Origin of the sequence: Pseudobutyrivibrio sp. YE44 (genome assembly GCF_900104335.1) — a bacterium.
GTDB lineage: Bacteria > Bacillota > Clostridia > Lachnospirales > Lachnospiraceae > Pseudobutyrivibrio.
On the sequence record NZ_FMXT01000006.1, the window covers coordinates 1 to 57671 of the forward strand.

Below are 57671 nucleotides of genomic sequence, written 5' to 3' on the forward strand. Positions count from 1 at the left end.
TCTCATGATATTTGAAAGACATGCAAATTTAAAATATAAGTATGGGAATAGGCACTTTTGGTGTAGAGGATATTATGTGGATACAGTAGGAAAGAATGCAAAGAAAATTGAAGAGTACATAAGGAATCAATTAAAAGAAGACTTAGAGTACGATCAGATGACACTCAAAGAGTATATTGACCCGTTTACGGGTGAGCCAGTAAACAAAAGCAAATAATTAATGAGCCCAAGGGGCTCGGCAAGTAAATGATGTTGCGGCTGGCGAACCTTTCGATGAGTCTTTAGACTCCAGTGCCGGTAACAAGCCCTTATAGGGCTAGAACAAACCACCGGCTAAGCCGGTGGTTTTGATTTGTGATTGTGTCAGCAGCTGAGGGCATTGGGAGCCCTGCAGAGCCTGAGTATTAATTCTGTTTTTTAGTGACTGTGAAGGTCATATGGCAAAAAAGGACGGAAATTGGCAAAAAGTGTCAATTGACCATTTGGGAATATCATGATAAATTATCATCTGTGATGAAATTGTGAACAAAATATGTTCGGGCGTTCACACAAATTTTTAGAAAGGGTATGTTAAAATTGAAGAGGTTACACAAAATCGCCATTATTCGACGGCTAGTGGCGTTGACAATGCTTAGTTCATTGTTATTTAGTAGTACAGCCGTTTACGCCAATCCGGCTGACGATGGGGCAGAGCCATCGGGGGAAGTAGTAGTTGAAACAGGTAATACATCTAACGACACAAATTCTAGCACTAATCTTGATAATACCGTTTCTGGTAATGACAGCATAGAGAATAACAGCAATACTACAACAGAAAATAATGAAGAGGGAACTGAGTCAAATGATTTCTATTTTGATTTAAACTCAGACCTTGATGAGGAATCAGACGAGGATTCATTAGATGAGGATTCTGCTTTAGATAAGGCAGCAATGCTTTTAGAGTCTAAGTTCAATTGGGGCCCTTGGGGGCAGTCATGCAAGCATGAAAAGCTTGATGACAAGGACATTGAATACCGTCATATAGATGGTACTGATGAGCACGGTGTCTACAAGAAATGTAAGGAATGTAATCAATACATTTATACAGATGAGACAAAGAAGTGTTCAGCAGATTCCTATACTTATCATAAGACAGATAACACACACCATGCTGCAACAGGCAAGTGTAAGGTATGTGGTTCTGACTTCACAAAGGCTGCAGAGGAATGTAAATGGAAGGGCACAGCTGGCAGCAAGCTTCAGTATTGTGAGCACAGCGCTGACGGATGTTTAAACTACTGTGATGAGAGAGACACAACTCCACAGGTTGATGTTAAGACAGTTTTAGTATCTGGCAATGCTTCAAAGGACATTGAGAAGTTCAATGAGGATGGTAAGGAAATCACAGCTTATAACAAGCAGATTAAGATTACTGCCACAGTTACAATTGAGGCTCTTAATGATGAGACAAGTGAGGACATTACAAATGCAGGTGCTATCAAAGCAAAGCTTATGTTTGATGGCGAGTATGAGCTTCCAATGACATTTGAAAGCTTTGAAAAGGGCGTAGCAGTATTTACATGGACATCAAACGAGCAGTACGAAGATGCTGTAAGCGTTGATGGTTTAGAGGTTAGCTACTGCATCGGTGAGAAGCTTAAGGACGGAAGCCGTGGAGATAACAAGTCTGGTAAGACTGAGCAGGAGCTTCACTACATTCTTAGAAATATTAACACTGACAAGGCTGTTAAGAACCTTCAGGGAACAGTTACTGACGGTGCTGGTTGGACAGCAACTCCTGAGAACCCATGGTACTCAAAGAATGTATCTAATCATAAAGATCGCTTACTTCTTACATGGACAGGTAGAACAGATGCACAGATTGATACTTCATCTGTAAAGCTTACTGAGCTTGGCGAGACAAAGGTTGGTGGCATTGAAATTGTTACAGCAACATCAGTGCCTACGAAAGTATTTGCAGGTATGAAATATTTCTTTTTCCCAACCTTCAAGATTGTATATGAGAACAATATCCAGTATTCAGTACCAGCTGAGGAAAAAGTAGCAGGCGGTGCTGAGAATCAGTATCAGTTAAGCTTTAAGATGCTTGAGAAGACTCACACAATGGATATCAGCACATATGTTGATAACACTAAGCCAACTCTTGATGGTACATCTTATACATCAGAGGCTGAGAAGCTCAATGGTAAGTATTACAACAAGGCTGTAGATGTTTCTGTACAGTTTAAGGATGCGCATCTTAGCAACAGCTCATATATCAATGTTTCAGATATTTGTGCTACTGATTACATGGCATCTGGATGCCTTTCAGTTCATGTAAACAAGGACGGCGAGCACGAGTTAACAGGTAATGTGTATGACTTAGCAGGTAACTGCTTAGAAATCACAGATCCAAAGAATGCTTTCGTTGTTGATACACAGGCTCCTAAATGTACAAAGATTGAGTACAAGTCAGAGGCTAGCAGATTAAACGGTAAGTACTTCAACAAGGATGTAACAGTAGAAGTTACAGTTGAAGATAAGTACCTTGCACCAAAGTCTTACATTAAGGTTTCAGAAAACCACAACACAACATTATCTAAGGATATTAAGACTTCAGGTGTTATCTCACTTCCAGTTAAGGATGAGGGAGAGTATTCATTAAGCGGAGAAATCTACGACTTAGCAGGTAACTGCACAGAGATTTCTGATAAGGATAACGAGTTTATTATTGATAAGACTGCACCAAAGATTGATGTGAAGTTCGATAACAACAGCTACAAGAACGGCAAGTATTTCAACGCTAATCGTACAGCTGATGTTATTGTTGATGAGAAGTACTTCACAGAAAAGGGTGTAGATGTTAAGAAGGCAGAGGGTAGCTATAGCGATGTTCCAAAGCTTTCTGAGTTCACAAAGAACGGAACAATCAATACATCAAAGATGTATTTCGAGGCTGATGGCCACTACGGCTTTACAGTAAAGGTTACTGACTTGGCAGGAAACGTATCTGAAACCTTCAAGGTTGCAGATTTCGTAATTGATACTGTTGCTCCAGAGGTAACAATCAATTTCGATAACCATGCATTTGAGCATGAGAAGTACTACAAGGCTAACAGAACAGCTACAGTAGTACTTAAGGATGAAGAGGTTTTTGAAAACCTTACATCAGCAGAGGCAGACATTAAGGCTGGTATCACAGTTAAGTCTAAGGACGGTAACCCAACCTTCAACACAATGTCTGGTTCAAAGAGCAGCTATACAGGCACAATCGTGTTTGATCAGGATGGCGAATATCAGATTACTAATGTTGAGTTCTATGATAGAGCCGGAAACAAGGCAGTTGTAACATCAAAGAGCGATGCTGAGCCAGCTTACAACGCTGCATTCGTTATTGATAAGACAGCTCCACAGGTTTCTGTGAAGTTCGACAACAACAGCTTCCAGAACGATATCTATTACAAGGCTGATCGTAAGGCTGAAATCACCTTCGAAGAGAAGAACTTCAGCAAGAATCAGGTTACTGTAAAGAAGAACTCTGGTGACTTAGATTCTGTACCAGCACTTGATGATTATTCAGATTCTGGAATTAATCATGTGACAAGCATCCTCTTTAACCAGGATGGTCGTTACGGATTCACAGTTTCTTGCATCGACTTAGCAGGAAACGCTTCGAACACATTTGTATCAGATGACTTTGTAATTGATAAGACAGCTCCAGTACTTGAAATCTCAGGTGTTGAAGATATGTCTGCTAACAATGGCGTGGTAGCTCCAGTTATCAGCTCAAAGGATGTAAACATCAATGATTACAGCACAGAGATTACACTCTCTGGTTCAAACAATGGAACAATCAGCCCAAGCATTACAAAGACACCAGGCAATGGTTTATTTACATATGCTATCGCTGATTTAGCAAGAGAAAAGGCAAACGACGACCTTTACACATTATCAGTTAAGCTTACTGACTTTGCTGGAAACACAACAGAGAAGCAGATTAAATATTCTGTTAATAGATTTGGTTCAATCTTTGTATTAAGCGATGCTACAAAGGCTATGGTTGATGGTTACTATGTAACAAAGCCACAGAACGTAGTTATCACAGAGATTAACGTTGATAGCGTAACAAGCAAGGAAGTATCAGTAGCATTCGATGGAAATGTTAAGACTCTTAAAGAGGGTAGAGCTTATAAGGTAAGCGATACTACAAACGAAAAGGGATGGCATTCAATTAGCTACGATATCAATAGCTCAAACTTCGATAAGGACGGAATTTATTCTGTAACTGTATTCACAGAGGATAGAGCTACTAACAAGCAGAGCAACCAGTCAAAGGATGCTGAAATCGAGTTCTTACTTGATAAGAATGCACCTAGCGTGGTTGTATCAGGTCTTGAGAACGGCGGAATCTACGAAGAGGATAGCCATGACTTCTCTGTAAACGCAGCAGATACAATCGGTGTAACAGAGATGAAGGTTTATCTTAACGACGAGCAGCTTGCTAGCTACTCAGCAGATGAGCTTGCAGCAAACGGTGGTACAGCAGTTCTTACAATCCCTTCAAAGGATGATTACCAGAAGGTAACAATTAAGTGTACTGACGTTGCTGGCAATGTTACAAATCTTGAGTACAATAACATCCTCGTATCAGTTAAGGCTGAGGAGCTTCTCCTTGAGGATGACCTTACACCAACAGCTAAGCTTGGCGTAGACGAGCTTGCAAAGAAGGCTGTATACCAGGCTTCAAAGGCAATCGGCATCTTAGCTATTCTTGCAATATTAATTATTGCAGGTAGCGCAGGCGTAGTTGTTTATAAAAAGAAAAAGCATTAATTAAATTATTAGAAAGAAATTAGGAGGAAATTAAAATGGCAAACCAGATTAGAATAACACCAGATCAGATGAGAGAGAGAGCAAATCAGTATCGTAACGAGGCTGATACAGTTAACGGAGTAATCGTAAGCATGGATTCACTTCTTGCAAACCTTCAGTCTGAGTGGGAAGGTGCAGCTAGCGAGTCATACGCAGCTCGTTATGAGGAGCTTAAGCCAGGATTCCAGAAGGCAGAGGAGCTTATCCGTGAAATCGCTTCAGCTCTTGACTCTACAGCTTCAATCGTAGAGACAACAGATAGCGATATCGCAGCACAGTTCCAGTCATAATAAAAGGCGGATAATATTGTCTATTCAGTACAGCGGCGGGCCTTTGGTCTGCCGCGTATTGATTATTTAGGGGAATGACAACTTGATCCAAAAGCTGAGGGGCTCAGGTTTTGGATGAGGTTGTGATAAAAGAATTTGATAAAACGTGAAAAGAAAGGAAATAGATTATGGAGATTAAAGAGTTATTGCCAATAGGAAGTGTTATTTGGCTTAGAAATGCAGAGCATGCACTTATGATTTTTGGTGTAAAGCAGCAGAACATGGATACAGGCGAGGAATATGATTATATTGGAGTGCTTTATCCAGAAGGAAATATGGGCACTGAGTCACAGTTCATTTTTATGCATAAGGATATTGAAAAAGTGCTTTTCAGAGGGTTTGAGGATGAGAACAGAAGTCAGTTTATAGATAAGCTTTCAGAATTCTATTCAAACCAAGAGCAGTAAAAGGAGCATAAGGTTATGGGTAATACGGAAAACACAGAAGTTTCAATAAAATTTGATAACTTGAATTCACTAGGAACTTCCATTAATGCCAAGGGTTCATATATAGGTAGAGTAGTGAGTGGACTGGACATGGATAATGTCAGCACTATTACTGCAAATGCTGCAGCTCATGAGGCCATTGCACTAGAGCAGAATTACAAATCTGTTTTTCAGAAAATGGCAATACAAGAGAAGAAGAACTTGGATAACATTGGTAAGCAATGTTATGAAATGGAAGAATCCCTTTCCAATTACTACCACAGTGTATTGGAAGGTTAGAAATATTTGGAGTAATTATGACATATAACGATATATTGGATCAGGAGATGCTTAAGAAGCAGTGTAAAGCTGCAGTAGAAACTCTTGCAAATAGAAACGAGCATCTTGCTGAGATTGGAAATGTATTTGCAGCAGCTTTAATGATGGAGGACACAGGAAAATCTGCTGATGCTATTAGAAATCAATGTAATGCATATTTAGCCATAATCAAGGGAATGATTTATGCAAACGAATTGGACAGTATTGATCACGCTGCCCTTGGTTCGATGTTAAGTGGGGGTGGAGTGCAGTCCTACCTTTATGGTCATACAATCTTAACTCAAATCGCCTATGAAAAGAGTGAGGAGATGAGATGTGCCAGTGCAGCAGCTGACTGTAGAAATAAGGCATACGAGTGTGATAATTCGCTTTTGGCTCAGAAATGGTATGATGCAGCGGATAACTACGATGCACAGGCTGCTAATCATAGAGCTGCCTGGGACAAGTGGTGTGCAAAGAGAGATTTCTTTGACAACGTAGAGGAAACAACAAAAGGCTATTTCCAAAACAGTAAGCCATACAGAGCTTTAATCAATCAAGGAATGCTTGATATCGCATTTAGTTTCTCAAATGGAACCTACAATATACCAGCTAATTCAAAATGGCAGCAGGGAATTGAGAAGCTTAATGAAGAGTTTGATAAGGACATAGAGAATACTGCCAAAAGTTTACTGAATACTGACGAGGAAATCGATCAAGAAAAAGTAAATGAACTATTATCAAAAAAGGTAACAGAATTGACTCCTTCTGAGTATGAGCTATACAAGAGACTTAAGGGGCTTGATAGAAATCAGATGGAGGAAGAGATTCAGAGACTTGCCAAGATTAAGGAAAAGTATCAAGGAAATGATGTTGCAGATTTAGCAGTTGACGTAGTCGGAAATTTTGGTATTGTCGGAAGCTTTGTAAATTCTGCATATAAAATTGGAGATGGAATAGCTAAAGATAAGTCCACAACCGTTGGTAAAGGTCTTTTTGAAATGGGAAAGAATGCTACAGATTCTTTTGGAAGACTTGTAGAAAATGCATATACTGGCAAACCGGGAAATATGGGAGCCGTTTTTGGAGATTTCAGAAAAGGTGGAGCAGTTGCCGATTTGCTTGATGATGCAGCAGTTGCTAGTAAACCAACGAAATGGACAATATTTAAAAAATCTATTGGTGAAGAATTGGATTACTTGCCAAAACTCGCAGGAGAGAATGCAACAGTAGCAAAGAATCTAAAAGTCGCAACAAAATGGGGCGGTGCAGCTTTTTCTCTGGGAGCTAATGCAATGGATAATATTCAAGAGATGCATGACAATCCTGGTATGACTAAAGGGCGTGCTGTTGCAGAAACAGTGACTGAAACAGCTGTTGATATAGTAATTGGCGCTGCGGCAACTGCTGCCTTTACCGCATTAATGGGCGCATCTGCACCTGCCATTGCAGTTGGAGCAGCAGTTGTTGGTGTTACTTGGCTGGCTAATTTGGGAGTTGAAAAAGCTACAGCGGCAGTTTGGGGCGAAGAGAATAAAAGGGGTCTGACAGAATTAGCTTCAGATGGACTATTGTATTTAGCAACAGGAGAGTTTTAAAAATATGATATCTGAAATATTCGCAATATTAGTTTTTGAAATTTTGATTTTTACGTTTGCTGTATTGTTTGAAGTGTTTCCTGGTAATAAATATAAAGTACACAAACATGAGATACAGCTTTTGAATGCAATTATTATGATGGTAACTGCTACCATAATAGTAACTATATCGAAGGTATTTCCAGAAGCTCTAATAGAAAAGAATATCCTTTTACAAACTGATGTGATATTGCCTTTTTGGGGGATTTTTGGAATTATTTTTCTTTGCAGTGTTTATAAATATCTTGATGTAAAGAAAAACTCTGGAAATATATGCTTATTTGAGTTGAAAAAATATGAATATAAGCTACAAACAAAATTTGATTTAACCATAGGCGATTATGTATATATGCCGAATGTCAGCTGTGTTGCAGATTGCGGAAGTTTTATTATTGTTTTTTCAACAGTTCGTCCAGCAACTGAGGTGGATGCATTTTTCATTTGCAAGCAGATAAAAGATAATCAATTTGAATGTATAACTTTTAAAGAGGATGTAAGTGAATTTCATATCAGAAAAGTTATGGCTTCGATTGGAACGTGGATGATGCTTCTTTTATCGATGATAGAATCAGTTCTTATGATATTAATAGGACATAGATTTGTTGATAAAGAGATAAATATGGTTATTCAGAGATTATCAGGTTTTATTGGACTGATGATTTTGGGACTCTTGTGCATAATACTCTTTAAGAATGTACAGGGAGTAATAAAGTATTTGTTCGTAACTTTTGGTGTGGTTATATTGATACTAAGTTGTGTAAGACTATTCAGCGTTTGGTAATTGATTAGGAGTGAAGTATTAGTATAGATTTCAATTGAAAGATAGCAAGGATTATTACTTGTATTGTTCATTGGCTTATAGACTAGAGGAGTAACCCTAATGATAGAAGTACTTATGATACTTACGTTGGAAATATTGGTTTTGACATTTGGAATGTTATTTGAATTATTCCCAGGAACGAAATACAGGATGCATAAACCTCAAATTCAGTTGATTTCTTCTGTGATAATATGCACTATTTGTGCGGCTATTCTCTCAGTAATGTTATTGTTCCCGGAAGAAATTAATGCAGGAAATGATTATGCTAATTTAGATATGATGAAACCTTTCATAGTTTTAGCCGTAATATTTCTTTTTGCTAGTATATATAAATATACAGATATGAAAAAATCCTCATATGAGCTGGAATGTATATCTCTTTCAAAAGAAGATTACACTTTAGTACATGATTTTGATTTAACCCTCGGAAACTATATGTATATGCCAAATGTACAACGTACAGCTAAATGTGAAGGATTTATAATAGTTTTTACGTCTGTCATGCCAGCTAATGAAATTGATGCCGACTTTATATGTAGAAAATTTAGTGAAGAACAATATGAATGCATTACTATTAGAGAAAAAGAGTTAAATATAAAAAATATCATTAAGCGAGGAAGTTCACTACTTTTGTTTCTTCTGTGTATTGTTGATGTTGCTTTTTTTGTATTATCGGGACATCAGTTTTCAAACACTGCTATTGGAGAAACAGTCTATGAAGTATTTACGAACTTGCTTATGGTATTGTTTGGATTGGCTTTCATTAAAACATTTATAGGAGTAAATAGTTTGATTAGAGTCATATTTGAAGTTCTTGGTTTAGTAATGATTATTGTTGGAGTTGTTTCTTTGGTAGGCCTTTTTTAAGGGATAACACTAAGAAATATAGAGGAGTCCAAGGTTATGTACGATGAAGACGAAGAAGCTGAATTATTAGCCACTCAATGTGAAGAGGACGAAGAAGAGGAATTATGAAAAGAAGAAATCCGATTTCCATATTTTTACTTTTAATATTGTTTCTGTTTACATTATCAGGATGTGGTATAGATGACATAGTCAGAATGAAGCAAGAGCATGATTTGACTGAGGCAAAGCTAGCAGAAAATGAAAATGTAAAGCTTCTTATAAGTCAGACTACCGAATTAAATGATAGACAAAAAAGAATCATGCAGTGGGAAGGCGTGACAACAGATTATAGCCAGATGAATGATGAACAGAAGGAAGCGGCTATAAAGATTGAGATGCTGTACCACTATTTGGATGAAAAGTATCCAGGAAAAGAGTTTGAGTATAAAAACTTTTTGTTATATCCCATAGGAGCTGATCTTATTGTTAAAGAAACCTCGGATAAGAAGCATAGAGAAGTAAGCGTTTCGTTAGAGTGGGATAACAAAGAGAAAAAGTATAAATACTCAGATTATTATTATTTAGCAGTTTTAGCTTCTGATGAGTATGAGAAGCTTATAAAAGAACATATTAAAGAATCTGATCCCAATGCAAATTTTTTCTTGGATGTAGAGATTCAGCATGTAGATAATGAAACAGAAAAGATAGCCATAGATAATGCTGATGGCAGTATTACAATTGTTATGGAGAATAAATTCGCTTCAAAAGATGAAGCAGAGTCATATTTGCAAGAGTTTGATGATTGGCTAATAGCTAATAATAACAATCACGGGGGAATAATACGATTAATTGTTGTGGATAGTAATACTTTTGAATCTGCAAAATTTAGTAATCGTGTTACTAGTAATTTATTAGAGTCTAAAATTATATACGATATTTTTAGTGAAATTATGGAAAATGATGAATTGAGATTTTGGTAAGAATTATGATTATTAAATATTTATCAACAGAACTCATATTTATATACGTATTTGTTTTAGCATCAAATTTATCTTTTAAGAGAAATATAATTGCTGCGGATTACGTTTTATTTTCTATATCCGTGATTAATCTATTAACGAATATTTATGCAGTCACTATTGGCGGTCAAAAAAATATTTTCTCAATTATTTTACTGGTTATTGCATGTATTATATTTGTCTTTTCCATCATTATTTTATTAAGACATAAGTCAACAACAATTGAGAATATTTCATTAAAGAAAGATGAATATGTGCTTGTTGTAGAGGAGAGCCATACTACAAATGGTGGAGCTATTATGCGACCAATAATGATATTTTCAGGTGGAATAATTGAATTTGCACTAGTACCATACTCTAATATTGACGCCACATTCGTATGCAGAAAGATAGAAGAAGGGAGATATTTCTGCCACGCATACGTTGATGAAAGCTGCCAGATTACATATAAAAGACTATTAAATATCACAAGCAAGTTTATATTATTCTTTGGAGTTACACTTGCCAATTATCTCTATTATCTAAAGGAAGTAAATGTTGAGTTATTCTCGCATGAAAGATTGCTTTCAGGAGTAGTGTTGACAGTAGTTGCTACAGTATTACTAAAGTTGTTCAGGAATAATAGCAATATTATTGCCTATGTAATGAGAGGATTAGCAGTTATATTGTATTTTTTGGTTGTGCTGAGTTTTATTAAATACGGTCTAGGTATGTGAATACTCATATATAAGGTGGAGCGCTAAGAAATACAGAGGAGTCTTAGGTTATGTACGATAAAGATGAATTAAGATCTATAAGAAATCGATTACAAGAGAGAAAAGATTCTGCTGAAAGCAACCTAAGGAGTATTAAAAGGAAAATTGAAGAAGATGATGAGGAAATAAGCAGAGGATTTCAACACTTGTCAGAACGCTTTAATGACGATGGTCCCATGAAATTGGATGTACAGATGATTAATATATATAACGAACGTGACAGCCTTTTAAGAAGTCTTAGAGAATCATACAGGGATTTTGATGAGCTTGCTACAGAAGAATACAAAAGAGAAATTCAACAGATTGAAGACGAAGAAGCTGAATTATTAGCCACTCAATGTGAAGAGGACGAAGAAGAGGAATTATGAAGAGAAGAAATCTGATTTCCATATTTTTACTTTTAATATTGTTTCTGTTCACATTATCAGGATGTGGCATAGATGACATAGTCAGAATGAAGCAAGAGCATGATTTGACTGAGGCAAAGCTAGCAGAAAATGAAAATGTAAAGCTTCTTATAAGTCAGACTACCGAATTAAATGATAGACAAAAAAGAATCATGCAGTGGGAAGGCGTGACAACAGATTATAGCCAGATGAATGATGAGCAGAAAGAAGCGGCTATAAAGATTGAGATGCTGTACCAATATTTGGATGAAAAGTATCCAGGAAAGGAATTCGAATATGTATGCTTTTGGTTAAATCCCATAAGTGCAGATCTTATTGTTAAAGAAACTTCGGATGAGAAGCATAGAGATGTAAGTGCATCTTTAAAATGGGATAACAAGGAGAAGACATATATTTTTTCTGATAGTTACTACATGGTTACGACTGCATCAGATGAATATGAAAAGCTCATTGAAAAACATTTGAAAGAATATAATCCAAAAACAAAATTTTTTTTGGATGTAGAAGTGCATGATGTGGATAATGAAAATCAAACTGTGAATATAGCGAATACAGGGGGAAGTATAACAATTGTTATTGAAAATTGTTTTGCAGATGAAGAAGCCGGTAGAAAATATGTAGCAGACTTGGTTGATTGGTTAAATGAAAATAATGCAAAATATGGAGCAATGATAAAATTTATAGCTTTAAGCGAGGAAGATTTTTCAAACGCGAGTTACTTTAATTATATGGATTGCTATTATTTTAAAGATAAAGAAGTGTTTTCTTTTAATTGTAAAATAGAAGATGATGGAAAGCCTTATTTTTGGTGATTGAAATGATTTATAGTGATAATCAAATGATGCTCTTAGAGCAACTTACTTATTTAAATGATGACGTATATAAAAATATTGAATCTCAGAAATCTGATAATAGTTCAAATACAGATATTCACGATATTCGAAATGATAAAACAGTTAAAGAAATAGTTGAGAGCTTTTCAGACAGTGATTTACGAATCTTGGAGGCAATGGGAAATAAGACTATTAAGAACGAAGATGGTGACACAACATATATGTCTGGTGCTGAATGGGCGGCTATTATTAAGGCTATTAAAGCAGATGAAGATTTAATGAAACTGCAGATTTCAAATACCACTTCGGTAAAAATGAATAATGGCGGCTATAGGCGATGCAGCGTTTTCTCTTGGGCAACTGCAGCCTTTACCGCAATATTGGGCGCATCTACGCCTGCCATTGCAGTTGGAACTTTATGGATAGCAGACCGTGGAATGGAATAATTAACTGAAAAACATTCAGGCGAGAAGAAGAGAGTAAGTGAATTTGTATCAGATTTTATTCTTGATGGTGTTGGTGGGGATTATTAAAAGGCTATAGTTAGGAGAAGTTTATTATGCTTATTGAAATATCTGTAATTCTGTCAATGGAATTATTCGTAATTATGCTTGCGATGTTATTTGATATGCTTCCAGGCAATAGATACAAAATGCACAAACCCCAAATACAGATTCTTATGGCAATCGCAATGTTTGTATTGGGAGTTATTAACCTATTTGTGGTAACCGTACAGCCAGACATAATTATAGCTGAAAATACGGATGTTTCCGCCGAGTTACTACGATTATATCTGGGTTTCTATGGCATAGTATTGGCTTGTAGTATCTTTAAATATGTTGATTATAAAAAAATGGTGAAGAACTATATACTTTTTCTTTAAAAGAGACTGAGTATAAGTTGCAAAAGGATTTTGATTTGCTGTTAAAAGATTCTTACATATATATGCCAAATGTTAAGCGTTTTGCTGTATGCGATAATTGTATTATAGTTTTTTCTACAGTTGGGCCAACAAGCGAAGTAGATGCAGAATTTGTTTGTAGAAAAATTAGTGATAATCAATATGAATGTATATCATTTTACGAAAAGTCAGAATCAAAATCCCTGGTTAGCATTATTTCAGCAACAATGGGATATTTGATTTTCTTTATAGCGATTTTAGAGGCAATGCTCATTACCATTATTGGTCATATTTTTGAAGATGAAAGTTTTCATCTTTTTACGATAAAGCTTTGTGGAGGTTCAGGAATAATTCTTTTGGGACTAATCTGTATTAAGCTTTTCAGTCGTACAAGGGGATTTATAAAGTTTTTATTTGTCCCTTTTGGAGCATTAATGATTTTTGTAGGATTAATGAAAATCATTAAGCAGTAATAAAGAAGAGGAATTATGAAAAGAATTATTTCACTTCCCAATTGTGAAAAAACAGCAAACTGTCCATTATTTCACAATTTGGAAAAATGTAGTTAGTAATATGTGAATTATAAGGGAAACTAGCGATTTTGGTTTAGATAGAGAAGTTGTACAAGGAGAACAAAGATGAAGACAATGCGAAAGATATTTGCAGTGATGCTGGTTGTTGGAATGCTTGTTCCGGGATTGCCAGTAAATGCAGCCAAGAAGGATTCGAGTCCTGCAGTGACCAGCGATGCCAAAGAGGGCGTGGTGCAGGTAAATACTGTAGTGCTTGATGCGGAAGGAAAGAAGCACGTGGTATATGGTGGTGCTGGCTTCCTTATTGGAGACACTGAGGGCACAGAGTATGTTATCACCTGCAATCATGTGGTGAATCCTGAAAAGGAAATCAAGGATGCAGCAGTGGAGTTTTATGAAATTTCCACAGAAGAAGATCCTACTTTTGCAATAGAGGTTGTAGTAGAAGGGGATGTTGTGCTTACTCCAACTGTCCTTACCAGCAGCGATGATATGGACATGGCAGTGCTTTCTTTGCCACAGCCAATCTATACCAGAACACCACTTGCTATTTTGACCTCAGATACCTATGAGCTGGATGATGTTACCTACAAAGCAGGTGATAAGGTGTTTGCTTTCGGTTATCCAAAAGAGATAACCTACGAATCACAGATTCAGTACTACTCAAGCAGTGATGTTAGCTCAGCAGAGGGAAAGATTGTTGATTTGATCACCTTCGAAGGTATTCAGATGATTGAAAACGATGTTGATGCTGACTTTGTCACTTACGGTGGACCACTTGTAGATGTTAATGGTTTTGTCATTGGTCTCAATCTTCCTGTAACAGATGGAGATAACTGGTGCGCTCTTGACTCCACAAAGATGGCAAAGGTTCTTGATGGCCTTGGAGTTCGTTATGCCAAGGTGCAGGCTCAGCCAGTAGTGGAAGAGAAAGAGGAAGAGCAGGAAGTAAAAGACACTGTAGAGTCTAAGGATAAGTCTTCAGAGACAGCTGTACAGGTTGAAAAGCCAAAGAAATCAGGTGTTTCTGAGTCACTCATTATGATTCTTTCTCTTGCAGCAGTATTTGTTGTAGCAATTGTTGTTTTGACTGTTGTAATGATTCTCTTAAACAAGAAGAAGCATTCTGGTCCAAAGGCACCTAAGGCACCTCAGAATCAGTATCAGGGACCAAACTATGATATGTCTGGCACACAGACTGTGGTTGCAGGTGCAGCAGCGAAGACTGTTCCAGATTTTGCACCTCAGCAGCCAGCCTTTTCAAGCGACGAGACCACAGTGCTTGGAGCAGATGCTCTTAATGGTAGCAATGAAGGCGAGACAGAGGTTTTAAGCGGCGATATGGCTCAGCCAGAGATTAAGCTTGGCAGACTTATCCGCAAGAGAACAGAAGAGGTTATTGAGATTACAAAATCTGACTTTGTTCTTGGAAAGGATCAAAACAATGCTGACTATTACATCGACAACAACCGAGCAATTAGTAGACAGCATGCGATCATTTCAGCAGGAAGAAATGGTGCCTACATCAAGGATTGCGATTCTACAAATGGCACTTGGATAAATGGAACAAAGCTTGAAAGCGGCCGATTAGTATTACTTAACAGCGGCGATATCATCAAGCTTTCTAATGAGGAATTTGAGTATCAGGTATAGATTAAGCTATGTTATATACAATTGATGCCTATTCGGATATAGGAATTAGAAAAAAAGTAAATCAAGATTCACTGATTATTAAGCAGGCGCGGACCAGTAACATGGGCCGTGTCTGCTTTGCTTGTTTATGTGATGGAATGGGAGGCTTGTCCCAGGGCGAAATCGCCAGTGCATCCTTCGTAAACAGAATGGGAAAGTGGTTTGAAAATGATTTTCCTCATCTGATTATGTCACAGGATACAACCGAGGATTTATCACAGCAGTCAACCACAGGAAATAGTCAGCAAGGGGATTACTGGAGGCAAATAGAAGTTCAATGGGGACTTATTGCTAGACAGATGAATCAAGGCTTGAAGCAGTATGGTGCGGACAATGGTATACGTCTTGGCACCACAGCCGTGGCTATGATTTTGATTGGAAATGAATATCTGGTTATGAGTGTTGGAGATTCCAGAGCCTACCAGTTCAACAAGCGACACATCAAGCAGATTACTCACGATCAAAGCTATGTGCAGCAGCAAATGGATTTGGGAAGAATGACTCCAGAGGAAGCTGCAGCAAGCTCCCAAAAGAGTGTGTTACTCCAATGTATTGGAGCTTCGGAAAATGTGTTCCCGGATTTCTTCAGGGGCACCTTTGAAAAGAAGAACTATTTCCTCTTGTGTTCAGATGGCTTGTGGAGGTTATTGAAGCCAGAGGAAATCATATCTATTGCACCACAGAAGGACGGAGTGAAGAAGCTTACAGAGCTAGCGTTGAAACGAGGAGAAACTGACAATATTTCAGGTTTAGTGATTGGAGCGAAATAAATGTTAGAAATCGGGTCTGTTATTGATGGCAAATACAAGATATTAAACAAAATAGGCCAAGGTGGAATGAGCATTGTTTATTTGGCTATGAATGAGAGAGCCAATAAGCAGTGGGCTATAAAGGAAATCCGCAAGGATGCCATGGCAAATTCGGACATCACTATGCAAAGTCTCAGGAACGAGATAGAGATGCTTAAGAATCTTTCTCATCCTAATTTGCCTAGTATTGTAGATATTATTGATTACAATGATGCCCTTTTGATTGTCATGGATTATGTTGAGGGAAATACCCTGAGCAAGGCTGTTAATGAGCTTGGTGCTCAGCCACAGGAATATGTTATCGAATGGGCAAAGCAGCTTTGTAATGTGCTGGGATATTTACATTCCCAGAATCCACCTATTATCTACAGAGATTTGAAGCCTGGAAATATCATGCTGAAGCCTGATGGCACAATCGTGCTTATCGATTTTGGTACAGCCAGACAGTACAAGGCGGAAAACACTGAGGATACCACCTGTCTTGGAACCAGAGGCTACGCTGCACCAGAGCAGTTTGGTGGTCAGGGGCAGACGGATGCTAGAACAGATATCTATTGTCTGGGCACCACCATGTATCATTTGGTGACAGGCAAAAATCCAAGTGAGCCACCATACGAAATTTATCCAATCAGATATTGGAATGGAGCTCTGTCACAGGGCTTCGAACAAATTATTTTAAAGTGTACACAGCTTGATCCAGCTAAAAGATATCAGAATTGTGCCCAGGTTTTATACGACTTGGAGCACTATTTCGAGCTGGACAATTCATATAGAAATAAAGAAAAGGCAAAGATGGTCACCTTTAGCATCACACTGTTTCTTGCAATAGTTTGTGGCTTGGGAGCTTTTCTTGCCCACAATCATTCTACAACCTTCCAAGCTGAAAGCTATGAGGAAATGATAGAACGAAGTGGAACCTACGAGACCATTGAGGATATGAAGAAGGCCTATAAGGATGCGGTTTCTGTGGATCCTGCAAAGGCTGATGCTTATATTGCCCTGCTGGACAAGATATATCTGGCAGATGACGTGTTCTCGGAAGATGAGGCTATGGAGCTTAGAGAACTTTTGATTCAGACAAAGGGCAAATCCACCTATGAGGAGCTTTTGACCAAGAACAAAGAGGGATATAGTCTCTTTGCCTATAGACTTGGACTTGCATATTTCTACAGCTATGAAGGTGAGGGAAACAAACAGCAGTCTGCTTACTGGCTCAACAAAGCAGCAGAGGGTGATTTGGGCGAAAACAGAAATGCCAGAGCAAAGCGTCTCGGCGCCATTGCATCCTACTATGTGAATCTTGGGTCTATCGACAAAACAGGAGATAGCCAGATTGACTATGCCCAGTACTGGAGTGACCTAGTGGCAGTATGTAAGGGTGATATTGCAAAGGAAGACAATGCCAACACAGCCCTTGTTATCTACAAGGAAATGGCATCCCAGATATACAGCAACCTACAAAACTTTGCCAAGGCAGGGGTGTCTTATTCCGATATGGAGCTTCAGCTTATTAACATCGAGCAGCATGTGCGTGATGACATAAACGGAACAGATGCAGAGGAAAATGACCGTGTGAAGGAACTTGAGGAAGAGCTTAACAACAACATTGAAAAAGCTCGTCAGGCTATTATGGTTGCGGAGTAAGAATCCAAATAGCAAAGGGTTCAGGTTGTAATACAAGGAAGAAAGATTATGTTTAATTCAAATGCAACAACTATAAATGAACAAATGTCGTTCTATTCAACACTTGCAATCATTTTGATGGTGATAGCAATAGTGCTTTTTGTGGCAGCTATCGTAATGTGGTTTGTATTTAAAATTCCACATTCCTTTAGAGTGCTTACAGGTGCTGGTGTGGACAAAGAAATTCGCCAGCTGTCATCTGCCACAAAAACAGGTACAGGCTATGTGGATAGCAGCAAGAAAAAAGCTGTGATTTCTTGGAATACCTCCACAAATCTCAATGTGAACATGCAGGAGGATGAGACAGAGCTGCTTATGGATGACAGCACCTTGGTGCTTGGCGCAGCAGGTGGCTCCCAGTTTGACCCAGAAGCCACAATGGTATTGGGAGCAGAGAATGACTCAGAAGCTACGATGGTATTAGGTGCAGAGTCTGATCCAGATGCAACTATGGTTCTAGATAACTTGGATTATGATCCAGACGCAACAATGGTTCTGGATGAAACCTTGTATGGTTCAGGAAACAGCAGCCAGCCACCAGCTGGTTTTGAAATAGAGGATGAAATAATAATTACAGGAAATAGCATTAAGAGGAATTAATTATGTTTAAGAGAGTTTACGCAGTTTTTTTGGCAATGACCCTTACATTAGGTATTGGATTTAATTTCAATACCTTTGTTTCTGTTGCAGCAGAGGATAAGCAGCCGGAAGAAGCTGTTACAGAAGTTGAAGCAGAGCAGGAAGCTGTAGATGAGGCTGATATTGAAGAAGTCCCAGACAGCTCTGGTGATACAGATGTTATAGATGCAGCAAAAAATGGAGTAGTTCAGATTAATTGCGTATATAAGGATAGTGAAGGAAAGAGTCATATTTTCAAGGGCGCAGCAGGAATCCTTATTGGAAATTCTGAGAAGGAGGAGTATGTTATCACCACTCTTCAGAGAATGAATCCTGAGGCTGAGGAAAAGAACGCTTTTCTTGCAGCAGTTGGCGTAGGTGCTGACGAGAGAGAAAGAGCACAGCTTGAATATGAGGTTGTAATAGAAAACGACATTACTGCAGCTGCATCTATGGTTAGCAGCAGTGCAGATTTGGATATGGCAGTGTTTAAGCTTTCACAGGTGCTTTATAACAGAACACCTATGAAGTTTATCTATTCTGAAAATGAAGATAAAAACGCCTATAACGTGGTGGATACTGCCTATGCACTGGGATTCCCTAGCCCAATTGATTACCAGTCAGAGGTGTCATATTACTCCAATGACAGAGTAAACAAAGCTACCGGTCAGCTTAGCAATGTGATAACAGAGGGTGATATACAATTTCTTGAGCACAAGGCTGAGATTGGCGAAAACAATGTGGGAGGACCACTTATCACAGCCGATGGTGAAGTGATTGGAATGAATGCCCTTCGTACAGATGGAAATTATTACTATGCAGTTAGTTCCAACACTATAGTGAAGGTTCTTAACGGAATGGGAATAGCCTTTGATGGTGTTACCTTCGAGGAAAAGGAGGCTGCAGCAAAGGCAGAAGAGGAAGAGAAGAACAAAGCAAAGGAAGAAAAAAAGGATAAGGTGATAGAGGTTCACACTGAGACTCCTAAGTGGGTAATTCCTGTCATTATCGCATTTGCGGTATTGCTTGTTGCTGCTATCACAGCTGTGATTATCCTTCTTGTAAAAACTCTTAAAGCAAAGGAAGCAAACGGAGGCAACGACGGCCTGGGCACTCAGACTCAGACCAACGTATCTTATCAGTTCCAGCCAACAATTCCTGCCGGTATGTCGGGAGAGCTGGGCTCAGATACCACAGTTCTTGGAGCAGCCAGTGCACCAGTGAATCCTATGATGGGAATGAATATGGCAGCTCCTTCAGGTCAGCTGAACGGAGGAAGTCTGCTTCGCCAGAAGAATAACGAGACTATTCCAATTATGAAGAACACCTTCTGCTTAGGAAAGGATGATTTGCACTGCGATTATTGTATCAGGGATAACAATACCATCAGCCGACAGCATGCCATCATTACAGTGAATGCCAATGGTGCGTCCATTGCAGATAATCACTCAAAGAACGGCACCTTCCTTAATGGCGTGATGCTGGTGGCAGGCCAGCCTCAGGAGCTTAGAGATGGTGATGAGATTAGGTTGTCGAATGAGGTATTCGTATATACGAAGTAGAATAGTTTACTGAACAGAAATAGGAGGAAAGAAATGGAAAACAAGAAATGGTTACCACTTGGAAGTGTAGTTATCCTTGATGGTGGTATTCAAAAGTTAATGATTGTTTCAAGAGGAATGGTGATTCCTATTAGAGGCAAAGAGTATATGTTTGAGTATGGTGGATGCGTGTATCCTCAGGGACTTGTTAGTGATAGAGTTTTTTACTTCAATGAAGAGGATATTCAGGAGGTTGTCTTCAAAGGCTTTGCTGATGTGGATGACGAAAGAATGGAAAAGAATTTAAACAAGTGGATAGCTGAAAAAAATATTGAAAGAGGAAAAGTTAAGCTGTTGAAAGGTAAGGAACAGTAATGGGTTTAATTGATGATTTACAGGCTTCTATTGATGCGTATAACAATAAGATAGAAGACAATAGAGAAAAGATAAGACGTCTTAAGGTTACTAAAACAGATTTAGCAGATGCGAAAGAAACTATTGAGACTTATAAAGACAACTGGGCGAAGGTGGCTGAGAACTTTAGCTTAGACACTACCTGGCAAGGCTCAAAGAAGACATATGAGATATATAGAGCTAGTGATGCAATTGCAACGGATTACACAACTTATATTACAAATATAGATTCGGCATTGGATGCTGTTATTGAGAAAATAACAACTTTAGAAAATGAGATTATTGAATGGCAGGGAGCTATAGGTTGGCTTGCTGCCAGAATTAATTCTTTGCTCAGCGAAATAGAGCAGGCACTTAATTAAGAGGATATAGATTATGAGCACTAAATTTAAACTTTATAGTGAAGAATTCACTCAGCTTCTCAGCACTTATGAAGCTGATGTTGCAAGTATAAATCATCAGAAAGAAGAAATTACCACGGCGGACACAAAGAACATTATGCTTGAAAAATACGTGGATATGTTTGGTACAATTCTTGATTCTGTTAATTCCTACAAACAGCTTATTGCTGCAAATACAAGCAGCGTTGAAAAAGTAGTTTCAGAATTAAAAGATATGGATGATGATTTACAAAATAATTTTTAAGGATATTGTTTTATGCAAGGAAAAGATTATAATGTCAGCTTTATAGACAATCTATCGGTTTATACCTTGGCTTGTCAGAGAATAGCTGAAATTCAAAATATATTGGCTACGGTGCAAAGCGACGTTACAGCCATTATTGATACAAATACTTTTACAGGTGTAGCTGCAGATAATATAAAAGCTTATGCAAAAGAAATTCATTTGCCGCTTATTAGTTCTGTTTCTTTAATGTTATCTGAATATCAGGCAAAGCTTATGCTTTATTATTCAGAGTATTTTGGAATAGATAGTGACTATGCGGCAAAGTTTTGCGCTGAAACCATGGATACATATCGTGGTAAGGCTTTGAAATATGATTCTGCTAATGCATTGGTCAAACAGGATATTGCTGATTCAATAAGCAAGGTTTCAGATATTATTCTGCTTGCAAATCCAAGCCTTGGAACCCTTAGCATGGATTTACAAGGCATGGCAAGCATGATTGATAATATTGATACCTGGATTTGTGATTATGAACAGGAGCATTCCACAGACTTGGATTCTCTGACAGAGTTCATCTCAAATCTTGAGGTGTTTATCACTTATTATCGAGATAATGTAAACCCAAATCAATATCATAGTGGTGATTGTCTTAATAATACTTATGCACAGACTCTTAGAGAGTCTATGATTTTTAGTCAAGAGTATCTTCAAAACAATCAGGATAGGCTTAACGCGGCCAGTGAAAATATCAATGCCATAGCTGAAAGAATGCAAGCAGACTATGATGCTGCAGTACAAGCTCGAATTGATGAAGGTCGAGCAAAGCTTATCATGGGAATAGGTGTGGCTATCATCGGAGGTATAGCTATAGTTGCCAGTGCAGGTGCTGCTACACCAGCTGTAGCTGGTGCATTAATGCTCACTGGTACATGCACAATGGGCTATGGTATAGCAAATGCAGAGGAAGGTGCGCAGGATATCTATTATGGTATGCATGGAGATTTATCTTCCTATGCATTCAATCCAATTCGTGATACTATATTTATGGGCAACCAAGAGCTCTATGATCTTTGGGGCAATGCAAATATGCTAGCTGCCAATGTGTTGACCATGGGCTCCACAGCATACTTAAGTGCAGCATCAAAAGGCCTTCAGGGAATGGAAATTGGCAAATCTGTTGCGGTTTCAGTATCCAAGGAACTTATGCTTAACAAGATGGGAGATGTGGCCACTGACATGACTGTAAATCTCATCGACCAGCATGTGGGCATCAACCAGACAGAGCGTGCTATTCTTAGTATAGGAATTGGCGCCTTGACAGACCCAGGTACATATGAAGCTGCAGGAAAGATTGGTGGCAAGCTTAACAAGGGGCATAATGCTGCGATAAAGATTGATGGAGATGGAGTACATGATTTAAGTGGAGAAAGTGTTAAGAATGAATCATTTGTTAGTCCAGAAAAAATAACTAGTAAACAACTTATTCAACAACGAACCGAAGGATTGGATTTGGAACCACATCGGTGTTCGAATAAACAACTTAGTTCGTCTAAGATGAAAGAGATTAAACAAAAAATTGATAATAGGACTGCTACAAGAGAAGAGTATAATTCTTATAATTGGAATAAGAAGATAAGACAGCGTAGAAGTGAAGGGGTAAAAGAATTTTGGAATCAGGAACGTGAAAGAATACTTAATAATGAACCAACTACTAGGGATTGGAATTCTGAGCAAAAGGATGCGATTATAAATGGTAAAACACCGCAATATGATGGTAAACCAATAAGCGGTCATCATACTTACAGTGTTTCAGAGTATCCTCATTTGGCAAATAGGGGAGAGGTCATTTTCCCAGCTACTCAAAATGAACACTTGAATGGCTGGCATGGTGGTAATTATCGAAATAGCTTGCCAGGGGAACCTATTGTGGATATATCAGATTTTTGATTTAAAAGGAGTTTTTTATGGATATGATTGGAATTAAGGTTAAAACAAAAGACCAAATTACATCATGTATTAAAGTGTTAAGAAGTTACACGGAATTATCAATGGGAGAAATAAAGCAACTTATTTCTAGTGATGATTATGTGTATGAATGTCGTTTTGTGGATGGGAAGGGAATAAAGAAGATTATTTCTATTTGTAACGATTTGAATGCTGTTAATGTTGAGACTGAAATATTTGAACATGGTCGAACTACTAATATAGAATTTCTTATGAATTTAGTTAATACTTATAGTGAAATTGAGGCAGATGTTGATAGAATAATTGATGAGGAAATAGATAATTAATTCTGAAAAGATACATAAATAGGAGACTGCAAGGTGGCGCAAGCTACTTTGCAGTTTTTTCATATATATTCAGTATAATGGCGGTAGCATAGATAGTGGCTGTAATGCCTTGGGAGGATTGATTTTTGGATAAGAGTAATTATGTTTGTTCATGTCAGGCTCAGGATTTATTTTGTGATTTAGAGTTGTATATAGATAGTTGTTCTTTGGAAATACGTTTACTGTTGTTCAAACATATAGTAATAAAAAAGTGGAAAATTCCTAAAAATGAGTTAATTCTTTCATGGGTAAGCACGATTGAACATTCTCCTAACTATCAAGGAAGTAGGTCATTTATAGGGTTTATGTTGTTAGATGGCTCTGTAATAGTATTACCAATGCTTGATTTGATATGGTGGGGATTTCCAGAGTATGTAAGAGAATATATTAAGGTTATAAAAGTATATAGAGCTATTATAGAAGAGGTTATTTCTATAGGAGCTATAGGCATGAGTGGAACAAAAGAATACGGGATAGATATTCCAGGAAGATACTATGGACTATCATTTAGTTTATCAGATGCAAAAAAATATAAAAAATGGCTTAGTCAAATCTACAACGAAACAAAACAACCAGGCGATAATCCAGAAGATGTATACACACGAATGAAAGAGAATAATATACAAGGTAAGCTACTAGATAAACTTCAAAATGATGGATTTATATACAATCGCAAATACACGTGGGATAAAGTTTATAAGAGGGAAAACGAATGAAATTTACATATGAACATTTTGAATTAAATAATGTATTAAGCTTCAAAGCAGATTTGGCGCAACAGGACAAAGTTGAGTTAATTAGTGATAAGTTGCTAGAGGATGGTTTGTACACCACGTGTCCAAAAGTATTTAAGGTTACAGAGGATACACAACATTTCGATGTTTTGCTTCCAATGAATCGTGAAATAGAAAATGTACCAGACGGACTGGATTATTATCCATCTTTTTGTTGTGATAAATGTATTTATACAAGATATCTAGACTTTGATACAGATTATAATTCTATGTGGAATGAATTAAAAGCTTTTGCAGAAAAGGAAGGACAGATTGTTAAAGACATTTATCTGGTTCAGATTCCAATTCCTGGCGGAATTGTCACTGATGTATATGCGGAGGTTTAGTCTGAAATATGAATACAAAGTATATTTATAAACATGATAAGATGGCATATCGTCATGTGTATAGTAAGTCGTATCTCTGTAGGTATGATATGTTTGGTGATGCCATGGAAGACTTCACTAGAACCATGAGCATAATTGGTGCTGTTCAAAATGGAAATATGTTTTATTCCATTGAAGAGGTGACTTTCGAAGGTGTTGCTCTTATACAGATTTTTATGCCAGCAAAAGAATATGTAGATTATGATGATGAAGATACAACCTATAGCTCATATTTTTATTTGGATGAAATGCTTTCCAAGATTATAGAAAAGCCTGAACAAGCAGAGGCCAGTTGGGCAGCAATAACAATGTATCAAGAATCAAAAGGGGAACATAAGAAATCATCCTTTTATCATGAGATACACACTAGGAAGAATAATAAGCCGTATGTTTTACTGAAGACTAAGTGATTCTGGAGGGGATGTAAGATGGAATTAATGAATGAAAACAGAAAAATGGAAATGTTAAACAGCTTTTTAGTTTCTGGAGAGAGTTTTCAAGCAACAATGTGGGGAACAATTATGGCTGATGCAAAGGCTATAATGGGAATTGCTGCAGGAATGAATGCTCTCGGCATACCTGGCGGTGGAGCTGTTGGTGCCTTAGCTAATCAGTATTGTTATGTTGGGGTGTCTGAAAATTACCTTTCATTTTGCTGTATTTCAAATATAGACCCAAGTGTTATGACAGGAGGGTTTGTGCTTGCGTTTGCAGATATCATAGAAGCTAAAGTCAAAAAAGGATTGTTCGGTAGACGAGTAATATCCATAAAGACCAACGAAGGCAAAATGAATTTGTCATTTGTAGGGAATACTATTGGTTCTAGGCTAAGCAAGGTAAAGCAAGTTGCCGGAATAGAATATCTGGTGGATAGAATGATGAAATTATAATGCAGTTTTTTCATATATATTCAGTATAATGACGCTAGCGTAGATAGTATATGTAATGCCTTGGGAGGATTGATTTTGGATAAGAGTAAAAAAACAGGACCCGGCTTGGTCCTGTTAGTTGGTATTTTAGATGAATGGAGCCATGTATAATGGTAAAGTCACCAGTCCATTGTCACTCACACCTACATTGCCATCAATAAATTTATATGCGAACGTAATATCATCATATTTTTTTAATACTGAATTAATTGAATTTGCGTTTGCTTTTCCACCCTTAACTTCTATAGGAATAACTTTTCCATCTTTTTGGATAATTACATCTAGTTCCTTTTTTGTAGTTTCATTTTTGTAAAAGTAGAGGTTATATCCTTTTTTGTGCAATGCGTCTGCTATAGCACATTCATATATTCCACCTTTGGTATTACCTTCTAGTGTATTTTCCACTATGTGTTGCTTAAGCGAAAAATCCTTCATTGCAACTAGTAACGATAAATCGGTAGTGTACGCTCTAAAGAAATCATTTCGAGCATAGTCATCCAAATCATATCTAATATCTGTTACAATCCTGCTTAAATGCACCATATCAGCTCTAAGCAACCAGTCTATACTATTATAATATTTTTGAGCCCTGGCGCCCTTTTCAATTTCTTTATATTGAAATTTATGATTTTCTTTATCGAGTAGTTGTTTACCTAGAGTGAGATAACACTTTTCTGCTTTTACTTTTTCTTCTGCAGTTGCATAATGGGCGATATCATATAGATATCCTTGAAGAAGACTCCTTTGTATATTGTCAACTTCTCTATAATCCTTTGTATCCAAATATTTTTGAACAGCTTCAGGCATACCGCCAGTAGCTATATATTGCCTATAATAGCTAAACATCTGATCATTAATTGCGGTAGGAACAGGCTGTTTTTTGTCAATACATGTCTTTAGAGAGTCAATCATCTCCTCAGTAATACCTAATCCCCAGAGGAATTCTTCGAAATCTAAACCATACATTTTCTGATAATCAACATAGCCTACTGGATATGAGGATGCACGTTTATAATCAATTCCAAGTAGCGAACCTGATACTATAACATCGTATCTGTTATCTAATGCCCAGAACTTCAATGCTGTAATGGCTTCTTCGCATTCCTGAATCTCGTCAAAGAATATTAACGTTTTACTAGGAATAATCTTTTTATCTGGAAAACGAAATCGAAGTGCCATAACCATGTTATCAACGGTTAAATCTCCTTCAAATATTGTCTTTGCGGAAGGCATTTCTTTAAAATTTATTTCAACTACCTCTTCATAATTATCTTCTGCAAATCTTTCGATAATATATGTTTTTCCAGTCTGTCTAGCACCTTGTACAACAAGACATTTTTTTTCCTTGTGATCCACCCAGTATTTTAGCTGGTCTGTTGCTTTTCTTCTCAGCATAAATGCACCTCTCATCAACATTTTGGAATGATGTAATTGCTATAACATCAACATTTTAGAACTCTAAAATGTACCTCTCATCAACATTTTGGTATATTATAACATTTATTATTCTAAAAATCCACTAATAGACTAACTCCCAATATATAACCATAAGACAAAAATAGACATCCATCAGATGTGATAGATGTCTACAGTAAAAAACAGGACCCGGCTGGGTCCTGTTAGTATTTATATTATTTTACTTTTACATTTGTAAATGTAGCAGTTGTGCCGTTTGCCTTTTCGCCGTTGAAGCCGAAGGAAACAGAAGCGCCCTTATCTACATTTCCGTTGTATGACTCGTTCTGGATTACATAGTGCTTACCCTTGTGAGAAACGATCTTTGCATTCCAGATAGCTGTGATGTTTACATCGCTATCGAACTCGATCTTCCAGCTTGTCATAGCTTTTCCAGTGTTGTTAGTAAATGTGTTGTTAGCTGAGAAACCTGTTCCCCAATCAGAAGCAACATCAAATGTTACAGCATTACCTGTAGTCTTACCTGTCTCAGGCTTAGTCTCAGGCTTTGTTTCAGGCTTTGTTTCAGGCTTAGTCTCAGGCTTAGTCTCAGGCTTTGTTTCAGGCTTAGTCTCTGGTTTTGTCTCAGGCTTTGTTGAAGGCTGGCTGCTTGAGTTGCTAGTGTTGTTTGTAAGCTCGCTGCTCTTGCAAGTCTTTACAAGCCACTTACCAGCTTCACTAAGATCTGACTCTGTCCAGTTGCTTGTCTTTGAGCAAGAAGAGTTAAGTGCTGAAGCTGACTCGCCCTTGTTACATAAGCTCCACATTGCGAAACTGATGTTGTTCTCCTTGAAGAGCTTCATCCAATCGTTTGCATTGTTGAAGTCGTATCCGCCGTTACCTGAAGCATCGCAAACACCAAACTCTGTACAGATGATAGGTGTACCTGCGTTAACTGCTGCACGTACGTTGTTCTTAATTCCATCGTAGTGAGTTGCAGCGTAGAAGTGAACTGTGTACATGATGTTCTGGAAACCATCGTTCTTAAGTGGCTTATCTGCAACCTGATCTACTCTCTGTGACCAGTCGTTTGTACCACAGATGATGATGTTGTTTGCACCAGTCTTTCTGATTACACCAGCGATAGTCTTGCTGTATGTGTATAAATCCTTACCGCTGCCATCATACCAGTTTGTGCTTGTTGGCTCGTTGGCAATCTCAAAGATTACGTTGTCTACATTCTTATACTTGTTTGCGTAAGTTGTAAAGAATGACTTTGCTGCATTGATATCTTCGTTTGGATTGTAGTTTAATACATGCCAATCGATGATTACATACATGCCAAGTTCCTGTGCTGCCTTAACAGCTTCCTGGATCTTCTGATCCATTAAGTTTTTGTTTCCTTGTGTATATCCATTTTCACGAGCATATACAGCAAGTCTAACTGTGTCGATACCCCAATCATCTCTTAAGCTCTTGAAGGCATCCTTGTTTACATACTGTGGAAACCACTGTACGCCGTGTGTACTAATACCATGTAACTGAACAGGCTTACCATTCTTATCAACGATTGTTGGAGCCTTGAAGCTGCTTGTCTGCTTTACAGAAAGCTTTCCGTGCTGTGCGAATGGTGTCTGTGTACTCCCCTTAGTTGTTGCTTGTGTAGTAGTGTTTGCAGCATTTACCACTGGCATAGATAATGGCTGTCCAACGGCAAGTACTGTAGCTAATGCTAACGAAGCAATGATACTAATTCTTCTTTTCATTTTTTCTGCCCTTTCTTGTTGTATTACGGTATTATTTCGTTTATTAATTACCGCCCGTAGAATATACCATATTATTGTCGTTATGTAAATGAAAAGTTACAAATTCGTAATAAGCGGTTCATATATCCTTGATTTTCTGAAGAAATAATTAAAATCTATATTATTTTTCGGCAATTAATCATCCTCTCTATAGTGGTAGCAAGCACAAATCTCCTTTGTTTTTTCACAGAACTATAAAAACTTATTTGTAATATAGGGGTAGATTGTGGAGAAGTGCGAGGTGGGATATGGACAATAGTTTGATTATTAGATTTAGAAATGTGAAAAAGAACGAGGAATTTGATATAGAAGTTCCGGTGGACATAACAGCTAACGAGCTGATTTATGGTTTGAAGAAGAGCTTTAATCTAGACATAAATATGGATGATTCCAAGCAGTGCTATCTTCGGGCTGAAAATCCTATTGCCCTTATAAAGGGAGAGGCTCAGTTGGAGCAGCTGGGGCTTAGGGATGGTTCTGTTGTTTTTTATGAGCGGTAATGATAAGTGATTTCAACTAGAAACTGTCAGGGACAAATGACTGAAGGGGTGTCTATGAAATATAAGATTACATTATTCAACAGTAGAGTTTACAAAGAGGTCACTGTAGAGGATTCGTTTGAGGGCTTGATGATTGGTACTAGTCGCAATTGTCAGGTCCAATTTATTTCTGAGGACTTTGGCAGAGACTTTATTATTCGCCTGAAGAACAATCAGGGGTCAGTGATAGTGTCTGCTGATTCGGGAATATATTTTTCTGCAAATGGAAATGAGGCGGCATCCTTTGAAATCAGAGTGGGTGGAGCTTTACTTGCTATGGATGAAAACACCAGGCAGGAGCTTATCAATCTTCAATTTGATGCTGATTTTTCTACAGTGCAGGACAACTACAACTATGTAATCAACATCCAAGGGCAGAATACAATTTCCATTGGCGGAGCAGGTAATTCCACCATCCGCTTCTTTGACAGGGAGTTGAAGGATGGTGCTGTGACTCTGATTAGGGCTAATGGTGGGTTCCAGATCGACGATAGCAAGCTTGCCTATGGCACCACTATCAACGGTAGCCTTCACAAGGATAGAAATGAGCTTTTCAAACCAAAGGATTTCTTGGGAATCTATGGTCATTCCTTTTATCTCGATGGGGAGCTGCTGTACACCTCTGACACCTTGGGGGTGGCAACAAATCTTCCAAGTCAGTTGATAGAGGCCAAGAATATTCATTTCCAATATCCTAAGTACACCAGAAGTGTTCGTCAGCACTACAAGGTTCCTCAGGATTCTATTGAGGTGCTCCCTCCAAAGTCAAAGACCAATGACGAGCACAAGAATCTGTTTATGATATTGCTGCCAACAGTCATGATGCTTTGTGTCATGGTAGTACTTCGTGGCCTGATGATGGGCAGCAACATTGGTTATGTGATTATGTTTGCAGCATCAGGTGTAATCAGTGGTGTGCTGGCTGTCATTAACTATTTCCAAGATAAAAAGAAGCGCGCAGAAAAGGAAGAAAAACGAATCGCTTACTACAACAATTATATTCAGGGCAAAGAGAATGAAATCATTGAGTCCCGTGCGGACGAGAAAACCATTCAGCTTCGTATGAATCGTTCTGTTGAAGACACTATGAATTCCATTCAGCATTTCGATGGAAATCTTTTCTCTCATACAAAGGATGAAGAGGATTTCTTGGATGTGTGGATTGGAACAGGCCTAGTGAAATCTGCGGTTCAGGTGTGCTTCAAACCACAGGAATACATCGATATTGATGATGCCATGATGGATATCCCTGAGCAGATTCACGACAAGTATCAGTATATCGATGGTATGCCGGTGGTGCTTCAGCTTAGAGACGCCAATGCTGTGGGCTTTGTGGCAGACAGAACAAAGCTTTATCAGCTTATGAAAAATATGATTGTCACCATTGCCGGCGAGTATTTTTACAAGGAAGTGAAGATGTTCTTAATCCTTGGTGAGAATGATGTGCCAGATTTTTCGTGGGCTCGATGGTTTAAGAACATGTCTTCCGACAATGGCGGTATGAGATATTTTATGTACGATGATGAAAGTGCAAAACAGGCCCTTGAGTTTTTGTACAACGAGCTTTCTGCCCGTGAGCAGCTGAAGGCTGACGTAATAAAAGAGCTACCAACTTTTGTTGTTTTTGTTTATCGCTCAGAAAAGATTGGCAAACATCCTGTTATGGATTATGTGGAAAAGGCAGCAAGTCTTGGTTTTGTTTTCCTGTTTTGGGAGGAGCAGCCAGAGCTCTTGAATATGTTCTGTTCAAAGCTGGTTTTCTTAGAGAGCAACACTTACAAGGGATACATTCAGGATGCGGAGGATGGCAAGCAGATTCAGCCATTCGTCTATCCTCATACAAGTAGGGCAGAGGTTCAGGAGCTGGCCCTTAGATTGGGCTGCGTCTATATTGATGAGATGAGCCTGGAGGAAACTCTCACCAAGAATATTACTCTGTATGAGTTGCTTGGAATTATGAATGCCTATGATCTTGATTTAAGTCAGCGCTGGGGTAATTCGAAAATCTACAAGAGCATGGCAGCGCCACTAGGTGTGCGAAGCACCGGTGAAACTGTGTATCTTGATATTCACGAGAAGTATATGGGACCTCATGGTCTTGTGGCTGGTACCACTGGTTCAGGTAAATCAGAAATCATCCAATCCTACATCCTTTCAATGGCTACCTTGTTCCATCCTTACGAGGTGGGCTTTGTAATCATCGATTTCAAGGGTGGTGGTATGGCAAACCAGTTTGAAAATCTGCCACATTTGACAGGCACCATCACAAATATTGACGGCAAACAAATTGATCGTTCACTTCGCTCTATCAAGGCGGAGCTTTTGAGACGCCAAGCTTTATTCTCAGAGGCAAAGGTAAACAAGATTGACGATTATATTAGCCTTTACAAGCAGGGCGAAGTTGAGACACCTCTTCCACATTTGATTTTGGTAGTAGATGAGTTTGCAGAGCTTAAAAGCGAGCAGCCAGAGTTTATGAAGGAGTTGATTTCAGCAGCTCGTATCGGACGAAGCCTTGGTGTGCATTTGATTCTTGCCACCCAGAAGCCAGCAGGCGTTGTAAACGACCAGATCTGGTCCAACTCAAAGTTCAAGCTTTGTCTGAAGGTGCAGGATAAATCAGATAGTAACGAGGTTATCAAATCTCCTCTTGCAGCAGAAATCAGAGAGCCTGGACGAGCTTATCTTCAGGTAGGAAATAACGAGATTTTCGAGCTGTTCCAGTCGGCATATTCAGGTGCGCCAGCTGTGGTTAGTAGCACAGAAAATAAACGTAAATACGAAATAGACGGTGTGGATTTAGCTGGACGCAGAACAGTTTTGTACAAGCAAAAGGGTGAGAAGGTAAAGGGCGACCAGAATCAGCTGGAGGCGATTGTAGAGCGCATCAGCGAGTACTGTGATGAGCAGCATATTGAAAAGCTTCAGGCTATATGCTTGCCACCTCTTGCAGAGGTTATTGCCTTCCCTTCAAAGGAAGAACTTCAATTCGTAGATACGGATATCGTGGCAGAGATTGGTGTATATGATGATCCAGATAGTCAGTATCAGGGAATGCACACAATTAACCTGACCCGCGAGAATGTGATGTTGATTGGCTCGGCACAATCCGGCAAAACAAATCTGCTTCAGACCATCATCAGAAGTGTTGCCACAAAGTATTCTCCTGCACAGGTCAACATTTATGCAATCGATTTTGCATCTATGGTGCTGAAGAATTTTGAAGGTCTGAATCATGTGGGTGGTGTTGTAACCTCCTCTGATGATGAAAAACTAAAGAATCTTTTCAAGCTCCTTTATTCAGAGATTGAAGCCAGAAAGAAGAAGCTCCTTTCAGTGGGAGTTAGCTCCTTTGCGGCTTATTTAGAGGCAGGCAAGACAGACCTTCCTCAAATCCTTCTGTTGGTTGACAACCTGACAGCACTTCGTGAAATGTATTTCACTGAAAACGACGAGCTTCTGGGTATCTGCCGTGAGGGTTTGACTGTGGGTATCACTGTGATTATCGCCAACACTCAGACTGCCGGCATGGGCTACAAATACCTGAGCAATTTCTCTTGTCGCATGGCAATGTTCTGCAACGATTCAAATGAGTACAGCACTCTGTTTGAGCATTGCCGAGAGAGAATAGAGGACATCCACGGAAGATGTCTGGTGGAAATCAACAAGAACCATATGGATTGCCAGACATATCTGGCCTTCGAGGGTGTGAAGGAAATTGAAAGAGTCCAGGCCATAAGAGAATTTGTAGCTGAGCAAAACGCTGCATATCCTGACATGCAGGCTCGCCAGATTCCTGTCATCCCATCACTTTTGAAGGCAGAAACTGTGGTGAAGTCTTACGTCGGCTTTGCAAAGAAGAAATTCGAGCTTGTTGTGGGCTTGAACTATGCCACTGTGGAGCCTTATGTGGTGGATGTAGGTAGCATGGGTGCTATCGCCGTCTGTGGACGAGCAGGTTCCGGCAGACATAATTTCATAAACTATACTGTAAATATGCTTGCTCGAATGTATCCGGATATGACTGAGGTTCACATCATCGATGGTATCGACAAGGGACTTGCACACCTGAAGGATAAGCCAAATGTTATGACCTATGGCATGACTAACGAAGTTGCAGTAGAATTGATTGCAAAGGCTGAGCAGGTTCTTGGCGCTAGATATGATGCGCTTACAGCTGGCGAGGATACTGTTTTAGCTCAGGCGAAACTATTGCTTTTGGTATTTAACTCTGCAGATGCTATTACTGCAATTTCAACAAATGCTACCGCCTTAGCTTCCTTCAAAAATATAATTGGAAAGTATAAGAACATGAAGGTGGGAATCATAATTGGTGGAATTGAAAATGAACCAATCCCATACAACGCACCTGAAATCCTCAAGAAGCTGAAGGAACAAAAGCACTTTATGTTCTTCGACAATTTGGGCGCAATGAAAGCAGCAGAAATCCCACTTGTAGCAGCCAAGGCCTTTAAGAAGCAGATTGAGTTGGGAGATGGATACTACCTGAAGGACAATCTTATCGTGAAGCTGAAGACACCGCTGTGGGATGAGTGAGGAAAGGAGAAGAAAATATTATGGAATTAGATTCAAGAATAAAAGATGCATTGACAAAAATAGATTTTGTTAAGCGTTATGAGGAGTTGTCTAACGAGTACGATTCAGAAAGGACACCATTATCAGAGCGATTAATATATCTTGATGGAGAAGAAGTGATGGATTCTATTGCCGCACTAGGATACAAGCCTTTGTTTGATTCGAAGGAAAAGTTTTTTAAGATTCAAGAAGAGGAAGTTGAAGATTATTCCTTTGGTTTTCACATTATTTTGAGGGATGGAAAAGCTGATTTAGTATGGGTTGTAAGAAAAGATGATGAATTACTTTTAGGGGCGCCATGGAGTACATATTCAAGACGTTTAATTAGTTTAGATTATAGGATAAAACAGCCAATATATGGTGATTATGATGATTTAGATGAAATCCTAAAAACAGCCTTTGAAATGTATGAGGATTTTAAAAAGGCTGTTTTGGCGGAATAAACAAGTATGAAATACAAAAACATTGTAAAGGCAAAATTTATATCGAGGCCCAACCGATTTATAGCCCAGGTTGATATTAAAGGACATGAGACTACTGTACATGTGAAAAACACTGGTAGGTGCAAGGAACTGTTGCTGCCAGGGGCCACAGTCTATCTTGAAAAGTCTGATAATCCCTCACGAAAGACCTTGTATGACCTGGTGGCAGTAGAAGCGGAAGTGGGGCTTGTAAACATTGACTCTCAGGCACCTAATGCAGTGGTGAATGAGTGGCTAGCCACACAGGACTATGACCTTGTAATTCCGGAATACAAATATGGAAACTCTAGAATCGATTTTTATATGGAGCGTGGGGCTGATAAATTTCTGATGGAAGTGAAGGGCTGTACTTTAATAAAGGATGGCATCGGCTATTTTCCAGATGCTCCTACAGAGCGAGGGGTAAAGCATCTTAGGGAACTTACCGCTGCAACTCGGCTTGGCTACAAAGCAATCATAGCCTTTGTAATTCAAGTGGAGGGGGTAAACGAAGTGCGCCCAAATGTAGACACTCATCCTGAATTTGGAGTAGCTCTTGCAGAGGCTAAAGCAGCCGGGGTAGAGGTGCTGTTCCTACAGTGCCAGGTAAAAGAGGATGAGCTTGTGATTATATAAATTTTATTAGATTAAGAGGACAGGATTGACAAATCCGTAGTTGCGGATTATTATTTAACTAAGCAATGGCATATGCTGTTGCTTAGTTTTTGTATATTGAATCCGCACTTGCGGATTGAGGGCGCAGATATGAGCATAAATGATAGAATATTTGAAAAGATAAATGAAAAGGGATTTACACAAAAAGAGTTTTCAAAGTTGTCAGGAATTCCTGAGAGCACAGTTAGTGATTGGAAGCGTCACGGTAAAGTTCCAAGCTCTGACAAGCTTTTAAAAATCAGTCGGACTCTTGGAATCAGCCTCTATGAGCTTTTAATGGATGAAGATGAGCTGGAAACATCTGGAAGTCTAGAAGTTGAACAGCTTCTTACTGATGATGAACAGAACATAATTGAAATCTATAGAGCAGTATCTGCTCCTAGCAAAAAAGCAATAATCTCCTATTTTGAAAAGCTTAGCAACATGTTGGAGGATGGAGAAAATCATACTCAAAGAAAAAGCAATAAGCTTTCAAAAAAGCAAGAATGCTTTGAAACAGACGCTGAATTATTGCAAAAGAAGATGTTAACTCGAAAGCTTCGTAAGCTTGCTAGGCTGGACAGAGTTAAGTTGGATGAATCAGAACATGATTCTAAGCTTAATTTACATCTCTTCAAATACTTAGACTATGTAGGAGTAGAAAAGCTGGATTATATTAAGGATTATCTCTCGCACATTCAGCCCTTCATGCTCACAGAAATAAGGTCACAGGAAAAGTTTGATAATGCTATTTGTGTATTGGATGGAGGTTACAGGATATCAGTCTACATAAAGGTTGATGCCACCAAAGGTGAGGAAGTCATTGTATCCTTCCATGAGAATAACAAAGGTGGGATAGCTAGAGCTAGCAAGAGGGCAAAGAACCTGACTAAGGTATATGTGTTTGCGGATAATATTGGCTCTCATCTGATTGGAAGTGATTCATATACTATAGACCTTTTTATTACCAGAGGAATCAAGACTTTCCCTATAAGCACCATAGCTCAGAAGTATGATGATGAGGGATTTTTGGTCAGCTTGGCAGAGCTTGAAAGGGAAATATGCAATGTAGCCAATCAGTATTTGGAGGATATATACACAACGGACCTAGACTTTTCGGAAGTGGATCGATTCTCTAGCATGTACGAGCTTTCATTTACATCCTTTGGACAGGATTGCTTATCAAATATATCTTTGCTCATAGATAGCTCACTTATTCAGCAGACAACATTAGGAAGGCAGATTGCGGATGCAGCAATTGTGATATATTGTAATTCATTGGGAATAACAGAGGCAGATAAGAAAGAATTGTTAGATACTCTTAAAGCCAGATTTGCTGTTAATTCATCTAGGGCAATCCCATTAATCCTTCAACGTATAGAAATGAATCTTATTGCAGAGGAAATATAATAATAAAATTATGGACACAACAAAGGAAACAAAACAAGACAAAAGAATATACACACTTAGTCAAGAGGCACCTGCCAAAGCAGTAGTAAAGCTGGGCGTGCCTCTTATTATGGGCATGATGATAATGGTGCTTTACAACTTAGTTGATACATATTTCATCGGCCTGATGCATGATGATTACCAGTTGGCAGCTGTGAACTTAGCATATCCTACAATGATGATTTCGATTGCCATCTCAAACATGGTTGGCACAGGTGCAGCTTCTCTGATAGCGCGAAGCTTTGGCGCAGGTAATAAGGAGAAAGCTTGCCACACACTTACGGTTGGATTCACTCTCACAGTTTTAAACAGTTTGTTGGTCACCGTGATTGGTATCGCATTGCTTCCACAGATTGTTACCGGACTTGGAGCAAAGGCAAACACCTTTGAATATACCAGCCAGTACACCTTTATTATCTTGCTTGGAAGCATTTTTACCATGGGAAATTATACCTTTGGTCAGCTTCTTAGAGCTGAAGGTTCTGCAAAGTATTCCATCATTGGGATGGTTTTAGGAACCGTGGTAAACATCATCTTAGATCCAGTTTTCATCTTTGTTTTAGGCATGGAAATTCGAGGCGCTGCAATAGCCACAATCCTTGGAAACGCTGCTGGAATGGTGGCATCTATCTTGCTTTATGCTTCAGGAAAATCACTTTTGAAGCCTAGTGCAAAGTACATACTTCCAACAAAAGAAATACTTAGAGAAATCTTTTGGGTAGGCGTGCCTGCCACCCTTGAAACACTGTTGACTTCAGTGGCTTATATCATAAACAACAACCTGGCTGTAGGCTATGGTGAGCTTACAGTTGCAGCAATGGGCGTGGCCCAGAAGATACTCTCTCTTGGAAATTATATTTATCAGGGCTTTGCTGCTGGAACACAGCCTCTTATGGGGTACAACTATGGTGCAAAGAACTATAAACGAATGCTTAGCATCTTAAAATCAGGCGTGATGGTTGTAAGCTCTGTGGAGCTTTGCGTCATGGCTATTTTCGGAATCTTTGCTCCAAATCTCATCAGCCTATTCACCCAGTCACCAGATGTTATCGCAACTGGTGCAAAGGTCCTTAGAACCATCATGTGTATCCTTCCTTTTGTTGGTGCAATCTCCATGAGCCGCACCTCCTTCCAGGCCATGGGTAAGCCTCAATTCGCATTTACGATAACAGCTGTTCGACAGCTGTTCCTTTACATGCCAATGCTTTGGCTGTTGAATCATTTATTTGGATTCAATGGCATGATCTGGGCCCAGCCTGTAACAGAGGTTATTATGATGGTGGTTTCAGTGACCTTGTTGTATAAGGTTATTTCGTGGTTTGAAAGAAAGGTGTAGCTGGCCATGAGAAGCAAGATGAAATTAGGTGTTGCATCCTATGAAAAGAAGTATGGATTGTAATACAAAGATGAGAGGTTCATTTTATGAAAAAAGAATAGGTTATGTTGTTAAAAAAATGGTTTTAACATTTTATAAAAAATAGAATAAGTTATGTTGTTAGAAAAAATGGTGGCAATATTTTATGAAAAATAAATTAGAGTTTGCTGTAAAAAAAGTAAGTGTTGTGACGTTTCTGTATTTTGTTGTTTTTTTGATGATGGCTGTTATTTGCCATTTTGCTGGATGGAGATTGCGGGCCTGGTTTGTGCAGATGTCAGTAATATTCATGGGCGTAGCATTTTTTATAGGAATAATAATGAGTTTGCTCAAAAGTGCATCGTCCATAAAGTATATATTTGTAGTTTTATTTTGTTTTGCAGCATTTATTATAGGCGGCATATTTTTGTTTTTTATGCGTGTGTCATTGGGCGAGGAAGCAGTAGTGACTCGTGATGGTAAAAAATATGTTGCCGCAAGAACTGAGCTGATGGGTGTAACTGTAAAATATTATGAATATAAGAATTTCCTTGTGTCAGGAAATGTTGTACGTATAAAAGAGTTTTATGATTTCACTGCTGATGAATACAATGATAATCCTGTGACGACTTATTATGATGAAGAGGGATAGAGAGAAAACTGAATAAGTAGATGCTTTCTAGAAAGTAAAACCATAGGTCATTTTACTACCTGTAGAGAAAATCTGTTTATTAGGTAGTAAATTGCTTGAGCATTTTACTACCTGTGGAGAGAATTTGTTTCTAGGAAGTAAGATCACTGGTTCTTTTACTATCTGTGGAGGAATTCTGCTTTCAGGTAGTAAAACCATTGGTCATATTACTGCCTGTGGAAAGATTTTGTTTCTAGGAAGTAAAATGCTTGGGCTTTTTACTGCCTGTAGAGAGAATCTGTTTTTAGGAAGTAAAATCACTGGTTCTTTTACTGCCTGTGGAGAGAATTTGTTTCTGGGCAGTAAAATCATGCTCCTTTTTACTACTTGCTACAAGAATCTGCTCCCAGGTAGTAATAGCTCCACCCATGCTAGATATGCTCTGGATGATAAATTGTCATCCAGAGCTTTTTGTTGCTTTACAAGGATTAATAAACTATAATTCAGCATAATATAATTAAAGATTCTTGTTGGCAATTCCTTGTTCTTCCAGCAAGAAGTCATAGGTTTTTGATTTTCATCAGAAAATCAAGAACCGGAGATGGACCAATATTTTCTGAAAGAAAATGTTGCTCTACAAAGCAGAGTTCTTGTGGGCTTTTTCCTTAAGTAGCACACAAGAAGTCATAGATTATGATTTCCCACAGAAAAACAAATAGAAATTGATGGATAAAAACTTAACTGATTGTTTAGAATATTATCCATAAAAATAATAATGAAACAGGAGAATAATGATGGAAAAGAAAAGTTCAAAGAAAATAGTAATTGGTGCGGTAGTATTAGCGGTTTTAATTGCGGTATTCGCATTATGCTACAACAAGTTTGCTGCAAAGGGCACTGCTGGTGACAAGGCAATTGTTATCGAGGTAGTGGATTCGAATGGTGACAGCAAAGAGTATGATGTAAACACTGATGCTGAGTATTTGAAGGATGCCATGGATGAGTTGGCTGAAAGCGACAGCAGTTTTTCATTTAGTGGTGAAGACGGCGATTATGGTCTCATGGTTCAGGTAATCAACGATGAGCAGGCTATTTTTGAAAAGGATGGTGCTTACTGGGCACTTTATGTAAATGGTGAGTACGGTCAGTATGGTGTGACTGAGCAGCCTGTAGTTGATGGTGATACCTACACTTGGACTTATGAAGCAGCTCAATAAAATGAACAACAAGCCCTGCTTTGAAGCTAGAGATATAGCTATGGCAGGGCTTATGATTGCAGTAATTGAAGTTTGCAAGGCGGCACTTAGTTTCTTGCCTAATATCGAGCTGACTACCTTCTGGTTGATTATGTTCACACTTTATTTTGGTAGGAAGGTGATGGCGGTAGTTCCAGCCTTCATTTTGGTGGAGGGCATTGTTTATGGAATGAATACCTGGTGGATAATGTATCTTTATATCTGGCCTCTACTGGTATTGCTAACATGGTTGTTTAGGAAAGAAGATTCAGCCCTGTTCTGGGCAATCTTTTCTGGAATATTTGGACTTTGCTTTGGAATGCTTTGCTCCATCACGTACTTCTTTATAGGATTTAGTTCTGGTGGAATAGCAGCAGGCTTCAACACAGCTTTTCCATGGTGGATTTCTGGAATAATGTGGGATATGGTGCATTGTGTTGGAAACTTTGTGTTTATGCTAGTGCTTTATATTCCAATTAAAAATGTGATGAAGAGATTTAGTTATTGAGGTGACTTCAGTGAAGAAAAATGGACAAGTAAAAGTTGGCAACACAGATATGTATTATGCAGCCTTTGGAGAGGGCGAGAAAATCCTAGTTGTTTTACCTGGATTGTCTGATGGCTTGTGGACTGTGAAGGGAAAAGCTTGGCTTTTAGCTGGCAGCTACAAGCATTTTTTCAAAGACTATACGGTGTACATGTTTAGCAGAAAGAATGATCTTCCTGACAATTATTCCATCAAGGAAATGGCGGATGATCAAGCTGAGGCCATGAAGAACCTTGGAATAACCAAAGCCATAGTTTTGGGCGTATCTCAAGGAGGAATGATATCCCAATACTTGGCTGCAAACCATTCTAAGTTGGTTGAAAAATTGATTCTTGTGGTGACAGCACCCTATGCTAACGAAACCATCAAGACCGTTGTGTCAAAATGGATTGATATGACAAGCACTTCCACTCACACGGAGCTTATGCTTGATACTGCAGAAAAGGTATACACAAAAGCATTTAATGAAAAGAATAAGAAATATCTTCCAGCTCTTGCTAGATTCACAAAACCTGCAACCTACGATAGATTTCTTAAAAACGCATATGCGATATTGGAGTTTGATGCAAGAGAAGAGTTATCAAAGATTAAATGTCCAACCTACATCATGGCAGGAAACTGTGACAACACAGTAGGCAATGATGCACCTTATGAATTGAAGGCTGGCATTGCTAACAGTGAGATGCTAATCTTTGAAGGACTGGGCCATGGATTATTTGAAGAAGATAAAAGCTTCTATGATAAGGTTTTAGAATATTGTAATAGATAAATGATGGGGCTGCCGGTGCAGCCCCATTTTTTTAAAGATTATTATTAATCATATAGAAGTTCATTTTATAAAGATAAACTTATTTTTCACTACTTATAGAGTTACTCTGTTTCAGTGGCGAAAAGTCTATCAGCATCTGCACTCTGTTATAATAATTGGACTCGGCTCCGCTGTGATCAATTTCTGCCCAGGCAATAATGCCTTTATCTGCCAGCTCTCGACCAACGCGAGTGTAGATTCCTTTGCCGCAGGTTTGTAAAGGCATGCATCCAAAGCTTTGAACCGCCATAACCTTTGGGCAATCCTCCAGCAAGTGCCCTGCGCATTCCGCACCAATGAGCCAGCCATCCCCGATGTTATATTCCATGCTGATATATGGACGAACCTGCTCTTTCAGAGAAAGGAAATCATCCATAGAATAGAAACCATTTGCACGTATGGCGTCTATCATTGCTTTTTGAAGGTGATTGAAAAACTTTTGAGCCAGTTTATAGGCTGGTCTTAGTACAGACTTTTCCGTAAGTAGATGTGTATCAACATAGTACATGAGATACCAAGAAACGCCATTGGTATGTGATTCGCATCCTTGTTCTTCTAGATAATCAATCAAATTCCAATTTCCAAGATGGCTGTATTTATGAAAGATTTCTCCAACGATTCCAATGCGTTGTTTTCTTTTTTCGTTTAGAGAAATCTGGGCGAAGTCATCAGAAATTTCTTTGAATCTTCTTTTGATAGCTCTTATTGAAAGGTGTTTCCCGCAGCGCAAATCCTCTGACAAAACTGATAGCCAGTAATGGTATTTTTCTTGTGTTTGACCATGTGTGATTTCATTAGGACGCAAGTGATGCAAAAGTAGCATCAAGATGTCGCCATAATATATGGACACCAGTCCGCGCCAGGCCATAGCGGGTGAAACATTTATGGTCTCGCTTTTCTCTATTCCACGCACATTAATATTTACGACTGGAACCTGCTCAAAGCCAGCTTTCTTTAAGGCTCGCTTTATGGTTGTGATGTAGTTGGATCCTCGGCATGCATCTCCTGCGGTGGCCATCAAAACCCTGGTTTTGCTTAAATCATATTTACCAGATTGCAAAGCATCTATTATCTGTCCAGAGTTGCATATTGCCGGATAGCACATATCATTGTTTACATATTTAAGGCCAACATTAATAATGCCATCTTCATTATCCAAAATGATTGGATGATATTCCTTTGAGCAAAAGGCATACTTCATCAATGGAAAATGAAAATCCAGCATAGATGGTATCAGCAAAATATATTTTTCATTGTTATTAGTCTCATCAATTTTGTACATACTAGTTATCTTTGTTTTAAGCCATACCATTTTTGTCCAGGCTTGTTATCATTGTCTTTAGTTCTACCAGTATAGAACATTCTATTGTTGAATGAATTAGCCTTGCTTAAAAACAGCACCATTCCAGCGTTCTTTGTTCAGGACATATCTTAGGCTAAAATCTTCATCCATAATAAATTTATGATTGCTAATATCAATAGTACCAAATAGTATCTTCTTTTTTAACATAAATTCAATTTCATTTGTCACTGTATCACGGTCGCGTCTGACAGCTTTGCTGTATTCGACAAAAGTATACTCAGGATGATTAACCATTAATGGACCATATTCCTGCAGACACTCAGCAGCCTTTGTGGTTCCTCTTGCTTTGAACACCAGAAGAAACCCAATAAACCATAAAGGGATTGTGACAATAAATACTCTAATGTCTGGCTCGCATACGGCTATTGTGGATGCCATCATTAAAATGATAAAGGCAAGCAGCTTCTCCCAGAAAGCTAGCTCTATTGAAATATATGCTTTAAGGTTTTTTTTACGATTTTGCTTATTCAACATACTTTTCAATCCTTGCTGCAGATAATTCAGCAGCTCCTTTGTTATCTTTATAATGCTTAATATCTGAATGCTTAATTCTTATCTCATATGTGCATCGAGGGCATGCTAATTTGTATTTGATACTTACAGGGAAAATGGGAATGAAAAATAGAGTGAAGTATTCTGAATACTTGATTATCCTGTGCTTGGTCTTGTAGCAACAATTCATGCATTGCTCTTCATGCGCTATTGTCAAAATCACATCATTATATTTTTTGAAACCTTTGATTATGAACATATGTAGAGTGCTCCTTATGTAAATCTCCCTTAATCAATAGGAGCAAGTGTATCAACCAAAGCGGTGGCTGTCAATAAAGATACCGACTTATGACAAAAAACGCTTTGTTTTGGCAAGAAAATCCATTTTGTGGATTGAATTTACTACCTAGAAACAAAAACTCTGTACAGGTAGTAAAAAGAGCAGATATTTTACTACCTGGAAACAAAATCTTTCTACAGATAGTAAAAATAGCCAGCAAATTACTACCTAGAAAAAGAATCTTTCTACAGGTAGTAAAAAGAGCAGGCAAATTACTACCCAGAAACAGAATCTCTCTGCAGGTAGTAAAAATAGCCAGCAAATTACTACCCAGAAACAGAATCTCTCTGCAGGTAGTAAAAAGAGCAGACATTTTACTACCTAGAAAAAGAATCTCTTTATAGGTAGTAAAATCCCAGCAAGAGAATCCAAAAACCAACTCCAACAAAACAACTTCAACAAAACAACCTCAACAAACTAACCTCAATAAATCAACTCCCGCAAGCCAACCTCAGTAAACCAACATCCCCACCCTCCACAAACCCCAGTTTATTCACATTGTTATGCTATCATGAAATCCATAGATTGGAGATTGAGCTATGGAAGATAAAGGAAAGCTTATCGCAATTGGATTGCTGGTGGTGTTTTTTATAATTGCACTCACAGCTATTCTGATGAACACATCTAATCGAAAGGAAGTTACTGAGCCTACAGCGCTGGTAACAATGATTACATAATCGAACATTAGTTTGACATTAAGGGGCTATAGGTGTATCATCATAGTACATTTAGCAGGAGGTATTATGATGGTTGAAAGAACTTATATAGCCATAGATTTAAAGAGTTTTTATGCTTCCTGCGAGCTTAATGATATGGGGCGTGACCCTCTCACCACGAATCTAGTGGTGGCTGATCCTTCCCGCACAGAAAAGACTATTTGTCTGGCGGTGAGCCCATCCTTGAAGGCCTACGGTATCTCTGGTAGAGCCAGGCTTTTCGAGGTAGTGCAAAGGGTGAAGGAGGTCAATGCCGAGCGTTTCAGTAGGGCCAAAGCTCTTGGCCTTCTTCCAAAAGATCCCGAGACAGGTGAATATCATTTTGTAGGTCAGTCCGCAGATGCTGGTGAGCTTGAAAAGAATCCGGCGCTGGAGCTTGCCTATATTACTGCGCCTCCTAGGATGAAGCGCTATGAGGAAACCTCCACTCAGGTTTTTTCTATCTATCTTCGCTATGTTTCTGAAGAGGATGTTCATGTATATTCCATCGATGAATGTTTTATCGATGTCACAGCTTATCTGAATACTTATTCCTGCACAGCTCACGAGCTGGCCATGACCATGATTAAAAACGTATATGCGGAGACTGGAATCACCGCCACTGCCGGCATCGGCACCAACATGTATTTGGCAAAGGTGGCCATGGATATTGTTGCAAAGCATGTGCCTGCCGATGAGGATGGAGTTCGTATTGCAGAGTTGAATGAGCAAACCTATAGAGAACTTCTTTGGTGTCACCAGCCCCTCACAGATTTTTGGAGAGTAGGCGGTGGAATCACAAGACGTCTGGCTCGCCTTGGCATCTTCACCATGGGAGATATTGCCAGAATCAGCGTCACCAACGAGGATATTCTTTATCACGCCCTGGGTATCAATGCTGAGTTACTTATAGACCATGCCTGGGGGTGGGAGCCAACAGAGATTTCCACCATCAAAAGCTACCGGCCTCAGACTAACAGCTTGTCCAGCGGTCAGGTTCTGATGGAGCCATACACCGCGGAGAAGGCACGGCTCATTGTAAAGGAAATGACAGAGCTTCTGGTGCTAGACCTTGTTCGGAAGGATTTGGTCACCAAGAAAGTGGAGCTTACCATTGGCTATGACAGAACCAGCCTGGAATATGGCTACAAGGGCAGAGGTCTTAGCGACTCCACTTTCAAGATACAGGGCACAAACAAGCTTTACAAAGGAAAGGTGACTCTTGATCATTACGGCAGGCCTCTTCCTTATCATGCTCACGGCACAGGAAATCTTGATAGCTGGACCAGCTCCACTCAGCAGATTTCTCAGGTGATGGTGGAGCTTTACGACAGGATAATCGACCCAGAGCTTCTGATTCGCAGGGTTAACGTGGTGGCTTGCAATCTCATTCCAAGGGACAAAATCCCAGAAGAGCTTCCATATCAGATGGATTTGTTCACGGACTACGAAGCTTTGGAAAAGGAAAAAGAGGCAAAGAGGGCAGCGGAAGAAAAGGAGCACAAGCTTCAAAAGGCCACACTTTCTATCATTGATAAATTTGGAAAAAATGCAGTATTAAAGGGAATGAATCTTGAGGAAGGCGCCATGACCATGAAAAGAAATAAGCAGGTGGGCGGCCACTCGTCAGGGGAGGAATAGAAATATAGGGGCAATCGCCCGCACTGCTGACAAATCAGATATTGGAGGAATAGATTTGGCTAAGGGAATTACAGGAAAAGAAAAGGATCCTAGAATTGTTTACGGTGACATAATAGATTTGCCTCATCATCAGTCTACCAAGCATCCTCATATGAGCTTGTATGACAGGGCGGCTCAGTTTGCGCCTTTCGCAGCTCTTACCGGATACGAAGAGATGATTAGCGAGGAAGCCAGAAGAACAAATGAGATTCCAGATTATGAGTAGACTCAAGGGAAAAGAAGAATAGAATCAGACAATGAATAGATACACCAGAAAATAAGAATCAAATCAGACTAGAAGTAGGGGGGGGACTATGACAGTATACGACAGATTACTACAAGCAAAGGATGACAAGTACAAAGAATTTCAGGCGAAGCTTGTTCCGAACATCCCAGCGGAAACCATTATTGGGGTGCGCACTCCAGACATGAGAAATATTGCAAAGGATGTTTTCAAAAGCGGAGACTATAAGGAGTTTTTACAGCAGCTTCCTCACAAATATTATGAAGAAAACTTGGTGCATTTTTTTATCATATCTCTAATAAAGGATTTTGATGAATGCGTGCAGCTGGTGGAGGCGTTTCTTCCTTATGTGGATTGCTGGCCAGTGTCAGATCAGGCTACACCAAAGTCCTTCAAGAAAAATCACGAAAAGCTTCTTCCTTATATAAAAAAGTGGATTGCGTCTGACCATGTGTACACAGCTCGATTTGGCATGCGTATTCTGATGAACGAATTCCTTGGGGAGGATTTCAAGGAAGAATACTTAGAGCTTGTGGCATCAAAAACAGGAGAGGACTATTACCTGAAGATGATGGTTGCCTGGTATTTTGCAACAGCCTTGGCCAAGCAATATGATGCCAGTGTAAAATTCATTGAGCAGCATCGCTTGGAGGATTGGACCCACAAAAAGGCCATCCAAAAAGCCGTGGAAAGCTACAGAGTCACTGAGGAGCACAAAGAATATTTAAAGAGCTTTAGATAAAGGGGCCAAACTTGGTCCCTTAAATTATGCTTAAACACTTTAACTTGCTAAAGCGTTATGCTACAATATTGAAATGATACAAAAGTCGTGCTAGGTGAAGGCTTTTATGTTAGGAGGATTACAATGAAAAAAAAGGTATTATCGATATTATTAGGAATGGCAATGCTTGCAGCTTCTATCACAGGTTGTGGTAAGGGCGCAGCTTCAGATTCAGGTGATGCTTCAGATTCATCAAAGAAGGAATTCAAGGTAGGTATTATTCAGTACGTGGATGATGCTTCTTTGAACCAGATTGTTGATAATCTTGAAAAGCAGCTTGATACAATCGCAGAGGAGAAGGGTGTCACCTTCAACTATAAGGATTACTATTGCAACGGTCAGGCAGATTCAACCACAATCAACCAGATGGTGGCAGAGCTTATAAATGATGAGGTGGATGTTTTAGTTCCAATCGCAACACCTACAGCTATGATTTGTCAGGCAGCTACAGAGGATAATCAGATTCCTGTTGTTTTTGCAGCAGTATCTGATCCAGAGGGCGCAGGTCTTGTGGCTTCAAACGATGCACCTGGTGCAAATGTTACAGGTACTTCAGACGCTCTCAACACAGCAGCGATTCTTGATTTAATGCTTGAGCAGGATAGAGACCTTACAAAGGTTGGTCTTTTATATGATAAGTCACAGGATGCTTCTACAACTCCTATCAAGGAAGCAAAGGAATATCTTGAAAAGGCTGGCATCGAGGTTATTGAAAAGACAGGAACAAAGAACGACGAAGTAATGCTTGCAGCTGATGCTCTTTGTGCAGAGAAGGTTGATGCAGTGTTCACACCAACTGACAACACAATCATGACAGCTGAGCTTGGTATCTATGAGAAGTTCATCGAGGCTGGAATCCCTCATTACTGTGGTGCTGATTCTTTTGCTCTTAACGGTGCATACCTTGGCTACGGAGTAAATTACGCTACACTTGGTGTTGAGACAGCCAACATGGTTGCTGAGATTTTAGTAGATGGCAAGGAGCCAGCTACACTTGCAGTTAAGACTCTTGACAATGGTACAGCCACAGTCAACACTGAGACTGCAGCAGCTCTTGATTTGGATTATGAAAAGCTTCGCGATATGTGCGATGGATTCGTGGAGATTCAGACATCAAAGGAGTTCGAATAAAAAGGGGTTTATTGAGTTATGTCGTCAATTTTTACAGTTTCGATTTTTCAAAGTGCTTTAGAACTAGGGTGTATATACGCCCTAGTTGCTTTAGCACTTTTTATTTCATTCACAATACTAAATATCGCAGATTTAACAACTGATGGTTGTTTCACTTTGGGCTGTGCCGTTGGTGCAATGGTGACTCTCGCAGGTCATCCATTCTTGGCACTTTTTGCAGCTATCATTTCTGGAGCAATGGCAGGTTTTGTTACAGCTTTTCTTCAGACAAAGCTTGGTGTGGAATCCATCTTGGCAGGTATCATTGTCAACACAGGTTTGTACACCATCAACATCGCCGTAATGGGATTTTCATCCCTTACAAATCTTTTTGGATGCGATACACTTTTCTCTCTTGGAAAAGCGGGATTCGTATATACGATATTTGGAGATTGGTTTAAGGTGGTTATTGTTGCGTTAATCGTCATTGTTATCGCCCTGCTTTTGTGGTGGTTCCTTGGCACCACTCTTGGTATGTCAATTCGCGCTACAGGCGACAATGCAGAAATGGTAAAGTCATCATCTATCAATCCAACATTTACAATCACAGTTGGCCTTTGCTTGGCAAACTCACTTACAGGTCTTTCAGGTGCGCTTATAGCCCAGTATCAGAAGTCTGCTGATATCAATATTGGTACAGGTATGGTGACAATTTCACTGGCTTCTCTTATCATCGGCCAGTCTCTTATTGGAAATAAAGGAAGCACTCTTCGCAGAATCTTTGGAACAATCTTAGGCTCTGTTCTCTACAGATTCATCGTTGCAATTGCCCTTCGACTTTCCGTTCCTGCTGAGGCGTTGAAGTTGGTTTCAGCTATTATCGTTGCAGTTGCAATTGCTATGCCTTATGTCCGTAGAAAGACTGCCCTCAAGAGACGAGAGTTTGCAAACTACAGAGGAAACCGTAGCAAGGAGGTGAAGGGAAATGCTTAAGCTTGATAATATTTCTAAGACCTTCAATCCAGGAACGGTTAATGAAAAGGCGGCACTTACACATCTTAATTTGGAATTAAAGGACGGAGACTTTGCCACTATCGTTGGTTCAAACGGTGCAGGAAAGTCTACCATGTTCAATGCCATTGCAGGCACCTTCATTGTTGATGAGGGAAATATATATCTGGATGGAGAGGACATCACTTTCAAGAAAGAACACGTGAGAAGCAAGGTGATTGGTCATCTCTTCCAAGATCCACTGAAAGGTACAGCTCCAAACATGACCATCGAGGAGAACATGGCTCTTGCTTATCTTCGAGCATCACATCGTTCAAGCCAGCTTTTCTCTCGAATCAGCAACAAGGATAAGGCTCGCTTTAGAGAACAGCTTTCTCTTCTTGGTATGGGACTTGAGGATAGAATGAAGCAGCCAGTTGGTCTTTTGTCAGGTGGTCAGCGCCAGGCCCTGACCCTTTTGATGGCGACATTTGTTACACCAAAGCTTCTGCTTTTGGATGAGCACACTGCAGCCTTGGACCCAGCTACAGCAGAAAAGGTTCTTGAGCTTACAAAGAGCATTGTGGCAGAGCGAGGAATCACTTGTCTGATGGTTACCCACAATATGCATCAGGCACTTGAGGTGGGCAATCGTACTCTTATGATGAACGCAGGTACAATTGTGTTTGACACCGAAGGTGAAGAGCGTTCGACTCTTACTGTCAACGACCTCCTTGAAAAGTTCAAGGTGGGAGCAGGAGAAGAGTTTGATAACGATAGAGTGCTTTTATCCTAGCAATCCTAGTTACAATTCACAGTAAAAAGGTTTAAAATTATATCTTGTTTAGTATAATTTAGTGCTTTAACTTACTAAAGCGATATGCTAAAATGATGCTTAATTGCAATGCACTGAGGCAATTGTGTATCGGGAGGCCACAGGCCTAAGACAAAATATAACGACGAGGACAATATATTATGAAGAAGGTAGTTAAATTTGGCGGCAGCTCATTAGCAGATGCCAAGCAATTCAAGAAGGTTGGCGATATCATCAGAGCTGATGAAAATCGAGTATTTGTAGTTCCATCTGCGCCAGGTAAGAGAAACAGCAAGGATACAAAGGTTACTGATATGCTTATTCGTACCTTTGAGGATGCTAGTGCAGGTAAGGATGTTACTGAAAATCTTAAGGCTATTAAGGCTCGTTACGACGAGATTATTACTGGCTTGAATCTTGATTTTTCATTAGACAAGGATTTCGAGGAAATCGCTGCAGAGATTAAGTCTGATTTATCTTTGGATTATCTTGCCAGCCGTGGAGAGTACCTCAACGGAAAGATTATGGCAAACTACTTGGGTTATGATTTCATTGATGCAAAGGATGTTATCTTCTTCAATGAGGAGGGACACCTCAATTCTTACAAGACAGAGAAGACTATGGCTAAGGCTCTTGAAGAGCATCCAAAGGCAGTTATTCCAGGCTTCTATGGCTGTGGTAAGGACGGAAAGGTAAGGACCTTCTCACGTGGTGGTTCTGATGTGACTGGCTCAATCGTTGCTGGTGCAGCAAAGGTTGATGTTTATGAGAACTGGACAGATGTTTCTGGCTTCTTGATTTGTGATCCACGTATCGTAAAGGATCCAGTTGGCATGCAGACAATCACTTACCGTGAGCTTCGCGAGCTTTCATACATGGGTGCATCTGTTCTTCACGAGGATGCAATTTTCCCAGTTCGTTCAGCTGGTATTCCTATCAATATTAAAAACACAAACAAGCCTGAGGATGACGGCACATGGATTGTTGAATCTACAGGCCAGAGAAACGAATATGTTATCACAGGTATCGCTGGTAAGAAGGGCTTCTGTACAGTGCTTATCACAAAGTCGCTTATGAACTCAGAGGTTGGTTTCTGTCGAAAGGCACTTCAGGCCTTCGAGGACAACGGAATCTGTATCGAGCACATGCCATCAGGTATCGACACCATGACAGTTGTTGTTCATGAAGATGAGTTCATCAATAAGGAGCAGGCAGTTGTTTCTGCTATTCACAGAAATTGTGCTCCAGATTCAATTGAGATTGAGTCTGATTTGGCTCTCATCGCCGTTGTTGGTCGTGGTATGAAGAATACACGCGGTACTGCTGGTCGTATCTTCTCAGCCCTTAGCCATGCACATGTAAATGTTCGTATGATTGACCAGGGTTCTTCAGAGTTGAATATTATCATCGGTGTTCAGAACGAAGATTTCGAGGCAGCTGTAAAGGCTATCTATGATATCTTTGTAATGACAAAGCTTTAAAAAACGCCATATTTATATGTAGATTAAGTGTCGTGGTTGATGCCATGACACTTTTTTAATGTTTATCGATAAAAAGTTGTTGACAAAGATAAAAACTGGTGATATTATCTATTTAACGATAAACATTAAATAATTAATGATAAACATCAGAGGAGGTAAAATTATGAAGGCATCAAAACTTAGAAACATCACAGCAGTACTTGCAAAGGTTATGGAGATTATTTTATGGGTAGCAGTTGTTTTTGTAACAATCGGCGCGATTGCAATATTTGCTCTCAGAGACAAGGTTTCAGAAGAATACTTTGAAACAAACAGTTTTACAGCAACTAATTTTAATGGACTAGATTTTGAACTTAATGCAAGCAATTTTGCACCAGCAATGGTTGGGATTCTCGTTTCAGCAGCAATACTTGCAGTGCTTATGGCATTTATGTTCAGATATGTAAATCAGATTTTTAACAAGACCAACACATCGTCACCTTTCGCAGATGCAAATGTTGTTCTTGTAAAGAGAATTGGCTATATCGCAATTGCAATTCCAGTAGTTAAACTTATTGCCAATATTATCCTTGGTTTCATCGCAGATAATCTTTCCTTGGGCTTTGAGTTTAGCGAGGTACTTTTCGGATTAATCGTACTTTGCTTGTCACAGTATTTTGCATATGGTGCAACTCTTGAAAAAGATGTAGACGGATTATTATAAGGAGGTGTATTTGAATGGGCAAAATTTATCTTGAACTGGATATTATGATGGCCAAGCGCCACATGTCACTTAATGACTTGGCAGATAGTGTGGGAATTTCAAATGTTAATCTTTCCAAAATTAAGAACAACAAAGTAAATGCAATCAGATTCACTACCCTTGCAGGTATTTGCAGATCCCTTGAATGCGAACCTGGAGACATACTCAAGTATGACCCAAATGCAGAAGGGGAAGATGATGGTGAAGACAATTAGAAAATTGCATTAGTTGAAAAGAGCTGGCGTGTGTGCCAGCTCTTTTTGGTGTTTGCTAGCGCAAATGGCACATTTATCAACTATAAAATGAAATATGTGCTTTTGTAGGCTTCTGATTGATAAAAAATATTCAGTGATAGGCTAGTTTATCAATTCCACTATGAAGTTATGGGATTTGCAAAGAGGTGATTGATAAAATAGCGCTAAAATAGACTATTTGAGGTTGGCTAATAGCTAAATTTATCAAAGGATAACGAATATATAGGCTTTATCAGCACCAAAATTGATAAAAACAAAAGTGGCCTACACCTTCCGGCCTAGACCACTCTGGTTTTATATAGGATTATATAAATTATATAGAATTATATTGGATTATATAGCTTTATATAAATTATATAGAATTATATTGGATTATATAGTATTATATAGATGATAAATTATTATATAGCATGTGATCAGGAGGTAATTATGACAGGAAGAAACCCGTATGTGATTAATTTTGGTAGAATTCCTAATCAGTATATAAGCCGTGATTATTTGATAGATACTATTGTAGAGACACTTGAAAGCGATATCGTAGAAGAACAAGCTTTTAAGCTGACAGGAATTAGAGGAACTGGTAAGACAGTTACACTTACAGCTATTGAGAGAAGAATTCGAGAAAATGATGACTGGATAGTTGTAGGCTTGAAATCAGATGGCGAGATTACAAAAGATTTGGTGGCGGAGCTTTATAGTGCTGTTCCTTTTATTACAAAATTCGTTGATGCAAATCTTAATCTTTCCGCCTTTGGAATCGGGGTTAATATTGATAAGAAGAGCCCTGTTGCAAGTATAGATTTTGCTTTAAAAACTATACTTAAGGAAATAAGCAAAAAGAAAAAAAGAGTTTTGATAACCATAGATGAGGCTAGAAAAACTCCAGAAATGATAAATTTTATACAAACATTTCAGATTCTAATTAGAGAAGATTTGCCTATTTATGTAGTTGTAGCAGGCTTGTATGAAGATATTGAGGCTATTGAAAACACAGATGGTCTTACATTTTTCCTTAGAGCTTCTAAGTTTGAAATGCAACCTTTAAATTTGACTATTGTTCGCTCTGATTATCAGAAGACGCTTGGTGTATCAGAGGACGTTGCTACAGAAATGGCAGTTCTCACTAAGGGATATGCATTTGCTTATCAGGCACTAGGAAAATACATGTGGGACAGCGGAGAAAAGATCCTAACTGAAAAGGTATTAGCATTATTTGATGATGTGTTGGCAGACAAAGTATATAGAAAAATATGGAGTGAATTGGCATCTAAGGATAAGTGGTTTTTACAATTTATAGTTCAGAAGGAAAAAATGACCGCTACAGAACTACTGGAAATAACAAAGGCAAAGCACAATGAATGGTCAATTCCTAGAGCTCGTCTCAGTGAAAAAGGAATTATTGATGTCGAGAATCGCGGAGAGATTCGAGTAAAGCTACCTAGATTTAAAGAGTTTGTAGAAAACCAAGTATTGTTGGGAATGATATAGTAGTAATGATTCGAACATGATGGAAAAAGAAAGAAAACTGTTTGAGGATTCTAGCTTGTGCTAGAATCCTTTTGTTTTCCTTGTCATAAGGGGGGATGTATGTAATAATGTCAACAATGTGTCTAAAATATGACAAAGTCGTAAAAACGAGCATTGATAGCGACCGATAGATCAAAAGGAGAGAATAAGCTACATCATTATGTGGCGTGCACTGGTAATGAAAAAACAAATACAAAGAATGTCCATATTTATAAATAATATGAGCTTGCATAAGGGACTGAAAATATTCTGCTGGACAAACTTCTTAGTAGTTTCGATGCATATAATATCTAGTATTATTCCGTTTATATCCCAAGAGTTAGAGATTTTAATTTATTTATTAAAAATAACAATATTCTGCTGCTTGTATAAGGTGTTTAGTACATACAGGGAAGATGAGTTTTCCTCAATTGCAAATATGATAAAGATAAGCATTATTTGTGATTGCCTTGAACTTTTTATTTATTCGTATGCAACTGATTTTACAAAGCCAATTAGAATAGTACTATACATATCGCTGATTTTAAAAATCTTTGCTGATTATTATATATGCTATAAAGTTTTGGATCATGCCAGTTTGCTTGGCTGGGAAAAACGTAGGACACAGGCAGGGAACTGTGCGTTTGATAAGAAATGTTGGCTATTTATTCATGTGCCGATTATCCTTAATGGAATCTGGCATTTCTTTTTCGGGAGTTTATCTTCTCTAGTTACATTATTACTTCTGTTCTTCGTAAGGAGAATGATTGAGTTTGGTTTTATAGGGGAAGCCGCAGAGGTGCTCGCGGAAGTACCTTTGAAGGATGAAGAGAAAATAAATAAAGTAAGAACATTTTCAAAGAAAAAGAAAATTGGATTAGTAGCAATAGCAGGATGTTTTTCCCTATTTTTTATGCTTTACTACAGCTACGGTGGTGGAGAATATCATATTGAAGATGATGAAGGAAACATTTTAAGTAGCCAGACATCATCTAATTATGCTAGTCAACCGTCAGAGGATGTTTACCAATATTCGCAGTGTAACAGATTGCCTGAATGGACTGGATTCCAATCGAAAAGATATGGGCTTGTAACTGTCAAGAATGGTCATAACACTGGTGCAATATACAAGGACTATCTTGAATTTGATAGTGATAAGCTTGCGTGGGACTACGATGGTCACTTTATCGATATTACAGGAAAAGAAATTTTAAATGTTCCATATATTATAAAAATGCAGAAATCAATGAAACAGAGATTTATTGATTCAACTATTAAAGAATCATGTCAGTTGGAACGTTTCTTATATGAAGATGGGCATCGTTTGTATGATAGTTATGATATTTCTGGACCATTTGTGATAGGCGTATACAAAGATAGTCAATCAGATACATATTTTAAAAATGGTGTTGCAGTATATAATTGTGATTTTTTAAATCGTGGTGGTGTGATAAATGATAAAGGAAAATTTACTATACTACCAAAATATAGATACATTAAGGCCAGTGATGACTATAGAGTATTTGTCGTGGAAAAATCTGACAATCTATACGTCATAAACACTTCAGGAAAACAATTGATGGATGATTGTGATCGCATTGATAATATAGATACTGATAAGGGCTTAATATACTATCGAGCAAAGGATTTGGATAATGAGAATGGGGAAACAAAATATAAGATTATAGACTTTAATGGAAATAAAGTGGAAGGCGAGTATATAAAAAAATCCAGCTGGCCATGGTAGATTTCGATAGAAAAATCCCAAATTAAAAAAAACAAAGGAAAGAATACTGCTAAATGAATATTACTAGAAAGATTGAAGAACTAAAGAAAATGGATACAAAGAAAGCGTTGCTTCTGTTTACCTATGTAAATTTTATAAATGTCATGTTACACATGGCTGGTTTTTACGCAACATATATATCTGTAGGGTTAGAGTATTTTATTTATTATATAAAAATCTCATCTATGCTACTGGTCTACTGGTCAATGCCAAGGGAAGGCCTGTATGTTAATAGACGAATCAAGAACAGCTTTAAAGTGATGATAGGGCTGGATGTGATGGAGGTATGCATATACTTCATGCATGGGTCTGCGACATATTTAAAGGTGGTACTGGCAGCATCATTTATTATTAAGTTTGTATTGGAATATTGCATATATGAAAACCTTGTATATGTTCATTATTCTTTCTATGACAAGATAAGATCAAATGATGGAATAGGAAAATATATAAGCTTTAATACCAAGTGGATTTTAATTTACTTAGCAATAATTGTTACATTCTTTTTAACGTACATTGGACGAAAACCATTTTTATGGATTGTTTTGATGTTTCTTCTTGCGAGTAGGTTGTACTATTCGGTAAAAATTGTTAAGGATTGCTACGACGATATTCGATTTAGAATTATAGAGAGAAGCGGATTTTATAATACTGATGCTAAAGAGAAAGGCATTTATGCAGATAAGATTTTAAATAGTAAGAAGACAAAGTGGACTATTGGTATAGCTGCCATTTTTGTATTGATTATGGCAAACATTTATACCTCATTTGATATTTGCCTTTTAGTGGATTCTGAAGGAAAAAAACTCACTGAACAAACTTCGGCACATGCTTTTTCGTGTAAGACGGATGATGTTTATATTTATACCCTTCGAAATCTATTTCCGGTGTGGACAGGTTTTTATAATGAAAAATATGGAATTGTAAATATAAAGACTGGCGAAAATACTGGGGCTATTTATGATAAATATCCATCCTTTGATGATGTAGGAATAGCATATGATGGTAAAAGACATTTCATCGACTTAAATGGTGATAAGGTATGTAAAATCCCGTGGTTTATTACTAGAAGAATATCTGAAAGACAAAGATTTTTAACGGGATTAGCAGAGGTAATTAATGATGCGTATAGAGATTATTATGATTATAAGGATATAGATTTCCTTGAATATAGAGGTGTTAAATTCGAAAAAGATTTTTATGATGAAAGAACATACCAGAATAGATACTTTGATTCTGAGGTATATGACTCTCTGTATTATTATGATTGCTTTACATATTTTAATTGCAAAGATATATGTGAGTTTGAAACCGATTTAGGGGATATGTATGGCTTAATTAACAAAAAAGGAGAAATAATTGCAGAGCCTCAATATTCTGAAATATATACAGATGCGAATTATGAGGTTAGCGAGTGTCGGGGGAAGCAGTATGATTTGATAGCTGGAGATGGAAAAAAGCTTTGTGCTTGGGGTTCTCTTGGAGGTGATAGAGGTATTGTTTATGCTGATGGACAGATAATTGATTTAGAAGGAAATATTTGGAATTATTATTTTGATGATAAAACAAAAAATCAGAAGTGTCTTAGAATAAGACGGAATGAAAAAATAATTTTTGATTCAACCTTGTATACAGATTATTGCGCAGTATATAGCAAAGATTATAAGCTTATAAATTTAATTGCAAAAAAGAATGATAGTGACTATAGCGTTCTTATTGATTTAAATGGTAAGCAGGTTATTCCAGGAGAATATAATTGGCTTAAGGTATATGACGACGGCTCAGTTGTAGGAGTGACAAAGGATAATACTGTTGTAGCAGCTGATTTGAATGGAAACATGATTGATACGGGATACACGTATAAGAGATATGACGTCATTCGTCAGATTATACATGTGTGTGATGAATCTGGGACTGTTCCTAAATACAATTTAATGAATATAAAGGGCCAAATTTTATGTGAAAAATGGTTTGATGTTAAATTAACATCTGATGATAATTATACGTACTACGGAAAGGATTTGACTGATAATAGCGTAACATGGTTTAGATACTGTCCAGAAACAATGAGCATGAAGGTATTAGGTACAGCAAAAGGATATGCTGATTATGATGATTGGGATTATTGTAGGGTGACTTATCGTGCTGCGCTTAATATTGTAGAGCCAGAGGAAGAACCGGATAAGCTGGCTGAAAAATATAAGTGGATATATCAATATGATAGTTGTGATGCACCTTTTGATCGTTTAGGAACAAATGTATATTGTGTGTCAAAAGAAGATCTTCGTAAAAAATACAATTATTGGCGTTGAAATATTATAGATACACAAGTCCATAGGGGTGGTTAATTTCAAACCACTATGATATACTATTCGAAGTGCAGTTTTAGAACGTGCAAGGAGAGTAGCGTAATGAGTTTGATTATCAAAAATGGTCGAGTTTT

The 57671-nt window shown here is 38.5% G+C and carries 61 protein-coding genes (1 of these 61 running past the window's edge); 55 read left to right on the top strand and 6 right to left on the bottom strand.

Going from position 1 to position 57671, the window contains the following annotated elements; all coding sequences use genetic code 11:
• The 8 genes from BLR54_RS09620 to BLR54_RS09655 form a co-directional block, all read left to right on the top strand.
• Positions 1 to 217 (top strand): transposase (locus BLR54_RS09620; protein WP_176761912.1); only part of this gene is annotated, 217 nt, incomplete at its 5' end.
• Positions 218 to 576: 359 nt separating this feature from the next.
• Entirely contained in the window at positions 577 to 4812 is a 4236-nt protein-coding gene (locus BLR54_RS09625; RefSeq protein ID WP_176761913.1) for an Ig-like domain repeat protein, read from the top strand.
• A 35-nt stretch (positions 4813 to 4847) separates the two neighbouring features.
• Positions 4848 to 5141 (top strand): WXG100 family type VII secretion target, encoded by a 294-nt coding sequence (locus BLR54_RS09630; RefSeq protein WP_090420221.1) that lies wholly within the window; start codon positions 4848 to 4850, stop codon positions 5139 to 5141.
• Between the two features lie 167 nt (positions 5142 to 5308).
• Positions 5309 to 5587 (top strand): DUF4176 domain-containing protein, encoded by a 279-nt coding sequence (locus tag BLR54_RS09635; RefSeq protein WP_090420224.1) that lies wholly within the window; start codon positions 5309 to 5311, stop codon positions 5585 to 5587.
• Positions 5588 to 5602: 15 nt separating this feature from the next.
• A complete protein-coding gene (locus BLR54_RS09640; protein ID WP_090420228.1) occupies positions 5603 to 5905 on the top strand; it encodes a TIGR04197 family type VII secretion effector in 303 nt (100 codons plus the stop codon).
• Positions 5906 to 5922: 17 nt separating this feature from the next.
• Positions 5923 to 7521, top strand: a complete 1599-nt coding sequence (locus BLR54_RS09645; RefSeq protein WP_090420231.1) for a hypothetical protein — start codon at positions 5923 to 5925, stop codon at positions 7519 to 7521.
• Between the two features lie 4 nt (positions 7522 to 7525).
• Positions 7526 to 8341, top strand: a complete 816-nt coding sequence (locus tag BLR54_RS09650; RefSeq protein WP_090420234.1) for a hypothetical protein — start codon at positions 7526 to 7528, stop codon at positions 8339 to 8341.
• Between the two features lie 99 nt (positions 8342 to 8440).
• A complete protein-coding gene (locus BLR54_RS09655) occupies positions 8441 to 9247 on the top strand; it encodes a hypothetical protein (RefSeq protein WP_090420238.1) in 807 nt (268 codons plus the stop codon).
• Positions 9248 to 9281: 34 nt separating this feature from the next.
• On the opposite strand, the gene BLR54_RS14955 is transcribed toward BLR54_RS09655, so the two are convergent.
• Positions 9282 to 9434 carry a hypothetical protein gene (locus tag BLR54_RS14955; protein ID WP_176761914.1) on the bottom strand — a complete coding sequence of 51 codons (153 nt, stop codon included), beginning with the start codon at positions 9432 to 9434 and terminating at the stop codon, positions 9282 to 9284.
• 7 nt (positions 9435 to 9441) lie between these two features.
• On the opposite strand from BLR54_RS14955, the gene BLR54_RS09660 reads away from it, so the two are divergent.
• The 21 genes from BLR54_RS09660 to BLR54_RS09760 all read left to right on the top strand — a co-directional run bounded on the left by BLR54_RS09660 (position 9442) and on the right by BLR54_RS09760 (position 25437).
• Positions 9442 to 10206 carry a hypothetical protein gene (locus tag BLR54_RS09660; protein WP_143008423.1) on the top strand — a complete coding sequence of 255 codons (765 nt, stop codon included), beginning with the start codon at positions 9442 to 9444 and terminating at the stop codon, positions 10204 to 10206.
• Positions 10207 to 10211: 5 nt separating this feature from the next.
• Positions 10212 to 10961, top strand: a complete 750-nt coding sequence (locus BLR54_RS09665) for a hypothetical protein (protein WP_090420244.1) — start codon at positions 10212 to 10214, stop codon at positions 10959 to 10961.
• Positions 10962 to 11011: 50 nt separating this feature from the next.
• On the top strand, positions 11012 to 11368 hold the full coding sequence (locus BLR54_RS09670; RefSeq protein WP_090420247.1) for a hypothetical protein: 357 nt from the start codon (positions 11012 to 11014) through the stop codon (positions 11366 to 11368).
• Positions 11365 to 12219, top strand: coding sequence for a hypothetical protein (locus BLR54_RS09675; RefSeq protein ID WP_090420250.1), 855 nt, complete (start codon positions 11365 to 11367; stop codon positions 12217 to 12219). Before BLR54_RS09670 ends, BLR54_RS09675 begins: the two co-directional genes overlap by 4 nt.
• A gap of 5 nt (positions 12220 to 12224) precedes the next feature.
• Positions 12225 to 12686, top strand: a complete 462-nt coding sequence (locus tag BLR54_RS09680; RefSeq protein ID WP_143008425.1) for a hypothetical protein — start codon at positions 12225 to 12227, stop codon at positions 12684 to 12686.
• A gap of 113 nt (positions 12687 to 12799) precedes the next feature.
• Positions 12800 to 13123, top strand: coding sequence for a hypothetical protein (locus BLR54_RS09685; RefSeq protein ID WP_090420258.1), 324 nt, complete (start codon positions 12800 to 12802; stop codon positions 13121 to 13123).
• 17 nt (positions 13124 to 13140) lie between these two features.
• Positions 13141 to 13614, top strand: coding sequence for a hypothetical protein (locus BLR54_RS09690; RefSeq protein ID WP_090420260.1), 474 nt, complete (start codon positions 13141 to 13143; stop codon positions 13612 to 13614).
• 165 nt (positions 13615 to 13779) lie between these two features.
• A complete protein-coding gene (locus BLR54_RS09695; RefSeq protein ID WP_090420263.1) occupies positions 13780 to 15327 on the top strand; it encodes an FHA domain-containing protein in 1548 nt (515 codons plus the stop codon).
• 8 nt (positions 15328 to 15335) lie between these two features.
• Positions 15336 to 16136 (top strand): PP2C family protein-serine/threonine phosphatase, encoded by an 801-nt coding sequence (locus BLR54_RS09700; RefSeq protein ID WP_090420266.1) that lies wholly within the window; start codon positions 15336 to 15338, stop codon positions 16134 to 16136.
• A complete protein-coding gene (locus tag BLR54_RS09705) occupies positions 16137 to 17819 on the top strand; it encodes a serine/threonine protein kinase (RefSeq protein WP_090420270.1) in 1683 nt (560 codons plus the stop codon).
• Positions 17820 to 17867: 48 nt separating this feature from the next.
• The gene (locus BLR54_RS09710) at positions 17868 to 18458 is read left to right on the top strand and encodes a hypothetical protein (protein ID WP_090420273.1); all 591 of its coding nucleotides are present in this window, start codon (positions 17868 to 17870) and stop codon (positions 18456 to 18458) included.
• A 2-nt stretch (positions 18459 to 18460) separates the two neighbouring features.
• Positions 18461 to 20038 (top strand): FHA domain-containing protein, encoded by a 1578-nt coding sequence (locus tag BLR54_RS09715; protein WP_090420276.1) that lies wholly within the window; start codon positions 18461 to 18463, stop codon positions 20036 to 20038.
• Between the two features lie 33 nt (positions 20039 to 20071).
• The gene (locus BLR54_RS09720; RefSeq protein WP_090420278.1) at positions 20072 to 20392 is read left to right on the top strand and encodes a DUF4176 domain-containing protein; all 321 of its coding nucleotides are present in this window, start codon (positions 20072 to 20074) and stop codon (positions 20390 to 20392) included.
• Positions 20392 to 20793 (top strand): YwqH-like family protein, encoded by a 402-nt coding sequence (locus BLR54_RS09725; protein ID WP_090420281.1) that lies wholly within the window; start codon positions 20392 to 20394, stop codon positions 20791 to 20793. Before BLR54_RS09720 ends, BLR54_RS09725 begins: the two co-directional genes overlap by 1 nt.
• Positions 20794 to 20806: 13 nt before the next feature.
• Positions 20807 to 21076 (top strand): hypothetical protein, encoded by a 270-nt coding sequence (locus tag BLR54_RS09730; protein WP_090420284.1) that lies wholly within the window; start codon positions 20807 to 20809, stop codon positions 21074 to 21076.
• Between the two features lie 12 nt (positions 21077 to 21088).
• Positions 21089 to 23005, top strand: a complete 1917-nt coding sequence (locus tag BLR54_RS09735; protein WP_090420287.1) for a T7SS effector LXG polymorphic toxin — start codon at positions 21089 to 21091, stop codon at positions 23003 to 23005.
• A gap of 17 nt (positions 23006 to 23022) precedes the next feature.
• Positions 23023 to 23349: a hypothetical protein gene (locus tag BLR54_RS09740; protein WP_090420289.1), complete on the top strand. Its 327-nt coding sequence runs from the start codon at positions 23023 to 23025 to the stop codon at positions 23347 to 23349.
• A gap of 125 nt (positions 23350 to 23474) precedes the next feature.
• Complete coding sequence (locus BLR54_RS09745; RefSeq protein ID WP_090420291.1) at positions 23475 to 24104, top strand: hypothetical protein; 630 nt, start codon at positions 23475 to 23477, stop codon at positions 24102 to 24104.
• Entirely contained in the window at positions 24101 to 24508 is a 408-nt protein-coding gene (locus tag BLR54_RS09750; protein ID WP_090420294.1) for a hypothetical protein, read from the top strand. Before BLR54_RS09745 ends, BLR54_RS09750 begins: the two co-directional genes overlap by 4 nt.
• Before the next feature lie 8 nt (positions 24509 to 24516).
• Positions 24517 to 24957 carry a DUF5085 family protein gene (locus BLR54_RS09755; RefSeq protein ID WP_090420299.1) on the top strand — a complete coding sequence of 147 codons (441 nt, stop codon included), beginning with the start codon at positions 24517 to 24519 and terminating at the stop codon, positions 24955 to 24957.
• 18 nt (positions 24958 to 24975) lie between these two features.
• Positions 24976 to 25437 carry a hypothetical protein gene (locus BLR54_RS09760; RefSeq protein ID WP_090420300.1) on the top strand — a complete coding sequence of 154 codons (462 nt, stop codon included), beginning with the start codon at positions 24976 to 24978 and terminating at the stop codon, positions 25435 to 25437.
• A 126-nt stretch (positions 25438 to 25563) separates the two neighbouring features.
• Here BLR54_RS09760 and BLR54_RS09765 read toward each other — a convergent pair whose 3' ends face one another.
• Positions 25564 to 26871: an ATP-binding protein gene (locus BLR54_RS09765; RefSeq protein ID WP_090420303.1), complete on the bottom strand. Its 1308-nt coding sequence runs from the start codon at positions 26869 to 26871 to the stop codon at positions 25564 to 25566.
• A gap of 236 nt (positions 26872 to 27107) precedes the next feature.
• Positions 27108 to 28637, bottom strand: coding sequence for a cellulase family glycosylhydrolase (locus tag BLR54_RS09770; RefSeq protein ID WP_090420306.1), 1530 nt, complete (start codon positions 28635 to 28637; stop codon positions 27108 to 27110).
• 287 nt (positions 28638 to 28924) lie between these two features.
• On the opposite strand from BLR54_RS09770, the gene BLR54_RS09775 reads away from it, so the two are divergent.
• From BLR54_RS09775 to BLR54_RS09825, 11 genes are all read left to right on the top strand, one after another.
• Complete coding sequence (locus BLR54_RS09775; RefSeq protein ID WP_090420309.1) at positions 28925 to 29176, top strand: EsaB/YukD family protein; 252 nt, start codon at positions 28925 to 28927, stop codon at positions 29174 to 29176.
• A 54-nt stretch (positions 29177 to 29230) separates the two neighbouring features.
• Positions 29231 to 33772, top strand: a complete 4542-nt coding sequence (gene essC / locus BLR54_RS09780) for a type VII secretion protein EssC (protein WP_242871234.1) — start codon at positions 29231 to 29233, stop codon at positions 33770 to 33772.
• A 20-nt stretch (positions 33773 to 33792) separates the two neighbouring features.
• Entirely contained in the window at positions 33793 to 34254 is a 462-nt protein-coding gene (locus tag BLR54_RS09785; RefSeq protein ID WP_090420312.1) for a hypothetical protein, read from the top strand.
• 6 nt (positions 34255 to 34260) lie between these two features.
• The gene (sfsA, locus tag BLR54_RS09790; RefSeq protein WP_090420315.1) at positions 34261 to 34908 is read left to right on the top strand and encodes a DNA/RNA nuclease SfsA; all 648 of its coding nucleotides are present in this window, start codon (positions 34261 to 34263) and stop codon (positions 34906 to 34908) included.
• Positions 34909 to 35037: 129 nt separating this feature from the next.
• Entirely contained in the window at positions 35038 to 36336 is a 1299-nt protein-coding gene (locus tag BLR54_RS09795; protein WP_176761915.1) for a helix-turn-helix domain-containing protein, read from the top strand.
• 10 nt (positions 36337 to 36346) lie between these two features.
• Positions 36347 to 37711: an MATE family efflux transporter gene (locus BLR54_RS09800; RefSeq protein ID WP_090420323.1), complete on the top strand. Its 1365-nt coding sequence runs from the start codon at positions 36347 to 36349 to the stop codon at positions 37709 to 37711.
• A gap of 184 nt (positions 37712 to 37895) precedes the next feature.
• Entirely contained in the window at positions 37896 to 38381 is a 486-nt protein-coding gene (locus BLR54_RS09805; protein WP_090420326.1) for a hypothetical protein, read from the top strand.
• A 124-nt stretch (positions 38382 to 38505) separates the two neighbouring features.
• The gene (locus tag BLR54_RS09810; protein WP_090420329.1) at positions 38506 to 38862 is read left to right on the top strand and encodes a hypothetical protein; all 357 of its coding nucleotides are present in this window, start codon (positions 38506 to 38508) and stop codon (positions 38860 to 38862) included.
• A 292-nt stretch (positions 38863 to 39154) separates the two neighbouring features.
• Positions 39155 to 39577 (top strand): DUF4430 domain-containing protein, encoded by a 423-nt coding sequence (locus tag BLR54_RS09815; RefSeq protein ID WP_176761916.1) that lies wholly within the window; start codon positions 39155 to 39157, stop codon positions 39575 to 39577.
• The gene (locus BLR54_RS09820; protein ID WP_242871235.1) at positions 39537 to 40103 is read left to right on the top strand and encodes a hypothetical protein; all 567 of its coding nucleotides are present in this window, start codon (positions 39537 to 39539) and stop codon (positions 40101 to 40103) included. The genes BLR54_RS09815 and BLR54_RS09820 overlap by 41 nt, the downstream gene beginning before the upstream one ends.
• A gap of 10 nt (positions 40104 to 40113) precedes the next feature.
• Positions 40114 to 40911, top strand: a complete 798-nt coding sequence (locus BLR54_RS09825) for an alpha/beta fold hydrolase (RefSeq protein WP_090420341.1) — start codon at positions 40114 to 40116, stop codon at positions 40909 to 40911.
• A gap of 79 nt (positions 40912 to 40990) precedes the next feature.
• On the opposite strand, the gene BLR54_RS09830 is transcribed toward BLR54_RS09825, so the two are convergent.
• The 3 genes from BLR54_RS09830 to BLR54_RS09840 form a co-directional block, all read right to left on the bottom strand.
• Entirely contained in the window at positions 40991 to 42232 is a 1242-nt protein-coding gene (locus tag BLR54_RS09830) for a 2-hydroxyacyl-CoA dehydratase (RefSeq protein ID WP_090420345.1), read from the bottom strand.
• 96 nt (positions 42233 to 42328) lie between these two features.
• Entirely contained in the window at positions 42329 to 42787 is a 459-nt protein-coding gene (locus tag BLR54_RS09835; RefSeq protein WP_090420349.1) for a hypothetical protein, read from the bottom strand.
• A complete protein-coding gene (locus BLR54_RS09840; RefSeq protein WP_090420352.1) occupies positions 42777 to 43064 on the bottom strand; it encodes a zinc-ribbon domain-containing protein in 288 nt (95 codons plus the stop codon). The genes BLR54_RS09835 and BLR54_RS09840 overlap by 11 nt, the downstream gene beginning before the upstream one ends.
• An 89-nt stretch (positions 43065 to 43153) precedes the next feature.
• Between BLR54_RS09840 and BLR54_RS09845 the strand changes: the two genes are divergently transcribed.
• From BLR54_RS09845 to BLR54_RS09910, 15 genes are all read left to right on the top strand, one after another.
• On the top strand, positions 43154 to 43489 hold the full coding sequence (locus BLR54_RS09845) for a hypothetical protein (protein ID WP_090420355.1): 336 nt from the start codon (positions 43154 to 43156) through the stop codon (positions 43487 to 43489).
• Between the two features lie 195 nt (positions 43490 to 43684).
• Positions 43685 to 43822: a hypothetical protein gene (locus BLR54_RS14960; protein ID WP_176761917.1), complete on the top strand. Its 138-nt coding sequence runs from the start codon at positions 43685 to 43687 to the stop codon at positions 43820 to 43822.
• Between the two features lie 66 nt (positions 43823 to 43888).
• The gene (locus tag BLR54_RS09850) at positions 43889 to 45481 is read left to right on the top strand and encodes a Y-family DNA polymerase (protein ID WP_090420357.1); all 1593 of its coding nucleotides are present in this window, start codon (positions 43889 to 43891) and stop codon (positions 45479 to 45481) included.
• A 55-nt stretch (positions 45482 to 45536) separates the two neighbouring features.
• Entirely contained in the window at positions 45537 to 45746 is a 210-nt protein-coding gene (locus BLR54_RS09855) for a hypothetical protein (protein ID WP_090420359.1), read from the top strand.
• A gap of 88 nt (positions 45747 to 45834) precedes the next feature.
• Positions 45835 to 46506 carry a DNA alkylation repair protein gene (locus BLR54_RS09860; protein ID WP_090420361.1) on the top strand — a complete coding sequence of 224 codons (672 nt, stop codon included), beginning with the start codon at positions 45835 to 45837 and terminating at the stop codon, positions 46504 to 46506.
• Positions 46507 to 46629: 123 nt separating this feature from the next.
• Positions 46630 to 47676 (top strand): ABC transporter substrate-binding protein, encoded by a 1047-nt coding sequence (locus tag BLR54_RS09865; protein WP_090420364.1) that lies wholly within the window; start codon positions 46630 to 46632, stop codon positions 47674 to 47676.
• Positions 47677 to 47694: 18 nt separating this feature from the next.
• A complete protein-coding gene (locus BLR54_RS09870) occupies positions 47695 to 48648 on the top strand; it encodes an ABC transporter permease (RefSeq protein ID WP_090420367.1) in 954 nt (317 codons plus the stop codon).
• Positions 48641 to 49441 carry an ABC transporter ATP-binding protein gene (locus tag BLR54_RS09875; protein WP_090420371.1) on the top strand — a complete coding sequence of 267 codons (801 nt, stop codon included), beginning with the start codon at positions 48641 to 48643 and terminating at the stop codon, positions 49439 to 49441. Before BLR54_RS09870 ends, BLR54_RS09875 begins: the two co-directional genes overlap by 8 nt.
• A 179-nt stretch (positions 49442 to 49620) precedes the next feature.
• Positions 49621 to 50940 carry an aspartate kinase gene (locus tag BLR54_RS09880; RefSeq protein ID WP_090420374.1) on the top strand — a complete coding sequence of 440 codons (1320 nt, stop codon included), beginning with the start codon at positions 49621 to 49623 and terminating at the stop codon, positions 50938 to 50940.
• A gap of 163 nt (positions 50941 to 51103) precedes the next feature.
• Positions 51104 to 51643 carry a DUF2975 domain-containing protein gene (locus tag BLR54_RS09885; RefSeq protein WP_090420376.1) on the top strand — a complete coding sequence of 180 codons (540 nt, stop codon included), beginning with the start codon at positions 51104 to 51106 and terminating at the stop codon, positions 51641 to 51643.
• 14 nt (positions 51644 to 51657) lie between these two features.
• Complete coding sequence (locus BLR54_RS09890) at positions 51658 to 51897, top strand: helix-turn-helix domain-containing protein (protein WP_090420377.1); 240 nt, start codon at positions 51658 to 51660, stop codon at positions 51895 to 51897.
• Between the two features lie 468 nt (positions 51898 to 52365).
• Positions 52366 to 53424 carry an ATP-binding protein gene (locus BLR54_RS09895; RefSeq protein ID WP_090420380.1) on the top strand — a complete coding sequence of 353 codons (1059 nt, stop codon included), beginning with the start codon at positions 52366 to 52368 and terminating at the stop codon, positions 53422 to 53424.
• 217 nt (positions 53425 to 53641) lie between these two features.
• Positions 53642 to 55189, top strand: a complete 1548-nt coding sequence (locus BLR54_RS09900) for a hypothetical protein (RefSeq protein ID WP_143008428.1) — start codon at positions 53642 to 53644, stop codon at positions 55187 to 55189.
• Positions 55190 to 55242: 53 nt separating this feature from the next.
• Entirely contained in the window at positions 55243 to 57540 is a 2298-nt protein-coding gene (locus BLR54_RS09905) for a WG repeat-containing protein (RefSeq protein WP_090420385.1), read from the top strand.
• 99 nt (positions 57541 to 57639) lie between these two features.
• On the top strand, positions 57640 to 57671 hold the 5' portion of the coding sequence (locus BLR54_RS09910) for a dihydroorotase (RefSeq protein WP_090420389.1). 1246 nt of this gene lie beyond the right edge of the window; only the first 32 of its 1278 coding nucleotides appear in the window; the start codon lies at positions 57640 to 57642; the stop codon falls past the right edge of the window.

Excerpts from the sequence above, each read along its gene's own strand:
- BLR54_RS09630 (WP_090420221.1), top strand. The coding sequence starts at position 4,848 with ATGGCAAACCAGATTAGAATAACACCAGATCAGATGAGAGAGAGAGCA.
- BLR54_RS09635 (WP_090420224.1), top strand. The coding sequence starts at position 5,309 with ATGGAGATTAAAGAGTTATTGCCAATAGGAAGTGTTATTTGGCTTAGA.
- BLR54_RS09640 (WP_090420228.1), top strand. The coding sequence starts at position 5,603 with ATGGGTAATACGGAAAACACAGAAGTTTCAATAAAATTTGATAACTTG.
- BLR54_RS09645 (WP_090420231.1), top strand. The coding sequence starts at position 5,923 with ATGACATATAACGATATATTGGATCAGGAGATGCTTAAGAAGCAGTGT.
- BLR54_RS09650 (WP_090420234.1), top strand. The coding sequence starts at position 7,526 with ATGATATCTGAAATATTCGCAATATTAGTTTTTGAAATTTTGATTTTT.
- BLR54_RS09655 (WP_090420238.1), top strand. The coding sequence starts at position 8,441 with ATGATAGAAGTACTTATGATACTTACGTTGGAAATATTGGTTTTGACA.
- BLR54_RS14955 (WP_176761914.1), bottom strand. The coding sequence starts at position 9,434 with ATGTCATCTATACCACATCCTGATAATGTAAACAGAAACAATATTAAA.
- BLR54_RS09660 (WP_143008423.1), top strand. The coding sequence starts at position 9,442 with ATGAAGCAAGAGCATGATTTGACTGAGGCAAAGCTAGCAGAAAATGAA.
- BLR54_RS09665 (WP_090420244.1), top strand. The coding sequence starts at position 10,212 with ATGATTATTAAATATTTATCAACAGAACTCATATTTATATACGTATTT.
- BLR54_RS09670 (WP_090420247.1), top strand. The coding sequence starts at position 11,012 with ATGTACGATAAAGATGAATTAAGATCTATAAGAAATCGATTACAAGAG.
- BLR54_RS09675 (WP_090420250.1), top strand. The coding sequence starts at position 11,365 with ATGAAGAGAAGAAATCTGATTTCCATATTTTTACTTTTAATATTGTTT.
- BLR54_RS09680 (WP_143008425.1), top strand. The coding sequence starts at position 12,225 with ATGATTTATAGTGATAATCAAATGATGCTCTTAGAGCAACTTACTTAT.
- BLR54_RS09685 (WP_090420258.1), top strand. The coding sequence starts at position 12,800 with ATGCTTATTGAAATATCTGTAATTCTGTCAATGGAATTATTCGTAATT.
- BLR54_RS09695 (WP_090420263.1), top strand. The coding sequence starts at position 13,780 with ATGAAGACAATGCGAAAGATATTTGCAGTGATGCTGGTTGTTGGAATG.
- BLR54_RS09700 (WP_090420266.1), top strand. The coding sequence starts at position 15,336 with ATGTTATATACAATTGATGCCTATTCGGATATAGGAATTAGAAAAAAA.
- BLR54_RS09705 (WP_090420270.1), top strand. The coding sequence starts at position 16,137 with ATGTTAGAAATCGGGTCTGTTATTGATGGCAAATACAAGATATTAAAC.
- BLR54_RS09710 (WP_090420273.1), top strand. The coding sequence starts at position 17,868 with ATGTTTAATTCAAATGCAACAACTATAAATGAACAAATGTCGTTCTAT.
- BLR54_RS09715 (WP_090420276.1), top strand. The coding sequence starts at position 18,461 with ATGTTTAAGAGAGTTTACGCAGTTTTTTTGGCAATGACCCTTACATTA.
- BLR54_RS09720 (WP_090420278.1), top strand. The coding sequence starts at position 20,072 with ATGGAAAACAAGAAATGGTTACCACTTGGAAGTGTAGTTATCCTTGAT.
- BLR54_RS09725 (WP_090420281.1), top strand. The coding sequence starts at position 20,392 with ATGGGTTTAATTGATGATTTACAGGCTTCTATTGATGCGTATAACAAT.
- BLR54_RS09730 (WP_090420284.1), top strand. The coding sequence starts at position 20,807 with ATGAGCACTAAATTTAAACTTTATAGTGAAGAATTCACTCAGCTTCTC.
- BLR54_RS09735 (WP_090420287.1), top strand. The coding sequence starts at position 21,089 with ATGCAAGGAAAAGATTATAATGTCAGCTTTATAGACAATCTATCGGTT.
- BLR54_RS09740 (WP_090420289.1), top strand. The coding sequence starts at position 23,023 with ATGGATATGATTGGAATTAAGGTTAAAACAAAAGACCAAATTACATCA.
- BLR54_RS09750 (WP_090420294.1), top strand. The coding sequence starts at position 24,101 with ATGAAATTTACATATGAACATTTTGAATTAAATAATGTATTAAGCTTC.
- BLR54_RS09755 (WP_090420299.1), top strand. The coding sequence starts at position 24,517 with ATGAATACAAAGTATATTTATAAACATGATAAGATGGCATATCGTCAT.
- BLR54_RS09760 (WP_090420300.1), top strand. The coding sequence starts at position 24,976 with ATGGAATTAATGAATGAAAACAGAAAAATGGAAATGTTAAACAGCTTT.
- BLR54_RS09765 (WP_090420303.1), bottom strand. The coding sequence starts at position 26,871 with ATGCTGAGAAGAAAAGCAACAGACCAGCTAAAATACTGGGTGGATCAC.
- BLR54_RS09770 (WP_090420306.1), bottom strand. The coding sequence starts at position 28,637 with ATGAAAAGAAGAATTAGTATCATTGCTTCGTTAGCATTAGCTACAGTA.
- BLR54_RS09775 (WP_090420309.1), top strand. The coding sequence starts at position 28,925 with ATGGACAATAGTTTGATTATTAGATTTAGAAATGTGAAAAAGAACGAG.
- essC (WP_242871234.1), top strand. The coding sequence starts at position 29,231 with ATGAAATATAAGATTACATTATTCAACAGTAGAGTTTACAAAGAGGTC.
- BLR54_RS09785 (WP_090420312.1), top strand. The coding sequence starts at position 33,793 with ATGGAATTAGATTCAAGAATAAAAGATGCATTGACAAAAATAGATTTT.
- sfsA (WP_090420315.1), top strand. The coding sequence starts at position 34,261 with ATGAAATACAAAAACATTGTAAAGGCAAAATTTATATCGAGGCCCAAC.
- BLR54_RS09795 (WP_176761915.1), top strand. The coding sequence starts at position 35,038 with ATGAGCATAAATGATAGAATATTTGAAAAGATAAATGAAAAGGGATTT.
- BLR54_RS09800 (WP_090420323.1), top strand. The coding sequence starts at position 36,347 with ATGGACACAACAAAGGAAACAAAACAAGACAAAAGAATATACACACTT.
- BLR54_RS09805 (WP_090420326.1), top strand. The coding sequence starts at position 37,896 with ATGAAAAATAAATTAGAGTTTGCTGTAAAAAAAGTAAGTGTTGTGACG.
- BLR54_RS09815 (WP_176761916.1), top strand. The coding sequence starts at position 39,155 with ATGGAAAAGAAAAGTTCAAAGAAAATAGTAATTGGTGCGGTAGTATTA.
- BLR54_RS09820 (WP_242871235.1), top strand. The coding sequence starts at position 39,537 with ATGGTGATACCTACACTTGGACTTATGAAGCAGCTCAATAAAATGAAC.
- BLR54_RS09830 (WP_090420345.1), bottom strand. The coding sequence starts at position 42,232 with ATGTACAAAATTGATGAGACTAATAACAATGAAAAATATATTTTGCTG.
- BLR54_RS09835 (WP_090420349.1), bottom strand. The coding sequence starts at position 42,787 with ATGTTGAATAAGCAAAATCGTAAAAAAAACCTTAAAGCATATATTTCA.
- BLR54_RS09840 (WP_090420352.1), bottom strand. The coding sequence starts at position 43,064 with ATGTTCATAATCAAAGGTTTCAAAAAATATAATGATGTGATTTTGACA.
- BLR54_RS09845 (WP_090420355.1), top strand. The coding sequence starts at position 43,154 with ATGACAAAAAACGCTTTGTTTTGGCAAGAAAATCCATTTTGTGGATTG.
- BLR54_RS14960 (WP_176761917.1), top strand. The coding sequence starts at position 43,685 with ATGGAAGATAAAGGAAAGCTTATCGCAATTGGATTGCTGGTGGTGTTT.
- BLR54_RS09850 (WP_090420357.1), top strand. The coding sequence starts at position 43,889 with ATGATGGTTGAAAGAACTTATATAGCCATAGATTTAAAGAGTTTTTAT.
- BLR54_RS09860 (WP_090420361.1), top strand. The coding sequence starts at position 45,835 with ATGACAGTATACGACAGATTACTACAAGCAAAGGATGACAAGTACAAA.
- BLR54_RS09865 (WP_090420364.1), top strand. The coding sequence starts at position 46,630 with ATGAAAAAAAAGGTATTATCGATATTATTAGGAATGGCAATGCTTGCA.
- BLR54_RS09870 (WP_090420367.1), top strand. The coding sequence starts at position 47,695 with ATGTCGTCAATTTTTACAGTTTCGATTTTTCAAAGTGCTTTAGAACTA.
- BLR54_RS09875 (WP_090420371.1), top strand. The coding sequence starts at position 48,641 with ATGCTTAAGCTTGATAATATTTCTAAGACCTTCAATCCAGGAACGGTT.
- BLR54_RS09880 (WP_090420374.1), top strand. The coding sequence starts at position 49,621 with ATGAAGAAGGTAGTTAAATTTGGCGGCAGCTCATTAGCAGATGCCAAG.
- BLR54_RS09885 (WP_090420376.1), top strand. The coding sequence starts at position 51,104 with ATGAAGGCATCAAAACTTAGAAACATCACAGCAGTACTTGCAAAGGTT.
- BLR54_RS09890 (WP_090420377.1), top strand. The coding sequence starts at position 51,658 with ATGGGCAAAATTTATCTTGAACTGGATATTATGATGGCCAAGCGCCAC.
- BLR54_RS09895 (WP_090420380.1), top strand. The coding sequence starts at position 52,366 with ATGACAGGAAGAAACCCGTATGTGATTAATTTTGGTAGAATTCCTAAT.
- BLR54_RS09900 (WP_143008428.1), top strand. The coding sequence starts at position 53,642 with ATGAAAAAACAAATACAAAGAATGTCCATATTTATAAATAATATGAGC.
- BLR54_RS09905 (WP_090420385.1), top strand. The coding sequence starts at position 55,243 with ATGAATATTACTAGAAAGATTGAAGAACTAAAGAAAATGGATACAAAG.